The organism is Aeromonas sp. 96A, from assembly GCF_051919165.1.
Taxonomy (GTDB): Bacteria; Pseudomonadota; Gammaproteobacteria; order Enterobacterales; family Aeromonadaceae; genus Aeromonas; species Aeromonas veronii.
The window spans coordinates 2,479,973-2,522,500 of record NZ_JBQBFE010000001.1 but is presented as its reverse complement, the minus strand read 5'-3'; the positions used below and the strand labels follow the sequence as shown (position 1 = coordinate 2,522,500).

The following is a 42,528-nucleotide window of genomic DNA, read 5'->3' as shown; positions in this document are numbered from 1 at the left end:
GCCCGGTGCCGGAAGGTTAATTGATGGGGTTAGCGCAAGCGAAGCTCTTGATCGAAGCCCCGGTAAACGGCGGCCGTAACTATAACGGTCCTAAGGTAGCGAAATTCCTTGTCGGGTAAGTTCCGACCTGCACGAATGGTGTAACCATGGCCATGCTGTCTCCACCCGAGACTCAGTGAAATCGAATTCGCCGTGAAGATGCGGTGTACCCGCGGCTAGACGGAAAGACCCCGTGAACCTTTACTACAGCTTGGCACTGAACATTGAACCTACATGTGTAGGATAGGTGGGAGGCTTTGAAGGCGTGACGCCAGTTGCGCTGGAGCCGTCCTTGAAATACCACCCTTGTATGTTTGATGTTCTAACGCAGGGCCCTGAATCGGGCTCGCGGACAGTGCCTGGTGGGTAGTTTGACTGGGGCGGTCTCCTCCCAAAGAGTAACGGAGGAGCACGAAGGTTGGCTAATCCTGGTCGGACATCAGGAGGTTAGTGCAATGGCATAAGCCAGCTTAACTGCGAGACGGACAGGTCGAGCAGGTACGAAAGTAGGTCATAGTGATCCGGTGGTTCTGAATGGAAGGGCCATCGCTCAACGGATAAAAGGTACTCCGGGGATAACAGGCTGATACCGCCCAAGAGTTCATATCGACGGCGGTGTTTGGCACCTCGATGTCGGCTCATCACATCCTGGGGCTGAAGTCGGTCCCAAGGGTATGGCTGTTCGCCATTTAAAGTGGTACGCGAGCTGGGTTCAGAACGTCGTGAGACAGTTCGGTCCCTATCTGCCGTGGGCGTTGGATGATTGAAGGGAGTTGCTCCTAGTACGAGAGGACCGGAGTGAACGAACCTCTGGTGTTCGGGTTGTCACGCCAGTGGCACTGCCCGGTAGCTAAGTTCGGAATCGATAACCGCTGAAAGCATCTAAGCGGGAAGCGAGCCCTGAGATGAGTCATCCCTGACCCCTTGAGGGTCCTAAAGGGCCGTTGGAGACCACAACGTTGATAGGTGGGGTGTGTAAGCGCGGCGACGTGTTGAGCTAACCCATACTAATTACCCGTGAGGCTTAACCATACAACACCCAAGAAGTGTTCTAAGGCTTGTAGCAAACCTAAGCGAACTACTAATTCAGTGATAATGACCAAGTCGTTATTCACGTCAGCTTTCTAGATTAAGAATTTGCCTGGCGGCCATAGCGCCGTGGAACCACCTGATCCCATGCCGAACTCAGAAGTGAAACGCGGTAGCGCCGATGGTAGTGTGGCATTCGCCATGCGAGAGTAGGACACTGCCAGGCACCCAATTAAACAGCGATGTGAAGAATCACATCACTGGCTGCGAGGATGACACCTAACTGACGCGGCAAACAATTTAGCGCAAGCTAACCGAATGCGGAGCGGTAGTTCAGTCGGTTAGAATACCGGCCTGTCACGCCGGGGGTCGCGGGTTCGAGTCCCGTCCGCTCCGCCACTAATTTGAAGGCCTTCCCAAATGGGAAGGCCTTTTTGCTATAGGCGCTCTTTACCCAGCGACCCAAGACTTTCACACCAGAACGAATACAAAAGCCCGGCTTCATGACCGGGCTTTGGTGTTTTTAGCTTGTTAAACCAGCCAATGGTTCGCTTTTACCTGTCGGAAGGATGGCCAGATAGCCGGTTATTTCCACCATTTTCTGGCTATACCCGAGCCTTTTAGGGTTTATTTGAGGCGGTTTGGGCGAGTTTACAGGCGGCCAAATCAGCCTTCTGCCGCCTGCTGGTTGCAGGGAAGTTCCATATTGACCACCTCCGCTTCCATCTGCACGTCGATCTTGAAACCCAGCAGCTTGGCTAGGTTGGGAATACCGAGATTGCCGGATTAATCAGGTACAGTTCAAGCAAAGAGGCCTTCCCGTCGGGAAGGCCTCTTTGCTTTATCTATCAACTGATTACCATCACTCGGTCGATTTATCAGCGCTTCTCTTTGTTGCCAATGCTCAGGCCGAGCTTGATGGAGAGGGCCGCCAGTAACAGCAGCATCATGATCAGGGAGAAAAAGTTGCTGCCAAGCTCCGGGTATTGCACCTTGAGCAGCGCGGAGTGGCCGAAGACACCGATAAAGAAGCAGAGCAGGGTGCAGATGGGGGTGTTGCCCACCATGGGTTCATGACGATAGTGCTGGAACAGCTGATAGGCCGCCAGCCAGAGGGCAATCAACGGGAAGAAGGAGAAGGGGATAACCGAGTTGGTCAGCACGGCCAGAGAAGCATCGCCACAGATACCAATCAGCATGGCCATGGCGAGCGGTTTTTTCGGGATCATAAGCTGTTCAGGCATGTCGTTCTCCATCCTGTGGTCATGGGTGAGGTTCACGGCGCTTCTGGTTTTGTACCTCCGCGCCCATGGCGATCATCCGCAGTTGGCGAATTGTTCGGTCGGAGAGTGCACGGCACTCTTCGCTGGTCATGTCGAGTGCATCGGCACCGGCACTGAAGACGATGGTGACCATGGCTTCTGCCTGGATGTAGGCATCTTCCCGTGGTGCTTCGGTGGTGGCTTCCAGATAATCGGTTAGCTCTGCGATAAAGTGCTGGATTTCGCGAGCCACCGCCTGACGAAAGGCGGCCGAGGTGCCGGAGCGTTCCCGCAGCAGCAGCCGGAAGATGTTGGGGTTGTTCTCGACGAACTCCATAAAGGTCTGCACCGAGGTGCTGATGACACTGCCACCACCGGCAATGCGCTGGCGTGCCTGGCGCATCAGTTGGCGGAGGGTGAGACCTCCTTCGTCAACCAGGGTCAGGCCCAGCTCCTCCATATCGCGAAAGTGGCGATAGAAAGAGGTTGGGGCGATGCCCGCTTCACGAGCGACTTCCCGCAGGCTGAGATTGGAGAAACTCCGATTGGCGCACAGTTGGCTGAATGCAGCATCGATCAATGTACGCCGGGTTTTTTCTTTTTGTTGAGCGCGAATACCCACGAAATCAGTCACCTTCAGCTTAACGAGGACAAATGATAACCCGAAGGCGCCTCAGGATCAGGTTTGTATCCTACTTTTTTACCATTGACCGTGAGGAAATCACCATAGAAAATGGCGAACAGCTGTTCGCTGAAAGGATGCAATGAGATGGCCAGACCCCCCATTATTTTCACCAATACCCTGCTGTTCTCCCTCTCTGGGATAGTGGCGTTGATTGTCGTGCCCTGGTACGGCATGAGCCACGGTTACGATCTCTGGCAGTGGGCCAGTTTCCTGTTGTTGTTCTGCCTGAGTGGTCTCTCCATCACCGCAGGCTATCACCGGCTCTGGTCGCACAAGGCCTACAAGGCGCACACCGCTTTGCAGTGGTTATTTGCCATCGGCGGTGCGTTGGCGCTGCAGAATTCTGCCCTGCACTGGTCGGCCGACCACCGCCGTCACCATCGTCATGTGGATGACAACAATAAAGACCCCTACAGCGCGGGGCGCGGTTTCTGGTATTCCCACATCGGCTGGGTGCTGCGGGAACATCAGGGAGATCGCTATGGCGATTACAGCAATGTGCGTGATCTGCAGAACAACCCGGTGGTCGCGTTTCAGCACCGCCACTATCTGGCGCTGGCGCTGGCGGCCAATCTGGGTTTGCCGCTGCTGCTTGGCCTGTGGCACGGGGATATGCTCGGCATGTTGCTGTTGGCGGGCGTACTGCGGATGGTGATGACTCACCACACCACCTTCTTCATCAACTCGCTGGCCCATATCTGGGGCAGTCAGCCCTATACCGACCGCAATACCGCTCGCGATAACGGCATCCTGGCCTTTTTCACCTTTGGCGAGGGGTACCACAACTTTCACCACCTGTTCGAGAATGACTACCGCAATGGCATTCACTGGTGGCAGTTCGATCCGACCAAGTGGTTGATCCGGCTCGCCTCCTGGTGTGGTCTGGCGGGGGATCTCAGATCCTCGCCGGAGGAGCGTATCGAACAAGCCAGGCTGCAGATGCAGCTTAAACGGGCACAAGCCAAGTTGCGCAAGCAGGAAGATCGCGAACTGTGGCAGGCGCTGCTGCAGGAGGAGTACGACAAGCTGAGTCAGCAGCTACAACACTATTACGCCAGTCGCAAGCGGCTGCTGGAGCTGCGCAAGCGCAAGGCGCTGGCGCGCTATGACCGTCTCAAGCTGCAACTGGAGTACCGGGCCCTGCGGGATGGCTTTATCGCAGGTAAACGCAACTGGAGTCGCCTGCTGGCAGGCATTGCATGATGCCGTCTGGTTATCACAGAGACTAAAAGAGAAGACCGCCTGCTGGCGGTCTTCTCTTTGGTATGCATGTTAGAACGGACTAGTTGGCTTGGCTCTGCTGTTGCTGCAATTGATCCAGTGCCTGTTGCTCCTGCTGGCTAAGACCCAGCTGTTCGCAGGCCTGCTCAAAGCTGATCCCCAGATGATGCATCATGATATCCAATAACGGGAGGGCTTAGTTGGCTTGGCTCTGCTGTTGCTGCAGCTGATCCAATGCCTGTTGCTCCTGCTGGCTGAGACCTAGTTCTTCACAGGCCTGCTCAAAGCTGATTCCCGGATGGCGCATCATGATATCCAATAACGGGAGGGCTTAGTTGGCTTGGCTCTGCTGTTGCTGCAACTGATCCAGTGCCTGTTGCTCCTGCTGGCTAAGACCCAGTTGTTCACAGGCCTGCTCAAAGCTGATCCCCAGATGGCACATCATGATATCGATGGCGGGCAGATAGTTCTTCATAGCTTCTTCCATGGTGATCCTCCAGACCCGTCACTTATGCCCTGAACCACTCGCTGCGGCAATTAGACTTTAGGCTTAGCCTGCCCATTTGATAAGCACCCCTGCCACTGGGGGAGGGAATTTGTTACCCTGCACCATGATAAAAACGGTTGCCGTATGACTGCGAGCAACAGGTGAGGAGCAGGGCATGTTATTGAGTTTCTTGATCATCGCTTCAGGTTGGTGGCACATCCGTGCTGCCTACGGTTCAGACAGCCGCCAGTTCTATATCAGCAAGCCGCTGACCATGCTGCTTATCATCGCGTTGGCGTTCGGCTACCAGAGTTATGACCACGACGGTTCCCACGCCTGGATCCTGCTCGGCCTTTGTCTCTCGCTGGCGGGCGATGTGCTGCTGATGCTGCCAAGCGATCGCTTCATTCAGGGGTTGGCGGCATTTCTTGTCGCGCATCTCTGCTATATCGTCGGTTTTGCCCAAGGACCATTGCTGCTCAATTTGGTGGATGGTTTGCTGCTGTTGCTGATCGCCGGCATGGTCTTTGGCCTGCTGTGGGGCAAGCTTGGGGAGATGCGGATCCCGGTCTTCTGCTACATGCTGGTGATCATCGGCATGGCCTGGGTGGCCGCCGGTGCCTGGCACGCCTCTCTCACAGCCGGTTCTGCCGCCGCTCTGGTGGGGGCGCTGATGTTCCTCTTCTCCGACAGCATGCTGGCGCTTGATCGCTTCCGCCGCCCCTTTCCCCACGCCCGCGCCTGGGTGATGAGTAGCTACTTCGCAGCACAATTCCTGATTGCAGGGTCGCTGGCGGGATAACGCTTTCTGGTTGAGTGCAGGTAACAGATAACGAAAACGGGCATTGGCCCGTTTTCGTTTTATGCCCGGCGTTTTTCACGCCTCTAGCGGTTCGGCATCCGCTGCCCGTGGGGCGGGGGATTTGAGCAACAGCATCAGTGCGCTGGCGATCAGCAGGAAGATCCCCATGATGTAGAACACCTGGTTGTAGGCCATGATGGCCGCCTCCCGGTTGATGGTATTGGCCAGCATGGCCCGTGCTTGCTGCTGGGCAATCTCGGGGCCTGAACCCTGCGCCATCATGCTCTGGGCCAGTTGCAGCAGATAGTTTTGCCCCTCGATACTGCTGGCGGCCAGAGTGCTGCCAATTTGCAGCACATGGGTGCGGGTATCGTTATCGAGCATGGTCGCGATGATGGCGATACCGAACGCACCACCGAGGTTGCGCAGCACGTTGAGCAGGGTCGAGGAGGAGGGGATCTCGTCGTGGCTCAGGCTGGCGGTGGCGACCAGGGAGAGCGGCACCATGATGAAGGGCTGTCCCAGCGCTCGCACGATGAGCGAATGGATCAGCTGCGGCCCGGCGTAGTCGGCACTCATGTTGACGTTCATAAAGCAGCTGACGGCGAAGATCAGGAAGCCGAAGCTCACTAGATAGCGCGGGTCTATCTTGTGGGTCAGCCTGGGTACCAGCGGTAGCACCAGCAGTTGCGGCAGCCCCATCCACATCAGGACTTCGCCGATTTCCAGCGCGTTGTAGTTGTGGATCTGGGTCATGTAGAGCGGCAACACATAGATAGATCCCATCAGCGCCATGCCGAGGATCAGATAGGCGAAGCAGGCCAGCGCGAAGCGCGGGTTGTGCAGCAGCCGCAGATTGACCAGCGGGTGACGGCGGATCAGCTGGCTGATGACGAAGAATACCAGCGCCACCGCCGAGATGACCGCCAGTCGCACGATGAAGCTTGAGCCGAACCAGTCCTCCCGGTTGCCCTCCTCCAGCACCACCTCCAGCAAGCCGAGGCCAAGCGCCATGGTGAAAATCCCGATGAGGTCTACCCGCTTGATCACGGCCCAGTCCACCGGTTTTTTATCAAGCCCGTGGGCCAGCATGGCCATCACCAGCAGTCCCGGCGGCACGTTGAGATAGAAGATGTAGTGCCACGACATCTGCTCGGTGAGCCAGCCGCCGAGGGTTGGGCCGATGGCGGGGGCGAAGGTGGCGCAGAGGCCAAACAGCGCCATGCCGGTGGCCCGCTTCTGTAACGGCAACAGGGTGACGATGAGGGAAAAGGCCATCGGGATCAGCGCCCCGCCAGTGAAGCCTTGCAGCGCCCGGAAGACGATCATGCTGGTGAGGTTCCAGCTGAACGAGCAGAGCACTGAGGCGACGATGAAGGCCCCCGTGGTCCAGAGCAGGTAGCGGCGCACACTCAGCCCCCGGCTCAGCCAGCCGCTCAGGGGGATGGCGATCATCTCCGCCACCAGATAGGAGGTGGAGATCCAGGAGCTTTCGCTCAGGGTGGCCGACAGGGCCCCCTGAATATCCTTCAGGGAGGCATTGGTGATCTGGATATCGAGGATGGCCATGAAGGCACCGATAAGCCCCCCCATGACTGCAATCCAGTTGCGACGTGGAATGGGTTCCATCAGTTGGCGGCCACCACGGGCTCAGGAGTGCGGGTATCCACGATCACTTCGGTGGAGAGACCCGGCAGCAGCTTGCCTGCCAGCGGGCCCGGCTCGGGGATGCGGATCTTCACCGGTACCCGTTGCACGATTTTGGTGAAGTTGCCGGTGGCATTCTCCGGTGGCAGCAGGGCGAACTTGGCGCCGGTCGCCGGGGCCAGGCTGTCGATGATCCCCTCGACCGGTTGATCCGGGTAGGCATCGAGCACCACTTCGACCTTCTGGCCCGGCTGCATATGGGCGAGCTGGGTCTCCTTGAAGTTGGCCTCGACCCACACCTGCTGCAGCGGCACCAGGCTGGCGACCTGCATGCCGGACTGGACGTAGAGCCCTTCCCGCAGGCTGCGCTTGCCGATGATGCCATCGGCCGGTGCCCGCAGTTCGGTGTAGCCGAGCTCCAGCTTGGCCTGTTCCAGTTGTGCTTCGCTCAATGCCAGCTTGGCCAGATTCTGTTTGCGCTCGGCATCCAGTACCAGCAGTCGCTCACGGGCCGCTTGCAGGGCGGCTTGGGCCTCCCGGGCTTGCGCCTGATTGACCTGCAGGCCGGCACGTACCTCGTCCAGACTGTCTTGCGAGCTGTAGTGGCGCTGGTTGAGCTGACTGATCCGGTTGACCTGCTGGCTGGCGCGCAGCTGTTCGGCATTGGCGGAGGCGACCTTGGCCTCGGCCTGCTGGATCAGGCTCAGTTGTTGGGTGCGGGTGGCTGCCAGATTTTCGGCCGTCGCCTGATTGAGGCGCAGGTCGGCTTCGGCCTCCGCGACCCTGGTTTTGTATTCGCGATCATCGAGCCGAGCGATCAGTTGGCCCGCTTTGACCGGCTGGTTGTCGGTGACCAGCACTTCGCGGATATAGCCGGGCAGCTTGGAGCTGATCCCGGTCACTTCACTTTGCAGATAGGCGTTGTCGGTGCTTTCAAAATAGCGGCCGTGAAGATACCAGTAACCGGCGAACAGCAGACCGAGCAGCGCCAATATCATGGCTGCCAGCAGGGGAATTTTTTTGTGTTGACTCATTTTTGTGATTCCTGAACTTAAGGGGCGCAGGCTAACACTGGTCAACTGTTTCGATTAGTATTGGTTCACGAGATATACAGTTTCACTGGTGCAACAATGGATCTCAATGCCGCGTTAATTCTGGTGCGTATCGTCGACAAGGGCTCGTTTACGGGGGCTGCCCGCGAGTTGGGGATGACCAAGGCGATGGTCAGCCGCCGCATCGCTGAACTGGAACAGCGGCTCGGAGTGCGTCTGCTCTATCGCTCCACCCGTCAGCTCACTTTGACCGAGGAGGGGGAGAAGTACTACCTGCACTGCAGCAAGGCGGTCGATGCCCTGACCGAAGCCGAGCTGATGCTGAGCGCCAGCCAGCAGGAGGTGACCGGCACTCTCAAACTGGCGGTGCCCATCGAGACGGGGCAACTGGTGGTCGGGCGCTTGGTCGCCAAGTTTTTGCAGGCCTATCCCGCCCTGCAGGTGGAGCTGGAGCTGACCAACCGGGTGGTGGATCCCATCAGTGAAGGGCTGGATGCGGTGGTGCGGATTGGCGATATGAGCGACTCCAATCTGGCGGCGCGCCGACTCTGGAGCACCGGGCGGCTGCTCTGTGCCAGCCCGGACTATCTGGCCCGCAGCCCGGTCATCGAGCGGCCGGAGGATCTGGCCAACCACGAGCGGGTGACGGTGAGCAGCGGGTTTCTCGCCTCTCACTGGTGCTTCGAGCTGGATGGCAGAGAGGTGCTGGTTGACCCCCCATCCCGTTTTCGGGTCAATAATATTACCTGTGCCCGGGAGGCGGCGAAGGCGGGGCTGGGGTTGGCCTCGTTACCCGCTATGCTCTGTCAGGATGAGCTGGCCAGCGGCGAGCTGGTGATCCTGCTGCCAGAGTGGCAGCAACCCAGGGTGCCGATTTATTTGCTGTTTCCGGAGCGGCAACTGATGCCGCGCAAGTTGCGGGCATTCATCGATTTCATGATTGAGAACGGCGCCGAGTTTGGCATCGACAAGTTGTTGTAAGGGGGAGCTATGGATAACTGGATCAATCTCTATCGCGCCTCACACACCCTGGAGGCACACGCGTTGAAAGGGGCGCTGGAGGCGGAAGGGGTGCTGGTGCGCCTCAATGGCGAGGGGCTGTCGGGCGCCCTTGGCGAGCTGCCGGTCGACATGTTGCAGGTGACCCTGATGGTGCGGGCCGAGGATCGCAGCAAGGCAGGACGGGTCATCGAGCGTTACCAGCAGCGTCAGGGTAACGGCTGGCTGTGCGGCCAGTGCGGGGAGGAGAACGGCGCCAACTTCGACGTCTGCTGGCGCTGTCATCACGATCCCCACGACAGCTGATCTCTCTTCCGCTAGCGCGGCGGGAACTCGATATCTTCCCCTGCGCTAGCATCGTGATAGGTCGCCAGATCCAGTTCGTTTTCGCTGCGGGCGATCAGCACCGACACCAGAATATCCCCCGATACGTTGACCGTGGTGCGCGCCATGTCGAGGATCCGGTCAATGCCCGCAATCAGTGCCACCCCTTCCAGCGGCAAGCCCACCGCCGTCAGGGTCAGGGTCAGCAGCATCAACCCGGTGCCCGGGGTGCCTGCGGTGCCGATACTGGCCAGGGTGGCGATGCTGATGATGGTCAGGTAATCGACCATGTGCAGATCCACACCGAATGCCTGAGCTACGAACAGCGCAGTCACTCCCTGATAGAGGGCGGTGCCATCCATGTTGATGGTGGCGCCGATGGGCAGCACCTTGGCGGTGATGGCGGGGGAGACTCCCAGCCGCTTCTCGGCGCAGGCCAGACTGATGGGCAGGGTGGAGTTGCTGGAGCTGCTGGTGAAGGCCACCGCCTGAGCATCAACGATGCTCTTGAAGTAGTGCAGTGGATTGAGCCGTGCCAGCAGGAGCAGCAGGGTGCTGTAGACCCCGAGCACGTGCAGCAGGCAGCCGAGGTAGACGGCGCCGATCACCTTGAGCAGCGGCAGCAGCAGGTCGAGACCGTACTTGCCGGTCATCCAGGCCATCAGGGCGCAGACACCGTAAGGCGCGAGCGCCATCACCATCTGGGTCAGCTTGAACATCCCCTCGGCCAGCGAGGTGAAGAAGAGGATGGCGGGGCGGCCACGGCGACCGCTGGCATTGAGGGCGACCGCCAGCGCCACCGCAAAGACGATCACTTGCAGGATCTTGCCATCCACCATCGCCTGTACCGGGTTACTCGGCACCAGATGGCTCAGCACGCTGGCCAGGGTGGGTGGTTCCGACATACCGACCCGCTCATAGGGGCCCATGTCGGCACCCATGCCGGGTTCCAGCAGCCAGCCCATCATCAGGCCGATGCAGATGGCGATGGCGGTCGAACAGAAGTAGAGGCAGATCGCCTTGCTGCCGATGCGATCGAGGGCCTTGCCCTTGAGCAGCGAGGTGAGACCGGCGATGACCGAGCAGAAGATAAGGGGCACCATCAGCATCTGGATGGTGTTGACGAACAGGACGCCAAGGGGCTTGAGCAGCAGGGCTTGCTCTTCAAAGCCAACGCCCAGCCCCACCCCTGTCAGCATACCGATCAGGGTCTTGAGCCAGAGTGGTCGGCGGGTCCAGATCTGCCAGGGCTTGAGAGCCTCTCCATGGAACAGCATGACGCCAATATCCTTATACATTGTCTGCGATGGCCAAAAAGGGGCGCCAGTGTAGCGATCCCTGACGCGGGTTGCCACATTATCGACAAAGCGGTGGCGGTGACCACTCCCCTGACCAGGTAATGCGCAATTTATTGGCCTGTATCAAGATCCCTCCGGGCGTGGAGATATTTAATTGGCATTAAATATGTTCATTATTGAGGTGAGAGATGTCGCAATCGGTTCATGGTCACGAAGTGATGGAAATGATGCTGGCGCAAGGGGGGCAATTTACCCGTGCCAGCCTGAAACAGGCGATGGCCGAGCGGTTCGGTGCCGAGGCCCGTTTTCATACCTGCAGCGCCAGCGAGATGGATGCGGAAGCGCTGATCGACTTTCTGGCTGCCCGCGGCAAATTCATCGACTCGGCCGAGGGTTTCCAGACCCGCGCCGACAAGATCTGCAACCACGGTTAATCCCGCTGCGAGCGCATCATGGCGCTCGCTCAATTCTTCGCCCTTTGCTATATTTCGCCCCCTCTCTTTTCCCTATTCAGGGCATAGCCCGGGCGTTGTATGGATACTTTCTCTGCCGCAGTCATGCTGTTTCTGATCATGGACCCGCTGGGCAACCTGCCGGTCTTCCTCTCTATCCTGCGTCATATCGATCCCAAGCGACGTCGCAAGGTGATGGTGCGCGAGCTGCTCTTCTCGCTGGCCATCATGATGCTGTTCTTGTTCGTCGGTCAGCAGATCCTCGGCTTCCTCAACCTGCGGCAGGAGGCGGTCAGCATTGCGGGGGGCATTATCCTGTTCCTGATCGCCATCAAGATGATCTTCCCGAGTGAAGGGGGCGTGACCGGGCTGGCGGCGGGCGAGGAGCCCTTCCTGGTGCCGATGGCGATCCCGATGATTGCCGGCCCCTCGATCCTCGCCTCCTTGATGCTGCTGGCCAATCAGGAGCCGACCCGGATGGTGGACTGGTCGCTGGCACTCTTTCTGGCCTGGGCTGCCAGCGCGGTGATCCTGATGTTCTACGAGGTATTCAACAAGCTGCTGGGTGAGCGGGGGCTCACTGCGGTGGAGCGGTTGATGGGTATGCTGCTGGTGATGATCTCGGTCCAGATGTTGCTGGACGGGGTACATCACTATCTGGCGGTGACCGGTCAGGGCTGAGCGGTTTACATCTTGAAGTGAATGAAACGGGGCTACGCAGAGCCCCGTTTTTTGTGCCGCCGAGAAGGGGGGGCGGTCACCCGTGAGTGGTCGCAGCGGGTTCCAGTTTGCTCATGATGAGGGAGAGCAGCAATTCTCGCAGCCAGCGGTGGCCCGGATCCTCGCTGTGACGCTGATGCCAGATGAGCAGATGGGAGATGCTGTCCAACCCGATGGGCAGCGGCAGCTGTAACAGCGGATAGACCTGGGTAGCGTGGCGGGCGTAGAGCCGGGAGAGGGTCACTATCATGTCGGAGTGCATCCCCATCCGCAGCGCCGCCTCGAAGGAGGGCACGGTTGCCTCGATACGCCGGTAGAGATCCTGCTCTGCCAACTTGTGATCCAGCATCCAGCGGTCCCGCCCCTCGCAGTAAGTCTGCACATGGGGATAGCTGAGGTAGTGCTCCAGATTCCAGTTGGGCTCCCGTAGCGCGGGGTGGTGCTGCTGCACCAGACAGGTGAGATCATCGACCGCCAGCACTCGCTGACAGATGCTGTCGGGCAGGGTATCGAGCCGATAATCGGAGCTGATGCAGTTCTCTCGCACCGCGAAGGCGATGTCCACCTGTCCCTGACTCATCTCGGTCAGACTGTTCTCGGTCCACTCCTCGTAACGCAAGCGGATCCGTGGTGCCTGCCGCTTCAGCTCGCTCAGGTAGAGCGGGGCAAACAGGGTAAAGGCGCTGTCCATGCTGGCGATGACGAACTCTCGCTCCGAGCTGGCGGGGTCGAACTCGGGCGGCTGGATCAGGTTATCCAGCGACAGCAGGATGGGTTGCAACTGCTGCTGCAGTGCAAGGGCACGGCCGGTGGGTTCCAGCCCGTAGGCAGAGCGGATGAAGAGGGGATCATTGAAGGTATCGCGCAGACGGCCGAGGGCTTTGCTGACGGCGGACTGGCTTAGATGAAGGCGGCGTGCCGCCTTGCTGCCGTTGCGCTCCTCCAGCAGTACCTGCAGGATAATCAGCAAATTGAGGTCGATACGACCCAGTTGTTCCAGCAGCATGATATGAATCCTCTTCAATTCTAAGATGAATTTATACCATTTGTTTTCATATCTTGGCGATCTTATCCTCGAATGGTCTCAGGTTCGCATGAACCACTGGTACAGGATGTAGCGGTTGAGGGGACATGTAGCACAATCAATATGGCGACCTCAGGGTCGCCCTATTTTTTGGCTATGATTTATTTGCTCACTTGCACCTGCCTTGATTTTGCCCAACAATCCCTGCGCTCTATTTTGATACAAGTAACAGATATCTCTTTGTGAGGGAGTATCCCTATGGGACTCGGTGGAATTCATATCTGGCATATGCTGATCCTCTTGCTGGTCGTTGTGCTGGTCTTCGGCAGCAAGCGTCTTGCCAGTGCAGGTGAGGATCTGGGTACCGCCATCAAAGATTTTCGCAAGGCGATGCGTGACGACGCAAATCATCCGAAATAAGCAGTAGGAGTAGAAAATGTCTGTAGACGAGAAAGTTGAACTGAACGAAACCTGTGACAGCTGTGGCTGTTTTGCCGAGATCGGCACCATCATCGGCGAAGGCGACGATGTGATGGATCTGGTGATTGAAGCCGCTGCCGAGGCTGATGCCCGTGCCAAGCTGGCTGCCTATGAAGCTCTGGCCAAACAGGTCACTGCTGAAGCTCAAGTGAGCAGCGAACTGACTCAGGGCGCCAATGGCGTGATCCTGAAAGCCCGCCTGCAATTCACCTGCACCGCCGAAAAACTGATTTTCGAAATGCGGGCTCGCTCTATCTGAGTTGTCTGATAACGCGGCAGGTTTGCCTGCCGTGTTGACCCTTCTGCTGTGGGTCGGCGTTCTATAGTTACTCTATCCCACAGACGTTTTTGCCCGGCGCGAGTCGGCCAACAGAAGGCGCAAACATCATGACGCAGCGATGGATCTCTGCCCCCAATCCCACCCTCTATCGTGATCCGTGCTGCCAACAGGCAGCAGGCGTGACCTCAGCACAGGGGCAGCCATCGTGATGCGACGCTGGATCTGGGCGCTGCTGGCCCTCTGCTGTTTTCCCCTGCTCGCGGCTGAACTCAAGCCACAGCGTCTGCCCCAACCCGGGGACCTCGAAAGCATTCTGCAAAAGCGCGAACTCAGGGCTCTGGTGGTCTATGAGCGCGGCTTCTACTTTCTCGATCGCGGCGCCCAGTACGGTATTCTGGTCAATCAGCTGCAAGGGTTCGAGCGCTGGCTGAACAAGACCTATCTCGCCAAAGAGAAGGTCAAACTCAAGGTGGTCTACATCCCGGTGCGTCAGGACAAGCTGCTGGACTATCTGACCGAGGGGCGTGGCGATCTGGTGGCGGCAACCATGACGGTGACCCCGACCCGGCGTGAACAGGTGGCCTTCTCCCGGCCGCTCATTTCATCCATAGAGGAGTGGGTGGTGAGCCAGCAGAGCCTGCCCGCCTTCAGCCGTATTACCCAGCTCTCCGGCAGGCGGGTCTGGGTGCGGGCCAGCTCCAGCTACTACGAGAGTCTGCGCCAGCTCAACTGGCTGTTTCGCGAGCTGGGGCTGCCCCCCGTCTATATCGAAACGGTGCCCGAATATCTACAGGATGGCGATCTGCTGGAGATGGTGGCCGCTGGCATTATTCCCCTGACGGTGACTGACAGCTACAAGGGGCGGATCTGGCTGGGTGGCATGATCTCCGGCCTCAAGGCCCACAAGCTGATCCCCCTGCGCAGCAACGGTACCAGTGCCTGGGCGCTGCGCAAGAACAGCCCCGAGCTGCTCAAGGCGGTTAATGGTTATCTGGCGAGTGTCAGCCGCAACAGCCTTTACAGTGACATGACCCTGCGCCGGTTGCTGGTTCGCAGCGATCAGATGAGCAATATCCTGGCGCCGGATCCCATGGGGCGCCTCGCGACCATTCGCAAGGTGCTGGAGAAGTACGCCAATCAATATGATCTCGACTGGCTGATGCTGGCGGCGCTCGGCTACAAGGAGTCCGGCCTCAATCCCAAGGCGCGCTCGCCCAAGGGGGCCGTGGGCCTCATGCAGCTGCTGCCCAGCACAGGGCGGGAAGTCGGCATCAACGGCGCCAGACTCACCACGCTGGAGGGCAATGTGGAGGCCGCCTGCCGCTACATGCGGTTGATCCTCGATACCTACTTCAATGATCCCAAGCTGGATCGGCTCAACCGCCACCTGTTTGCCCTCGCCGCCTACAACGCCGGGCCGAACCGGGTGCAGGCGCTGCGAGGCAAGGCGGAGAAGCTGGGGCTCGATCCCAACGTCTGGTTCGGCAACGTGGATCAGCTGGTGGCCAACGAAGTCGGACAGGGGCCGATCAACTATGTCGGCACCATCTACAAGTACTACGTGGCCTATCGTTTCAGCCTGCCCCAGATCGAGGGCAAGGCTGCCGCTATCGAAGCGGCTCAGCCCTGAGCCGGTTGACCGGCAGGGTCGCCTGCACGGTCGGCAATTGCCAGCCACCGTCCCTGTGTTGCAAAAACCAGTGGGCGGGGCCGGTGGCCGGGATGAGATCTGGCTGGCTGAGCTGGCCCAGATAGCGCAACATCGGGGTATCATGCAGTTCCATCAGCAACTCCTTTTGAATATGTGAAGAGGCTCGCCAGCGTTATGACACCCGGCCATGACAGCAGGATGACATCATGATCCCCGGATCCTTTGCCCTGATCGACGATCCCCTGCTGGCGCTCAAGGTGCGCTGCCACTGGATCCGTCATGCCCGCGAGCGGATCCAGGCGCAGTACTACAGCTGGGAGGAGGACAGCAGCGGCAAGCTGCTTCTGAGCGAGCTGCTTCACGCCGCCCGGCGTGGTGTCAAGGTGCAGCTGCTGGTGGATGATCTCTATGCCGGTGACAACCGCTTTCTGGAGATGGTGGCTCACTACCCGGGGATTGAGGTGCGGCTGTTCAACCCCTTCTGGCTGCGGGGCTGGCGCCCTCTGGCACTGCTGCTGGAGGGGTTGCTCAGCTTTCGCCGCATCAACCACCGGATGCACAACAAGCTGCTGCTGGTGGATGGCAAGCTGGCGCTGATCGGCGGGCGCAACATCGGCGATCGTTACTTCGGTCTGGATCCGCAGGCTCCCTTCGTGGATCTCGATCTCGCCTGTCAGGGGGGACTGTGCCAGCAGATGGCGCAGGGGTTCGAGCAGTTCTGGCACAGCCGCTGGAGTCACCCCATCCGCCATCTGCTGCGCCGCGAGCTGCTGCCCGCTGAAATAGAGGTGGTCAACGACTTCCTGTTCACCATGACGGATCCGGCGGTAGCGACGGTCTACGATCTGCCCGCAGCGCTGTTTGACGAGCGCGATTTGCCGCTGCAATGGCATGAGGGGCGGGCCGAGGTGTGGTTCGACCGTCCCGGCAAGGGGCTAATCTCCCGTCCCACCACCGCCCGTCAACTGTGGCGCCAGCTGGCTGACAATCCCGGCTCGCTGGGGTTGGTGACCCCTTACCTCATCCTGACCCGCGGGTTCCGGCACCGCCTGGCACGGCTGCGCCAGCAGGGGGTCGCCATCGACATTCTCACCAACTCGCTGGCCAGCACCGATGTGCCGCTGGTCTATGGCGCCTATCAGCGTTATCTCGGCTGGTTGCTGCGCCGCGGGATCCGGGTCGCCGAGTTTGATCACGGCCACGGCAGCCTGCACGCCAAGCTGATCCTGCTGGGGGAGGAGCGGGCGCTGTTTGGCAGCCTCAACCTCGATCCCCGCTCGTTCTTTCTCAATACCGAGCTGATGCTGCATCTGCACTGCCCGCCGATCTGCGAGGCGCTGCGAACGTGGCTGGCTCGCTGGCAGGAGCAGGCGGGTGGATTGCCGCGCAAACCCGAGGGGTGCTCAAGGCGACTGATAGCCCGCCTGAGCGACTGGTTGCCGCTGCGCCGCTGGCTGTGAGGCGGCCTTTTTTTGTGCGAGATCTCGCAAAGCCTTGTAAGCCATTGCTGATGCCCTCTGCGGGTGAATAACCATGCATGAATCTATCTTGCTGTTTTATAACAATTTAGCGGTGATGATAAGGCTGTTTTTTGTACTCTGATGTGAATGGAATTAGCATAAAAACGTTTTTTATTTTGTTTTTATGCGTAATATTTCAGTTGCAAGGACAAACACGGCGGCTTGTCTGCCGTGTGGACGAAGGTTGTAACGGGTAGCTGGCCAGTTGCATCGCTGCAATTGGCGCGCACTTCAGATGGGTCGCGAACTATCGTGAAGTGAAACAGAGACCCGGCGTGGCCGGACTCCAATATGGAACATGCTATTTGCGAGGGGGTGACATGGACATGTCACCCCACTTTTTTGGCCGCTCGCCACCGTTTATCTTTTTCCATGATTGTTGCTCATCGCAAGAGCCGCAGAGGGCAAGGCAATAAAAAGAGGGCCGCAATAGCGGCCCTCTGTCTCATCTGCCCGGTGGATTAACCGGCCTTGACGCTGCGGCGACGCTGCAGCCAGACGATCGCCCCGAACAGCAGGAAGCCCGGGATCCACATCCACTCCTTGGTCCAGCGCTCGGTCGGCGCCTTGACGGTGAGGATCTCCTGATCGAACTCCAGTCCCATGGTGGCGGCCGGGCTGCCAAAGGCGACGTTGTCGATCAGCGTCTTGCCATCCTGCTCATAGAGGCTCAGCCCCAGATTGGCCAGCCGCTCTTCGCCATTTGCCCCATCCGGTACGGCGACCAGCAGGGTGAACTTGCGTGGCTTGCCCACTGCATCTTCACCGAGGATCCGCAGCCGCAGGGTGCTCTCCGCCTCCACTTCACCCATGGTTTGGGCCAGCTGGGCAGGCGGGGTCTCGCGATAGGGGTCGTGCACCATGTCCATCCAGAAACCCGGGCGGAACAGGGTAAAGGCGACCAGCAGCAGCAGCACGCTCTCGTACCAGCGGCTCTTTACCAGGAACCAGCCCTGAGTGGCGGCGGCGAAGATCAGCATGGCGATGGTCGCCACGATGAAGATCAGCACCCCGTGGGCGAAGTCCACGTCGATCAGCAGCAGATCGGTGTTGAAGATAAACAGGAACGGCAGCGCTGCGGTACGCAGGCTGTAGTAGAAGGCGGTGATCCCGGTCTTGATGGGATCGCCCTTGGAGACAGCCGCTGCCGCGAAGGAGGCCAGCCCCACCGGCGGCGTCACATCCGCCATGATGCCGAAGTAGAAGACGAACAGGTGCACCGCGATCAGCGGCACGATCAGCCCGTTTTGCTGCCCCAGCGTCACCACCACTGGCGCCAGCAGGCTGGAGACCACGATGTAGTTGGCAGTGGTCGGCAGCCCCATGCCGAGGATCAGGCTCAGCAGGGCGGTGAGCAGCAGCATCAGCAGCAGGTTACCCATGGAGAGGAACTCCACCAGATCCGCCAGCACCAGACCAACCCCGGTCTGGGAGACCGCACCCACGATAATCCCCGCGGTGGCGGTGGCAATGCCGATACCGATCATGTTGCGGGCACCGGCAACCAGCCCTTCCCGCAGATCCACCACGCCATCAGCGACGGTGCCGTAGTCGTGCTTGCCGTCCTTGCGCAGCCAGTTGAGCAGCGGGCGCTGGGTCAGCAGGATGATCACCAGCATCACGGTACCCCAGAAGGCCGACAGCCCCGGCGAGAGGCGTTCCACCATCAGGCACCATACCAGTACCACCACCGGTAGCAGGAAGTGCAGGCCGGAGAGCAGCACGGCGCGGGTGTTGGGCAGCTCGGTGAGCGGCTTGTCGGGATCTTCGGCAGGCAGCGGTTCATTGCTGGCGGCGATCTTCAACAGAGCCACATAGGTGACAGCCAGCAGTACCGAGATCCCCGGCAGAGCGTAGTCACCCAGTGCAGGTTTGAGCCAGCCGAGGCCATAGTAGACCGCCAGTGACAGGCCGCTGATGAGGGCTGCGCCAAAGGCAAAACCGGTCAGGCGGCGCAGCCAGGGTTTGGGTTGATGGTTGCCGATGGGCTGCATGCCCAGTTTCAGCGCCTCCAGATGGACGATGTAGAGCAGCGCTATGTAGGAGATGGTGGCAGGCAGGAAGGCGTGCTTGATGATCTCCACATAGGGGATGCCCACGTATTCGACCATCAGGAAAGCCGCAGCCCCCATCACAGGTGGCATGATCTGGCCGTTGACCGAGGAGGCTACTTCCACCGCCCCCGCTTTCTCTGAACTGAAGCCCACCTTCTTCATCATCGGGATGGTGAAAGTACCGGTGGTCACCACGTTGGCAATCGACGAGCCGGAAATCAGACCGGTCAGGCCGGAGGCGACCACTGCCGCCTTGGCCGGGCCGCCGCGTAGGTGACCGAGCAGGCTGAAGGCGAGTTGGATAAAGTAGTGACCGGCACCGGCACGCTCCAGCAGGGCGCCAAACAGCACGAACAGGAACACGAAGCTGGTGGAGACGCCAAGGGCAATGCCGAACACCCCTTCGGTGGTGATCCACTGGTGGTTGGCCAGCGCGGTGAAACCTACCCCGCGATGTGCCAGCAGTCCCGGCATCCAGGGGCCCGCCAGGCTGTAGATCAGAAAGACGATGGCGATGACCGCCAGTGCTGGCCCCAGGGCGCGGCGCGCCGCTTCCAGCAGCAGCGGAATGCCGATGCAGGCGGTCACCAGATCGGCGGTGGTGAGGGTGCCAGGACGCAGTGCCAGCGCTTCATACATCACGAACAGGTAAGACGCGGCGCCAGCAGCGATCAGACCGAGGGCGATATCGCCGAGGGGAACCCGATCCCGCGGCGAGGAGCGAAATGCCGGGAACACCAGAAAAGCGAGCAACAGGGCAAAGGTGAGGTGAATGGAGCGGGTTTCGGTGTCATTGAGTACGCCAAACCCCACCATGAAGGGGAGTGGCGAGGCGATCCAGAGCTGGAACAGGGACCAGGCCAGCGCCAGCGTGGTGATGATCCAGCCCAGCGGGCCCAGCGGCAGGCGAGCGCCCACATCCTGGGCGATCAGTTCCTCGGTAGAGAGTTGTTTATCTTGCATAGGGTTAACTTGTGCCAACGAGTACAACAAGAGCGACACCCGCCCCCGCAATCAGGCGGCGGACGGGTGTCGAAGAGAGTGACAAAGGCCCCGGGGCCTTCAATCAGAGCCAGCCGCGCTCTTTGTAGTAGCGGGCAGCCCCTTCATGCAGCGGTGCAGAGAGACCCACCTTGATCATGTCGGCCTCTTTCAGGTCGGCAAAGGCAGGGTGCAGGCGCTTGAAGCGATCCAGGTTGTCGAACACCGACTTGACCAGCTGATAGACCACTTCTGGATCGGTTTTAGCGCTGGTGGAGAGCACCGCTTTGCCACCGATGGAGGGGGTCGGCTTGTCGCTGCCCTTGTAGATGCCGCCCGGGATCTCGGCCTTGCTGTAGTAGCTCTTCTCGGCCAGCAGCTTGTCGATGTCGGCGCCGGTCACAGGTACCAGTACTGCATCTGTGGTGGTGGAGGCTTCCTGAATGGCACCGTTCGGGTGACCGACGAAGTAGCTCATGGCGTCGATGTTGTTGTCACCGAGGGCGGAGGCCTGTTCGGCCGGTTTCAGCTCGGAGACCAGACCGAAGTCACCCTTCTTCCAGCCTTTGACCGCCATGATCTCTTCCATGGTGTCACGCTGGCCGGAGCCCGGGTTGCCGATGTTGACGCGCTTGCCTTTCAGGTCGTCAAAGCTGGCGATCTTGGCATCGCGGCGAGCCAGGATGGTGAACACCTCGCTCTGCAGGGAGAAGACGGCGCGCATATCGTCCATGGCCCCTTCGGCCTGGAACGGTGGCAGCCCCTTCATCGCCTTGAACTGGTGGTCGGATTGCATGATGCCGAAGTTGAATTCACCGCTGCGGATGCCGTTGACGTTGGCAACACCACCGCCACTGGCCGGGGCGTTGCACTTGATCTGGTGATCGGCGGCGCCGCGATTGAGGAAGCGGCAGATGGACTGGCCAGCGACATAGTAGACGCCGGTCTGACCGCCGGTGCCTATGGTCACGAAGCGCTCCTGCGCTTGTACCGGACCACCGAATGAAACACCGACCAGAGCCGCCGACAGGGCGCATGCCAAAGTTAATCCTTTCATTTTTTCTCCCTTTTCTTTGATTTTGTTTATCCGATCCCCGGATAAATTGATGGCAATCCCATTCTGCGCCGGGCTTGCCCGCTCTTCTCGTTGCGCGAAAGCGGGGGAGTTGATTACCCCCTTTCCGGCAGTCACCCTCATCCTGTGGTGAGGCTACCGACCTCCTGTCGGTCGAAGATAAATTGGCCCCTGAGGGGCCAAATAAAAAGTTGCAAGCACTCCGATTAAGCACATTCACCCAACATAAATCAAACGAAATGGCAAAATAGCGGAGTTAAATCTTGAGAAACATGACCTCGATCATTCATTTTCTAGCCGAAGATTAATTTGATATGAAGGGAAATGGAAGAGGGAAAAACTACGAGAGGATTCTTATGCGGCCCTTGAATGACAAGGGCCGAGGTCATAATGGATCAGTTGGCCGGGGTGGCCAGATCCAGGATAAAGGCGTATTCCAGCGCGATATCCTCGTAGGCTTTGAAGCGGCCCGACTTGCCGCCGTGGCCGGCGTCCATGTCGGTGTTCAGTAACAACTTGTTATCATCCGTTTTCAGTTCGCGCAGCTTGGCGACCCACTTGGCGGGCTCCCAATACTGCACTTGCGAGTCGTGCAGCCCGGTGGTGACCAGCAGGTTGGGATAGGCTTGCGCCTTCACCTGATCGTAGGGGCTGTAGCTCTTCATGTAGTCGTAGTAGCGCTTCTGGTTCGGGTTGCCCCACTCGTCATACTCCCCGGTGGTGAGGGGGATCGACTCGTCCAGCATGGTGGTAACCACATCGACGAACGGCACCTGCGCCACCACGCCGCGATAGAGTTCGGGCGCCTGATTGATGACCGCCCCCATCAGCAGGCCACCGGCGCTGCCGCCCATGGCGTAGACCTGATCTTTGGCACCGTAGCCTTGCTCAACCAGCGCCTTGGTGACATCGATAAAGTCATTGAAGGTGTTCTGCTTTTTCAGCAGTTTGCCATCTTCGTACCAGTGACGGCCCAGCTCTTCACCACCCCGGATATGGGCGATGGCGTAGACGAAGCCTCTGTCCAGCAGGCTCAGGCGCGAGCTGCTGAAGTCGGGATCCATACTGGCGCCGTAGGAGCCATAGCCATAGACCAGCAGCGGATTCTTGGGCTCATCAGCCTGCTCTTTCTTGAACTTGTCCTTGCGATAGACCAGCGACACCGGCACCGATACGCCGTCGCGGGCGGTCACCCAGAGCCGCTCGCTGGCGTACTGGTCGGCCTTGAAGCCGGCCACCGGCTGCTGCTTGAGCAGGGTGCGCTTGCCGCTCGCCATATCCAGCTCATAGGTGGAGGCGGGGGTGGTCATGGAGGAGTAGCCATAGCGCAGGGCGCTGGTATCCGGCTCCGGGTTGTAGGCAAGCCAAGTGACATAAGCGGGATCGTCGAAGGCGATCTCCTTCTCGTCACCGCTCTGCCAGTTGATCTGGCGCAGTCGGGTCAGCCCCTTGTTGCGCTCTTCCAGAACCAGCCAATCCTTGAACAGGGCGTAGCTCTCCAGCAGCACGTCCGGATTGGGGGCGATCACCGCCTTCCAGCGATCGACCGGGCTCTCTTTGGTCTCGTAGAGGCCGAAGTTCTTGCCGTCCTTGTTGGAGCGCACATAGAAGCGGCCGCGGTAGTGATCCAGGCTGTATTCGTGATCTACCTGACGGGGCAGGAACAGGCGGGGGGCGTGCTCCGGTTGGTTGGCATCGATCAGCCGCGCTTCGCCTGTGGTGGTGCTGGAGAGGGCGATGACGATGAAATCTTCCGAGGTGGTGGCGTAGAGGCTGATGTAGAAGGAGTCATCCTTCTCCTCGTAGACCAGCTTGTCCGTGGCCGGATCCGTCCCGAGCGTATGGCGATAGACCTGATACGGAAGCAGGGTCTGCGGGTGCTTGCGCACATAGAAGACGGTCTTGTTGTCGTTGGCCCACACCAGATTGCCGGAGGTATTTTCCAACTTGTCGGTGGCCCACTGGCCGCTCTCCAGATCGAGGAACTGGATCTGGTACTGACGACGGGAGAGGAAATCTTCCGCCACCGCCAACCAGCGGTTGTTGCGGCTCACCTCAAGGGCGCCGAGGGCATAGAACTCGTGCCCTTCAGCCCGCAGGTTGCTGTCGAGCAGCAGGCTCGCCTGCTCCTCTCCCAGCCTGGTGCGGGAGTAGATGGCGTACTCCTTGCCCGGTTCATAGCGGGTCTGGTAGCGGTAGCCGTTCTTCACATAGGGTACCGACTCATCCTGCTGGGGGATGCGGGCCACCATCTCCTTGTAGAGTTGCTCGCGCAGCGGTTTGGTCGGCTTGAGCATGGCTTCGGTATAGGCGTTCTCGGCCTCAAGGTATTGCAATACTTCCGGCGCCTGACGCTGGTCGTCACGCAGCCAGTAGTAGTTGTCGATGCGGCTATCCCCGTGTTTTTTCAGGGTGCGGGGATGTTTGGCGGCCACGGGCGGCTGGATTGGATGTTCGCTTGTCAGCATGGCGGGCTCTTCATTGGCATAAGTGGGGGGGAGAACTGTCAGAAAGGCTAGCAGCAGAACTCCTCGGGAAAAGGTAAACATGTCGCATCCTTGGCGCTGGAAAGGGTTGGTTGACCTGAGCATCGGCTCCATGAATTGGCGTTAAATCTGCCCCTTGTTGCCGGTGGTTGCAAGCAATCCCTTGTTATTGCAGGAAATGTAATCATAAAAAGCCGCTATCTCGCGATAGCGGCCCTCTTTCTGGCCATGAGCGGCAAGAGTCCGCTCAGGTGTGCCTCACATGATATGGGAGTGCCCTCTCATAGCCAGTTTTCGTCAGCCGGGGTAGCTCGACCAGCGGTTGGTCGCGCCCTCGTTGCTGATACTCAGTACCTCATAGGGATGGCCCGGAATATCCATGCCCGGCGCACTCTGGGGCATGCCCGGAATGGTCAGGCCACGGATTGCCGGTTTTTCCCTGAGCAGCTTCTGCACATCGGCGGCCGGTACATGCCCCTCGATCACATAGCCATTTACGATACCGGTATGGCAAGAGGCTAGTTCAGGCGCGATACCGTATTGCTGCTTCACTGCGCCGAGCTGTTCGGTTTCGATGACCTCCAGTTCGAAGCCATTCTGCTCCATGTGCTCGTTCCAGCTTTGGCAGCAGCCACAATATTTGGATTTGTAGACGGTCATCTTCTCGGCCGCGAGGGCCGAAAAGCTGACGGTACCGGCCAGCATGGCCAGTAACAGGGGTTTGTACATCACTCACCTCAGATTGAAAGAAAAGATGCCCGATACGGGATGCGTTTCAGATCCGGGTGCGTGGGGGACGTTCGAGCCGCTCGCACGGAGCGTCCGGCATAAAGAGAGAGGGGGAGGCGAAGTCGGGGGTATCCGGTTCCAGCACGGCGACCGTCAGGCTGTCGCTGCCTACCAGCGTCATCGAGAGGGCGGTGGTAAAGCTGCCGCAGGGCATCGCTTTTTCCAGGGTGCGCTCGCTCTGGCTGCAGTGGGTAGTCAGGGTACAGAGGTCGGTTGCGGCCCGGCTGCCAAACGACATCAACACCAGCACCAGACTCCACAAGGGGAGCCAGCGACGGGCGTGAGCGAGTTGGCGACGGGTGAGAACCATGGAATGACTCGAAAATAACAAGGGGCACATGGTAACCCTGTGCCCCGGGGGAGGGTCAAGCTCTCCCCATAGTGTCAGTCAGCCAAGATTAAGGTTGCTGACGGGTCGCCGCCAGCACGATCTCGCGCACGCAGACGTTGGCAGGCTGGTTCCAGGCGTAGAGCACGGCATCGGCGATTACTTCCGGCGCAATGACGCCTCCCATCTGATCTTTCCAGTCGTGGTAACCGGCCTTGATGCTCTCGTCAGTGGTGTGGCTGAGCAGCTCGGTCTCGACCGCACCCGGTGCAATGGTCACCATCCGCACGCCGACATCGGCTACCTCTTCCCGGATGTTCTCGGTCAGGGCGTGCACGGCGAACTTGGTGGCGCAGTAGGCAGCATGGTTCGGGAAGGTCTTGCGACCGGCGATGGAGCTGATGTTGATGATGGTGCCGCTGCGGCGCTCCTTCATGCCTGCCAGCACTGCGTGGACGCCGTTCAGCACCCCCATCACGTTGATGTTGAGCATCTGCTGCCATTCGGCGGGATCCTGCACATCGGCCTGACCCAGCAGCATGACGCCGGCGTTGTTGACCATGCAGCCGACCGGGCCAAATTTGGCTTCTGCCTGCTGGACGGCGGCTTTCATGGCGGCGGTGTCGGTCACATCGACCCCGATGCAGAGGGTATCGGGCAGGTTCAGTGCCTGCATCGGCTCGACCCGGCGGGCCAGCAGTAGCAGCGGATGACCGGCGGCAGAGAAGGCACGGGCGATGGCGGCACCGATCCCGGCGGAGGCACCGGTGATCACGACGAGAGATTTGGACATGGGTCTTTCCTTCTGATTCAAGAGTCGGTTTGAGCAAACAGGTGGCTGGCCAGCACGGAACCCAATCACTATAGTCACTGCATCTATAAGTGATAAATATTGTTTTCCGCTGGTTATCATCTGAAAAAACTATGGTTGGTTTATGCTGGACTTGAGATTGCTGCGTTTCTTCATCGCCATCTATGAAGAGAAGAACATCACGGCGGCGGCCGAGCGCTGCCACGTCAGCCAGCCCTCCCTCTCGGCGGGGCTGCGCCAGCTGGAAGAGGCGCTCGGTGACAGCCTGTTTGTCCGGGGCAAGAAAGGGGTGGTGGCGAAAGATCCGGCCCACTATCTCTATCCTCACGCAGTCAAGCTGGTGGAGGAGGCGCGCCGTCTGCCGGAGCTGTTTCGCCAGAAAGCGACGCGTGCGAGGCTCAATATCGCCATCATGCCGGACTTGAGTCGCCGTCGGGTGGCCGGGCTGCTGCAGCAAGTACAGCGCGTGTTGCCGCAGCTGGATCTCACCCTTTCCGACTACGCCACCCCCGCCGACAGCCGCTTGACGCTGGATGCCTTGCGCCGGGAGGACGAGATCTTTCTGCCGCTGTGGGAGGAGGATTACGTGCTCTGTGTACCGGTCGACCATCCCCTTGCCAGTCGCGAAAGGATCGAGCTCGCCGAGCTGCAACATTATGATTTTATTGAGTGCCCGCCCTGCGAAGCCCATCAGCAGACTATCGGCCTGCTGGCCTGTGACCGCCTTACCCTCAATCTGGTGGCCAAGGCCGAGAGCAAGGGGCTGGTGATGGCGCTGGTGCTGGCGGGGGTCGGCATCAGTTTTCTGCCGGACGGGCTGGTGGAAGATGAGGCGGGTCTCTGTACCCTGCCGGTGAGCGGGCCGCGGATGTTTCGCCGGATTGGGCTCTGCTATCCCGCTCACCAGACCCTCAATCCGGCGCTGCGGGAGCTGATCCCCGAGTTGGCAGGCTATGGCGCTTCCTGATAAGGTCGCTCTCCGGTGCACCTTTACGATGCAGCTCCCCAGACTCCCCTTTTCTGTTTACCTCGCCTTGCACCGCAAGGCTTTGTTCGGGTGATGTGGTCATGAAACGCATTCTGGTTATTTTTTCCCATCCCGCGCTGCAGAGCTCGCGGGCCAACAAGCAGCTGTTGCAGGCGATTGAGGGGCTGGAGGGGGTCACGGTTCACGACCTCTATCAGCACTATCCCGACATGTTTATCGATGTGAAGCGGGAGCAGGCGCTGCTCTGTGAGCACGACATCATCGTATTCCAGCACCCGTTTTACTGGTACTCCTGTCCGGCCATCATGAAAGAGTGGATGGATCTGGTACTGGAGTATGGCTACGCCTACGGCCCCGAAGCCCACGCCCTCAAGGGCAAGCAGTGGCTGAGCGCCATCACCACCGGCGGGGCGCCGGAGTCCTACTGCAGCGAGGGTTACAACAGCCGACCGCTGCTCGATTTTTTGCTGCCATTTCAGCAGGCTGCCACCTTGTGCGGCATGAACTGGCTGCCGCCTTTTGTGCTGCACTCCTTTCACAAGCTCAGGGATCCCGCCGCCCTGCGCCGCTGCGGTCAGGATTACCGCCAACTGCTTTGCGCCCTGCGTGACGAGCAGCTGACACCGGAGCAACTGGCCGGGCGCCCCTATCTACGCGACTTGCTGGAGGTACTCTGATGACACACGGGCAGTTTGTTGGCCGAGCTCATGAGCCGGATCAGATGTTCATGCGGAGGGCCGACTGATGGGCCACGGGATCCTGTTTGATGCCTTTATCTACCTCTCCGCCGCCGTCATCGCGGTGCCGCTGGCCAAACGCTGGGGGTTGGGCTCGGTGCTCGGTTATCTGCTGGCGGGGATCATCATAGGCCCCTTTCTGCTGGGGCTGGTGGGGGAGCAGAAGGATGTGATGCACTTCGCCGAGTTTGGCGTGGTACTGATGCTGTTTCTGGTCGGTCTTGAATTGCGCCCGGCCCTCTTGTGGCAGTTGAAGGGGCCGATCCTCGGCACCGGTGGCCTGCAGGTGCTGCTCACCACGGCGGCGCTGACCGGCGTGGCGCACCTGATCGGTCTGCCGCTGCAACAGGGGCTGGCCATCGGCCTGATCCTGGCGCTCTCCTCCACCGCGATCGTGTTGCAGAGCCTGCAGGAGCGCAAGCTGATGCAGAGCGAGAGCGGTCGCTCCGCCTTTGCGGTGCTGCTGTTTCAGGACATCGCCGTTATCCCCATTCTGGCGATCCTGCCGTTGCTGGCTATCGCACCGGTGGCCAGTAATGGCGGCTCCGAGCTGGCGGGTTGGCAGCATGGTCTGCTGGTGGTCGCGGCCATCTCAGGCATAGTGCTGGGTGGCCACTACCTGATGCGACCGGTGTTTCGTGCCATCGCCCAGTCCCATATGCGGGAGATCTTCGTCGCCGCCGCTCTGCTGCTGGTGATCGCCATCGCCGTGTTGATGGAGTCGGTGGGGCTTTCGCCCGCTCTCGGCTCCTTCCTCGCCGGTGTGGTGCTGGCCGACAGCGAATATCGCCATGAGCTGGAGGCCGACATAGAGCCGTTCAAAGGCTTGCTGCTCGGCCTGTTCTTTATGTCGGTGGGGGCGGGGATCGACTTCGGGCTGTTTGCCGAGCACCCCTTCCTGATACCAACCCTGGTGGTTGGCCTGATGGTGCTCAAATGGCTGGTGCTGATGGCGCTCGGCTTCATTATCCGCATCTCGCCGAGTCAACGCTGGACCTTCGCGCTGGCGCTCGCACAGGGCGGTGAGTTTGCCTTCGTGCTCTTCTCGTTTGCCGCCCAGAACCGGGTGCTGCCCGGCGAGACCATCTCGTTGCTGACGCTGGTGGTAGCGCTCTCCATGGCGCTCACCCCACTGCTGCTGATCCTCAACGATCGGGTGATCCAGCCCTGGTTCGATTACCGTAACCAGAGCGACGCACCGCAGCATGAGCAACCTGAGCTGGTGGAGCATCCGGTGATCATCGCGGGCTTCGGCCGCTTCGGCCAGATCGTGGGGCGTCTGCTGCATGGTCACGGCATCGGTACCACTATCCTCGAGCAGGATGCCAGCCAGATAGAGACCCTGCGCAAGTACGGCTATCAGGTCTTCTATGGCGATGCCAGCCGGATCGATCTGCTCCATGCCGCCGGGGCGCACAAGGCGAAGTTGCTGGTGCTCTCCATCAACGATCCTGCCACCTCGCTGGCGGTGATCGAGATGGTGCAGAAGCACTTCCCGCACCTGAAGATCCTGGCGCGAGCGCTGGATCGACCCCATGCCCACGAGATCCTGCGCCACGGGGTCGAGAGCGTGCACCGGGAAACCCTAGGCTCGGCGGTCGATCTGGGGGTGGAAGCCCTGACCCAGCTTGGGTTTAGGGCCAACCAGGCCTGGCGGGCGGGGCAGACATTCAAGCAGCACGATAACTGGTTGCTGCGCGAGCAGGTCAACTATCTGGATGACGAACACACTTATATCAACAAGAGCCTGCAATACCGGGAGATCCTCTCCGATCTGTTGCAAGACGACGAGGAGGGGCAGGAGCGTATCCATGCCCATAACTGGAACAGCGGGCTACCCGACGACGACAAGGAAGCAAAATGATTGCCTATTACCCCATGTTCAAACACCTGCATATGACGCTGGCGCTGGTCAGTCTGTTGCTCTTTATCTATCGCTGGAGTCTGGCGCTGGCCGGCAGCGATCGGTTGCAGCAGAGGTGGCTGAAGATCCTGCCCCATATCAACGACACCTTCCTGCTGCTGTTTGGTGTGTTGCTGGCGGTGGCCTTGCAGTTGAGCCCCGGCCAACAACCCTGGCTGATGGCCAAGCTGATTGCACTGGTGCTCTATATCGGTCTGGGTGTGATGGCACTCAAGCGCCCGGCCCGCGGTCAGAAGCTGGTGGCCGGTGTGGCAGCGCTTGCGGTGTTTGGCTACATGGTCGGTGCGGCCATCACCAAGTCAGCCTGGTCGTGGCTGATGTGAGCAAAAGGGGAGAGTCATGCTCTCCCCTGAAATCATATTCTGTGATGAATTAATTAATCGGAGTTTTATGCTAACAAAAAATCGCAAGATAGAACTTTCATTTGAGGGATTTTTGGCTAATTTTAGCCTCTAGCGGCTCCTTTTTTGAGTGCATTGTCTTTATAAATCAACTGCTTAGTGTGTTTTGTATGAAAATGGCGACAGTTGTCGCAGCAAAACTTGCGACATAGACTGTCGCAAGTCACGACTAGCATACAGTCAACGCTAAACCAGTGAAGGCAAGCACCATGAGCAAGAAGCTGTTACGACAACTGACCTTGGCGCGTTGCATCCCGCACCGCCCTTACAAGCTGACCGCCAGCCAACTCCAGGTAAAACTGGAAGAGGAAGGCATCCACGTCAGTCTGCGTACCGTGCAACGGGACCTGGAAGAGATGTCCGGCATGGGACTGTTCGACCTCACCTCGGACGAGCGCAGCAAACCCCATGGCTGGTGCTTCGAGCGCCACGGCCTCAACGACTTTGCCAATATCATGCCGCTCTCGCTGGCGGTGGCCCTGAAAACCTGGAGTGATCAGGCGAGCCAACTGTTGCCGGCGAGTGTACTGACCGAATTGAACCCGCTGGTTGACAAGGCGAGCCAGGTGATCCGCGACAGCCAGAGCGAACTGGCCGAACGCTGGTTGGAGAGTGTCCACCAGTCACCGCGTCCGTTTGCCGGCAACCCGGAGATCCGCCGCAGCACCCTGATCCGCGATGCGCTCTGGCGTGGTCGCAAGTTCAGTGCCGAGATCCAGCGCGTGATCAAAGAGCGCACCGTATGGCTCTGCTACGACCGTATCAACCCGCTCGGCATTCTCAATCAGCCGGACGGTCCGATCCTGCTCTGCACTCTGTCCGAGCTGGATCCCAAGGTCTACGGCATCCCGTTTGACCATATCAAGAACGTGGAGCTGACCAACTTCAGCGCCACCCAGCCGAAGGATTTCAACATCCAGAAGCTGATCCGCGATCAGGGCTATCAGGATGTGAGCGGCCCGATCCGCTTCGTCGGCCGGATCGATGCTAACAGCCAGTCGCTGGTGGATAACCAGATCCCCGGCAACAATCCGCGCATGACCCGCTATGACAAGCGTAGCGTGGTGGTGGAGACAGAGGTGCAGGACACCCCGGAGTTTCGCAGCTGGTTGAACAACATCGGCGGTGAACTGGAGGTGCTGGCACCGGAATCGCTGCGCAAGGCCTATCTCAATCCGGCCAACCGCTTGAGCTGATTAAAAAATTGGAATGTTGAAGAGTCGAGCCTGGCCTCGGCTCTTTTTTTGCGGTTTTTTTAAGCATATTTATTCAACAAATTTTTAAGTCTTAACGTCAGGATTGAACCGTTTTCCTGCCCCGTTTTTGGGGGCGAAACCCGTGTAAGAGATCTGCCATAGCGACTGTAAGAGGCTGGCGCTTTGAGCCGTACGCGAAGCCATGCCAGAATGATCGAGCTTTCCCGTGAAACTAAATAACTAACTGATATTAAAGGGTTAGTTTTTAAGTTCGTTTTTTGAGATGGGAGCCGCATCGGATCTTTATCATCGGATGGCCCTTGTTCGGGGTGCGCATTTCCTTAGTATGGGTCTCACAAGGACGGAGCTGGTCCGGCAGGATGCAGGACAGCGCATAAAGATGGAATAGTCCGCAGGATGTGGACAAGGGACTCCTCAGGATGAGCTCGATAATCAGGATGATTATCGTCACGGATGAATAAAGGAACACCGCTGGATGCGGCAGGACACTCTCGGGATGGGAGCAGAACGAACGGAACCTCGTTCTTCAGGATGAACAGGACCTCGCCGGATGCGAGAGGAATACTTCAGGATGAAGTGAGATAACCCGGATGGTTATCTGTCAGGAAGACGCAAGGAACCCCACAGGACGTGGTAATGGACACCTCCAGGATGGAGACAGTGAAGCAGTTCAGGATGAATTGCCAGGCCAGGAACGCCGCAGGACACGCCAACGGATTGGAAAGGGGATATTCCAAAGGATTAGGATAACGTCAGGGATTGCAGGGAGCATTGCAGTTCTACGGACAGGACGACACGACTCTAGGGGACGGCTACCGCCGTCCCCTTTTCTTTTATGGTTTGCCCGAGAGATTGCCGCGCTGGGCGGCGTTGACGATCTCTTGCAGGCGCTGACGAATGTCGACCATGCCAAACACACCAAAGATCAGCACAGTGACAAATTCGGCCTTGGTGACCGCGAAGTAGCGTTTGCAAGCTGCCTTGATCATGCTGGCCTGCAGCCAATGTAGCAGGGCGACGATCACGCCGCAGACCGGCAGAAAGCCGTTGAGTTTGCCGGGCAGCGGGGCGATCAGGCTTATCAGCACGCCAAACCAGAAGAACAATATCAGCCCCATCGCCAACAGATTAAAGACTCGCTTCATTGTTTACCTCCCTTAGATAGAGTTGATAGCAGACCTGACCGGCTTGTTTGTCCTTGAGTAGTTGCCAGCTGGCGGGCAGCGCCAGATCGGCCATTTCCTTTTCCCGCTCCAGATAGATGAGGGCGTCCGGCGCCAGCCAGCCGCGCTGCTCCAGCAGTTCGCACACTTGCGGCAGCAGCTCGCGGCGAAACGGCGGATCGAGGAACACCAGATCAAACGGCGTGGCCGGGCCTTGCAGCCAGCTCACTGCATCTGACTGGATCACCTGGCCCTGACTGCTGCCGAGGGCGGTCAGGTTCTTCTTGATCTGGTCAGCGGCCCCTTTGTCCATCTCGATCAGGGTCACTTGCTCGGCATAGCGCGACAGTGCCTCCAGCCCGAGTCCGCCGCTACCGGCAAACAGATCCAGGCAGCGGGTGCCGCGAATATGGGGGGCCAGCCAGTTGAAGATGGTCTCCTTGACGCGATCCGTGGTGGGTCTGAGCCCCTCCACATCCTTGACCGGCAATTTGCGGCCTCGCCACTGGCCGCTGATGATTCTTACAAAGCCCGATTTTCCTTGCGGGGCGGGACTCTTGCTCGGGTTGCTACGGCTGGATTTCACTCTGGGCATCGCGTTTCATCGTCAGAAAATAAAGTGGTAGTATAAGGCGGTTCATTTTTATGCCGACCCGCCAAGGGACGGCTATCTTAGCAGTCAGCCTTTGATGTGAGTATTTTTAGATGGCAAAAGGTTTGTTTTCCTGGCTGGGTTTCGGCCGCAAGAAAGAAGAGGCTGAGGCTGTCCAACCACAGACACCCCAAGCCACCCCCGTTACCGTTGAGCCCGAGGTCGCTGCTACCCCCGCTCCTGTTTCCGATACCACTGTTTCCGATAGTACGCCGGCCGTTGCCCCCGAAGTGCCTGCCAGCGCACAGAATTCCGTTTTGCAAGATGATTGCTGTCTGCCGACCGAGCTGGACGACCACGGCCCGCTGGTGGTGGAGGAGTGCGCCTCCGATCTGGAGCCGGTGATCGTCAACGAAGCGCTGATCGCCGAAGAGGAGCGTGCCGCTGAAGCCGCTCGTATTGCTGCCGAAGCCCGCGCCGCGGAAGAATCTCGCATTGCCGCCGAAGCTCACGCTGCGGAAGAGGCTCGCATTGCTGCTGAAGCCCGTGCAGCGGAAGAGGCGCGTATTGCTGCTGAAGCTCGTGCAGCGGAAGAGGCGCGTATTGCTGCTGAAGCCCGTGCGGCAGAAGAGGCTCGCATTGCTGCTGAAGCCCGTGCGGCGGAAGAGGCTCGTATTGCCGCTGAAGCCCGTGCCGCGGAAGAGGCGCGTATTGCTGCTGAAGCCCGCGCTGCAGAAGAGGCGCGTATTGCCGCTGAAGCCCGCGCTGCGGAAGAGGCGCGTATTGCTGCTGAAGCCCGTGCGGCAGAAGAGGCTCGCATTGCTGCTGAAGCTCAGGCTGCGGAAGAGGCCCGTATCGCCAAAGAGGCCCAGCGAGCGGAAGATATGCGCCTGGTCGCCGCGATGGAGGCTGAGGCCGCCGCCCTGGCAGCCCTGCCGCTGGCCGCCAAGGTAGACGACGACACCCAGGACAAACCGCAGCGGGAGGGCTTCTTTGCTCGCCTCAAGCGCAGTCTGGTGCGCACCAAGGAGAATATCGGCTCCGGTTTCTTCGGCCTGTTCCGTGGCAAGAAGATCGACGATGAGCTGTTTGAAGAGCTGGAAACCCAGCTGCTGACCGCCGATCTCGGTGTGGATACCACTACTCGTATCATCGAAGGGCTGGTGCAGCACGCGGATCGCAAGCAGCTCAAGGATGCCGAGGCGCTCTACGGCCTGCTCAAGCAGGACATGGGCGAGATGCTGGCCAAGGTCGAACAGCCGCTGGTGATCGACACCAGCAAGAAGCCTTATGTGATCCTGATGGTCGGCGTAAACGGCGTCGGCAAAACCACCACCATCGGCAAGCTGGCCAAGCAGTTCCAGGCCGAGGGCAAGAGCGTGATGCTGGCGGCGGGTGACACCTTCCGTGCTGCAGCGGTCGAACAGCTGCAGGTTTGGGGTCAGCGCAACAATATTCCGGTGATTGCCCAGCACACCGGCGCCGATTCCGCTTCTGTCATTTATGACGCCATCGAGGCCGCCCGCTCCCGCGGGGCTGACGTGCTGATCGCCGACACCGCCGGTCGCCTGCAGAACAAGAGCAACCTGATGGAAGAGCTCAAGAAGGTGGTGCGGGTGATGAAGAAGCTGGATGAAGAGGCCCCCCACGAGATCATGCTGACGCTGGATGCCGGCACCGGCCAGAACGCCCTGAGCCAGGCCAAGCTGTTCAGCGAGGCGGTTGGCCTGACCGGCATCACCCTCACCAAGCTGGATGGCACGGCCAAGGGCGGCGTCATCTTCGCGGTGGCCGACAAGTTCCAGATCCCGATCCGCTATATCGGGGTGGGCGAGGGGATCGACGATCTGCGTCCCTTCGTTGCCAACGACTTCATCGAGGCGCTCTTCAGCCGCGATGAATAAGTCCGGCCGTGATGAGTCAGCTCAGCCGTGATGAGTAAGTGTTCCATGCCCCGACTCCGGTCGGGGTTTGTCAATTTCAGGGAACCGTTATGATTCGTTTTGACAAGGTCAGCAAGGTATACAGCGGCGGCCATCAGGCGCTGCAAAAGGTCAGCTTTCACCTGCGCAAGGGAGAGATGGCCTTTCTGACCGGGCACTCGGGGGCGGGCAAGAGTACCCTCCTCAAACTGATCAGCGTGATGGAGCGTCCGACCGATGGTCGCGTCTTCTTTCATGGTGATGATGTCAGCCATATCCAGCGCAGCCAGATCCCCTATGTTCGCCGCCAGATCGGGATGATCTTTCAGGATCACCGCCTGCTGATGGACAGAACCGTGTTCGACAACGTGGCGCTGCCGCTGGTGATCGATGGTTATAGCCATGCGGACATCAACAAGCGGGTGGCGGCGGCGCTGGACAAGGTGGGGCTGCTTGGCAAGGAGCGTTACCAGCCGCGCATGCTCTCCGGTGGTGAACAGCAGCGGGTCGGTATCGCCCGCGCCATCGTCAACAAGCCGCCGTTGCTGCTGGCGGATGAACCGACCGGCAACCTGGACCCCCAGCTCTCCATGGACATCATGCGGTTATTTCAGGAGTTCAACAATTTTGGGGTCTCGGTACTGATTGCCACCCACGATCTGGGGCTGATCGCTCGCATGCGCTATCGCACCCTGACCCTCAAGGCGGGTCGCATGTATTCGGCCGGGGAGGAGCTCTGATGGCTATCGTTCGTCATAAACAACCGCCGCTGCGCCGTCTGATGATGTACGGGGTTGATCATGTGCGGCAGGCGTTTGCCAGTCTCGGGGAGCTGTGGCGCAATCCGCTCGCCTCCCTGATGACGCTGGCGGTGCTCGGCGTCAGCTTGGCACTGCCTTCCTGTTTCCATGTGCTGCTGAAAAACGCCGAGGTGGTGGAGGGGAGCTGGCAGAGCAGTTCCCAGATCTCCCTTTACCTGCGCAAGGATCTGCCGGAGCAGAGCATTCTCGATCTGCAGCACAGGATCCTGCTCTATCCCGAGGTGGATTCGGTCACCTACCTGAGCCGTGACGATGCGTTGCGGGAGTTTCGCGAGATCTCCGGCTTCGGCGATGCCCTCGATTATCTGGACAGCAACCCGTTACCGCCTGTGCTGAGCGTGATCCCGGATCCGCGCTGGCAGAACCCGGAAGGGGCCGCCGAGCTGCTCAGCAAGCTCAATAACGAGGTGGGGGTCGAACAGGGCAAGCTGGATCTGCAGTGGTTGACCCGGTTGCAGGGGATCATGAACCTGCTGCGCCACACCATTACCGGTATCGCGGTGCTGCTGCTTTCCGCCGTGTTGCTGATCGTCGGCAATACCCTGCGTCTCAACATCCTCAACCAGCGTTCCGAGATTGAAGTGCTCAAGCTGGTGGGGGCGACCGATTCCTTTATTCATCGTCCCTTCCTCTATACCGGCATCTGGTTCGGGGTGATCGGCGGCATGCTGGCCTGGTGGCTGACTGAAGTGATGGTGATCTGGAGCGAAGGGGTGGTGAAGGAGCTGGCGGGCTTGTATAACAGTAACTTCCGGCTGGTTGGTATGGGGGCGGTAGACGGGATCAATCTGATCTTGCTGGGCGCCCTGCTGGGGCTGATTGCCTCCTGGTTCTCGGTCCATCGCCACATTCGCGACATCGAACCATCCTGATTACTTTGTCATCAAAGTAAATCGCTGGATTTTGAGAGGCGGATCAAGTAAAAGAGGGGCCGTTTCTGGCTTGGCCCCCATAGTCAGAGTATTCTGAATAACAATGATCTTCCGGATCTTCGCGAGATCCAGTGAACCTTCTGATTTATAAGCAGTCTATTAAAGCTGAAGCATTTATACGGGTGTGGCCCCTCTGCCTTGCTCGTCAGACTTGGCAAGCATGTGAAGGTTGCGAGCTCCGCAACAATGGACTTAGCATGCTACTTTTCGGGGGTCCTTCATTGTGACCCCCTTTTTTTGACTGTTCATTCATGATTCATCCTGCAGGCTTAAGATAAGCCGGTCTAAAACTGGGCATGTTCTTTGATACACGCCGCAGAATGGCATCCGGTCAGTAGACAGACCCTCTCAGGGTGTTAGACTGATTCGATTGAAAAGTAAGAGGTAACAGATGGGAACTTCATTGCAGCGCACTATGGCTCTGATTCCGCAAGGTAGTCTGGAAGGCTATATCCAGGCAGTAAACTCTATTCCTGTGCTGAGCGCAGAGGAAGAGCGTGAACTGGCTGAGCGTTTGCAGCAGGATGGCGATCTCGAGGCTGCTCGTCAGCTGGTTATGTCGCACCTGCGCTTTGTCGTTCATGTCGCCAAGAGTTATGCCGGTTACGGCCTGCCTCAGGCCGATCTGGTTCAGGAAGGCAACATCGGCCTGATGAAGGCGGTCAAGCGCTTCGACCCGACGGTCGGCGTGCGTCTGGTCTCCTTTGCCGTGCACTGGATCAAGGCCGAAATTCACGAATACGTCCTGCGCAACTGGCGCATGGTCAAGGTGGCGACCACCAAGGCCCAGCGCAAGCTCTTCTTCAACCTGCGCAAATCCAAAAAGCGTCTGGGCTGGCTGAACCACGAAGAGGTTCAGGCCGTGGCGGCCGATCTCGGCGTTTCTGCCGCTGACGTGACCGAAATGGAAGCGCGGATGGCCAACTACGATCAGGCGTTCGATCTGGTGGGTGACGATGAGGAAGAGGGCGGTTTCGCTCCGGTTCACTATCTGGAGGACAAATCCTCCGATCTGGCCGCCACCATCGAGAACGACAACTGGGACGATCACGCGACCCGTCGTCTGAGCTCGGCCCTCGCCACCCTGGATGAGCGCAGCCAGCACATCATCCGCGCCCGCTGGCTCGATGATGACAGCAAGACCACTCTGCAGGAGCTGGCCGATACCTACGGCGTCTCTGCCGAGCGTGTGCGTCAGCTTGAGAAAAACGCACTCAAGAAGCTGAAAGATGCCATGGAAGCCTGATGCTTCCTCTCATAAAAACAGGGCCTGATGGCCCTGTTTTTGTTTCGCAGGGATCTGGTCGGCCTTGCTTTGGTTACCCTTGAGTGTGTTATGTTGCCGCCACTGCCACATTAGGGAGAGCAGAAGTGAAACTGTTGAACGACCTGTTTACCAACAACCGTGAGTGGGCCGAACGGATCAAAGCCGAAGATCCCGCTTTCTTTGCCACTCTTTCTGCCCAGCAGGCCCCCGAATACCTCTGGATTGGTTGTTCCGACAGCCGGGTCCCCGCCAACCAGCTGATGGGCTTGCTGCCGGGAGATGTCTTCGTCCACCGCAACGTCGCCAATCTGGTGGTGCATACCGATTTCAACTGCCTCTCCGTGCTGCAATACGCGGTGGAAGTGCTCAAGGTGAAGCACATCATTGTCTGCGGTCACTACGGTTGCGGCGGCGTCAAAGCCGCGATGCAGAACCAGGAGCTGGGTCTCATCGACAACTGGCTGCGCAACATAAAGGATGTCTACTTCAAATACGGTGAAGAGCTCGAGGCCATCGAGGATGAGCATGAGCGCTTCGACTACCTGTGCGAGCTGAACGTGGCCGAGCAGGTCGCCAACGTCTGCCACACCACCATCATCCAGAACGCCTGGCGTAAGGGGCAGGAGCTGGCGGTGCATGGCTGGATCTACGGGATCAAGGATGGCTTGCTGCACGATCTCGATCTCTGCATCAGCGGGCCGGATCAGATCCCCGATGTCTACCGCGCCTGGCCGGACATGCGTCCGCCCCACCGTCGGCGCTAGGGAGCTTCATGGTGGCGCCAGCCCTCTATCTGCAGATCAAACAGCATATTCTGGACGGGATCCGCGAACGCCACTATCAGGCGGGGGACAGGATCCCGACCGAAGCTGCCCTGTGCGAGCAGTTCACCGTGAGCCGGATGACGGTCAACCGGGCGTTGCGGGAACTGGTGGCGGAAGGGTGGTTGGTGCGTACCGCCGGTTCCGGTAGCTTCGTGGCGGACAGGCGCACCGAGTCACCGCTGCTGGCTATTCGCAATATTGCCGACGAGATCGCCGAGCGTGGCGGTGAGTACAGCGCCCGGGTGATCCGGCTGCAGCGACTGGCCGCTGACGAGAAGGTGGCGGTACAATTGGGGCTGCGGGTTGGCGCCCCCATCTTTCACAGCCTGATCGTCCATCAGGCCGATGGCGAGCCGTTGCAATTGGAGGAGCGCTTCGTCGATGCCGGGCGCTTGCCTGGCTATGGCGAGCAGGATTTTACCCAACAGACCCCCAACCGCTATCTGATGGATGTCTGCCCCCTCTCCGAGATGGAGCACGTGGTGGAAGCCGTGTTGCCCAGCGCCGGTGAGGCGGGATTGTTGCAGATCCGCGTAGATTCCCCCTGTCTGTTGTTGCACCGGCGTACCTGGTCGGAGGGGCATCTGGTCTCCTACGCCCGTTTGCTCTCCCCCGGTTCCCGCTACAAGCTCAGCTCCAAGACTCAGCTGGAGTGAATGTATATACAACTCGATTTTGCAAAGCCCACCTCTTGGTGGGCTTTTTTGTGCTTAAAATCTAAGTTTGATGCTGTTATCAGGATGTGAACGCCGCTCTTTCTTTCGTCATAGAGATCGACTATAAGGATATGTATATACATTTGAGGTCGCTATGAACAAGGAACTGTTGAACTGCGAGCGGGTCTGGCTCAACGTGACGCCCGCCACCCTGAGTGATGAGCTGGCCGACTACGGCCTGCTGCCGCTCCACGCCATCGGCGTGCAGAATGGCAAGATCCACGCGCTGTTGCCGATGGCCGAGTTGAAGGGGCCGTATCCCGCTCACTGGCAGGATATGCGGGGCAAGCTGGTCACCCCCGGCCTTATCGATTGTCACACCCATCTGGTCTTCGCCGGCAGCCGTGCCGAAGAGTTCGAGCTGCGTCAGCAGGGAGTTCCCTATGCGGAGATCGCCCGTCGGGGCGGTGGCATCATCAGCACGGTGCGTGCTACCCGTGCCGCCAGCGAAGAGCTGCTGTTCGAGCTGGCGTTGCCGAGGGTGAAATCCCTGATCCGCGAAGGGGTCACCACTGTGGAGATCAAGTCCGGCTATGGCCTGACGCTGGATGACGAACTCAAGATGCTGCGGGTCGCCCGCCGACTGGGGGAGGCGCTGCCGATCCGGGTCAAGACAACCCTGCTGGCGGCCCATGCAGTGCCGCCGGAGTATCGCGACGATCCCGACTCCTGGGTCGAGACCATCTGTCAGGAGATCATCCCGGCCGCCGCCGAGGCGGGCCTGGCCGATGCGGTGGACGTCTTCTGTGAACACATCGGCTTCTCGCTGGCCCAGACCGAGCAGGTCTATCTGGCGGCGGATCAATACGGTCTGGCAGTGAAAGGGCACATGGATCAGCTCTCCAATCTCGGTGGCAGCACCCTCGCAGCCAACTTTGGCGCCCTCTCGGTGGATCATCTGGAGTATCTTGATCCGGAAGGGATCCTGGCGCTGGCCCACCGTGGCGTGGTCGCCACCCTGCTGCCCACCGCCTTCTACTTCCTCAAAGAGACCAAATTGCCCCCGGTTGCAGCTCTGCGCAAGGCGGGGGTGGCGATGGCGGTCTCTTCCGACATCAACCCGGGTACGGCCCCCATTGTCTCGCTGCGGATGGCGATGAACATGGCCTGCACCCTGTTTGGCCTGACCCCGGTGGAGGCCATGGTCGGGGTGACCCGTCACGCCGCCAAAGCGCTCGGCGAGCAGGATCGCCTTGGCCAGCTCAGGGTGGGCATGGCGGCCGATTTCCTGATCTGGCACTGCGCCAATCCGGCCGAGCTGAGCTACATGGTCGGCGTCGATCAGCTGGCAAGCCGCATCTTCAACGGCAAGGAGACCCTCCATGGATAAGTTCAACCCGATCGATATGTCGCTCTGGCAAGGGCGGCAGGATCCGGAAGATGGCGAATTGGCTCTGCGTTGGCACGACAAGGTGCAGCCCTGGACCGCCGGAGCACAAGACGCTGCCGGTGTGGTACTGCTCGGTTTTGCCTGCGATGAAGGGGTGCGCCGCAATAAGGGGCGTGTCGGCGCCGCCGGTGCGCCGCAAGCGGTGCGCAAGCTGCTGGCCAACATTGCCTGGCACCTGAATCGCCCCGTCTACGATGGCGGGGATGTGAGTTGTACCGATGGCAATCTCGACGCCGCCCACGGCTATCTGGCCGAGCGGGTCGCCGCCGCGCTTGATCTGGGCCACTTCCCGCTGGTGCTGGGGGGCGGTCACGAGGTGGCTTTCGGCAGCTGGAGCGGCCTCAACCTGCATCTGGCGGGTCAGGGGCGAGTCGGCATTATCAATTTTGACGCCCACTTCGACCTGCGCATGAAGCAGGAATTGGCAAGCTCCGGCACCCCCTTCTTCCAGATCGCCGAGCAGTGTGCCGCTCAGGGCACGCCGTTTCACTACGCCTGCCTCGGGGTGGCCGAGACCGCCAATACCCAAGCCCTGTTTGCCCGTGCCAAGGCGCTGGGTGTGTGGCATGTGCTGGACGAGGCGATGACCCAGACCGGGCTGCCAGCCTTGCTAAGCGGGCTGGACGCCTTTATCGCCGATTGTGATCACCTCTATCTGACCATCGACCTTGATGTGCTGCCCGGCGCCGTTATGCCGGGAGTGAGTGCCCCCGCCGCCCGTGGCGTGGAGCTGGCGGTGATCGAACCGCTGATCGCCCATATCCGGGCCAGCGGCAAGCTCAGGCTTGCCGATCTGGCCGAGTACAACCCGACGCTGGATCAGGATAACCGCAGTGCCCGTGTGGCCGCGCGACTGGTTCATCTGTTGACCCATTAACCCTTTGGCCGCCCGTCGCCAAAGGCACCCTATTGATACAACAAGGAGTGTGTATGTCTGTGCAACAGCAGGATCCCCGTCATGATCCTAACCGCGTGATCCGTGCCCCGCGCGGTACCGAGCTGACCGCCAAGAGCTGGCTCACCGAGGCGCCGCTGCGGATGCTGATGAACAATCTGGATCCCGAGGTGGCCGAGCATCCCCAGTCGCTGGTGGTCTATGGCGGGATTGGCCGCGCCGCCCGCAACTGGACCTGCTTCGACAAGATCGTCGAGGTGCTGACCCGGCTCGAGGAGGATCAGACCCTGCTGGTGCAATCCGGCAAGCCGGTCGGGGTGTTCCAGACCCACAAGGACGCGCCGCGGGTGCTGATCGCCAACTCCAATCTGGTGCCGCACTGGGCCAATTGGGAGCACTTCAACGAGCTCGATAAGAAGGGTTTGATGATGTACGGCCAGATGACCGCGGGCTCCTGGATCTACATAGGTACTCAGGGGATAGTGCAGGGCACTTACGAGACCTTCTTCGCGGTGGCCAACCAGCACTTCAACGGCTCGCCTGCGGGCCGCTGGATCCTCACCGGTGGTCTCGGCGGCATGGGTGGCGCCCAGCCGCTGGCCGCCACCATGGCAGGCTTCTCGATGATCGCCGTGGAGTGCGACGAGACCCGCATCGATTTTCGTCTGCGCACCCGTTATGTGGACAAGAAGGCCCACAGCCTGGATGAAGCGCTGGCCATGGTCGAAGAGGCCAAGCAGAGCGGCATCGCCGTCTCCGTCGGCCTGCTCGGCAACGCCGCCGACGTCTTCGCCGAGCTGGTGGCCCGAGGTATCACACCGGATGTGGTGACCGACCAGACCTCCGCCCACGACCCGGTGCACGGCTACCTGCCGCAGGGCTGGAGCGTGGCCAAGTGGCGCGAGCTACAGCAGAGTGCCCCGCAGGAGGTGAATCTGGCCGCTCGTCGCTCCATGGCCCGTCAGGTGGAGGCGATGCTGACCCTGCAAGAGCGCGGCGCGGCGACTCTGGATTACGGCAACAACATCCGCCAGATGGCGCTGGAGGAGGGGGTTGCGAACGCCTTCGACTTCCCCGGCTTCGTCCCCGCCTACATTCGCCCGCTGTTCTGCGAGGGGATTGGCCCGTTCCGCTGGGTGGCCCTCTCCGGCGATCCGGAAGATATCTACAAGACCGACCAGAAGGTCAAAGAGCTGATCCCCGATGATCCTCACCTGCACAACTGGCTCGACATGGCCCGCGA

General features: G+C 59.7%; 40 protein-coding genes, 1 tRNA gene and 2 rRNA genes (2 of these 43 only partly in view). 27 read left to right on the top strand and 16 right to left on the bottom strand.

Annotated elements, in window-relative coordinates; genetic code table 11:
* The 3 genes from ACTG2W_RS11540 to ACTG2W_RS11530 form a co-directional block, all read left to right on the top strand.
* Nucleotides 1-1,071: ribosomal RNA gene (locus ACTG2W_RS11540) — 23S ribosomal RNA — on the top strand (it extends 1,819 nt beyond the left edge of the window).
* Between the two features lie 108 nt (nt 1,072-1,179).
* Nucleotides 1,180-1,294: ribosomal RNA gene (gene rrf / locus ACTG2W_RS11535) — 5S ribosomal RNA — on the top strand.
* A gap of 96 nt (nt 1,295-1,390) precedes the next feature.
* Nucleotides 1,391-1,467: transfer RNA gene (locus tag ACTG2W_RS11530), tRNA-Asp, on the top strand.
* A gap of 479 nt (nt 1,468-1,946) precedes the next feature.
* Here the strand turns inward: ACTG2W_RS11530 and ACTG2W_RS11525 are convergent.
* Together ACTG2W_RS11525 and fabR are read right to left on the bottom strand one after the other, a co-directional pair.
* Nucleotides 1,947-2,312, bottom strand: coding sequence for a YijD family membrane protein (locus tag ACTG2W_RS11525; protein WP_128834757.1), 366 nt, complete (start codon nt 2,310-2,312; stop codon nt 1,947-1,949).
* 19 nt (nt 2,313-2,331) lie between these two features.
* Nucleotides 2,332-2,952, bottom strand: coding sequence for an HTH-type transcriptional repressor FabR (gene fabR / locus ACTG2W_RS11520; protein WP_005339921.1), 621 nt, complete (start codon nt 2,950-2,952; stop codon nt 2,332-2,334).
* A gap of 147 nt (nt 2,953-3,099) precedes the next feature.
* Here fabR and ACTG2W_RS11515 point away from each other — a divergent pair, with 147 nt between their 5' ends.
* The gene (locus ACTG2W_RS11515) at nt 3,100-4,218 is read left to right on the top strand and encodes a fatty acid desaturase (RefSeq protein WP_106844110.1); all 1,119 of its coding nucleotides are present in this window, start codon (nt 3,100-3,102) and stop codon (nt 4,216-4,218) included.
* Nucleotides 4,219-4,567: 349 nt separating this feature from the next.
* Here ACTG2W_RS11515 and ACTG2W_RS11510 read toward each other — a convergent pair whose 3' ends face one another.
* On the bottom strand, nt 4,568-4,723 hold the full coding sequence (locus tag ACTG2W_RS11510; protein ID WP_005348505.1) for a hypothetical protein: 156 nt from the start codon (nt 4,721-4,723) through the stop codon (nt 4,568-4,570).
* A 175-nt stretch (nt 4,724-4,898) separates the two neighbouring features.
* On the opposite strand from ACTG2W_RS11510, the gene ACTG2W_RS11505 reads away from it, so the two are divergent.
* The gene (locus tag ACTG2W_RS11505) at nt 4,899-5,525 is read left to right on the top strand and encodes a lysoplasmalogenase (protein ID WP_005348507.1); all 627 of its coding nucleotides are present in this window, start codon (nt 4,899-4,901) and stop codon (nt 5,523-5,525) included.
* 75 nt (nt 5,526-5,600) lie between these two features.
* Here ACTG2W_RS11505 and ACTG2W_RS11500 read toward each other — a convergent pair whose 3' ends face one another.
* Nucleotides 5,601-7,154, bottom strand: a complete 1,554-nt coding sequence (locus ACTG2W_RS11500; protein WP_440016226.1) for a DHA2 family efflux MFS transporter permease subunit — start codon at nt 7,152-7,154, stop codon at nt 5,601-5,603.
* On the bottom strand, nt 7,154-8,206 hold the full coding sequence (locus ACTG2W_RS11495; RefSeq protein WP_021231553.1) for an HlyD family secretion protein: 1,053 nt from the start codon (nt 8,204-8,206) through the stop codon (nt 7,154-7,156). Before ACTG2W_RS11495 ends, ACTG2W_RS11500 begins: the two co-directional genes overlap by 1 nt.
* A 96-nt stretch (nt 8,207-8,302) precedes the next feature.
* Between ACTG2W_RS11495 and ACTG2W_RS11490 the strand changes: the two genes are divergently transcribed.
* Both ACTG2W_RS11490 and ACTG2W_RS11485 read left to right on the top strand, forming a co-directional pair.
* Entirely contained in the window at nt 8,303-9,205 is a 903-nt protein-coding gene (locus ACTG2W_RS11490; protein ID WP_019444678.1) for a LysR family transcriptional regulator, read from the top strand.
* Between the two features lie 9 nt (nt 9,206-9,214).
* Nucleotides 9,215-9,529 (top strand): putative signal transducing protein, encoded by a 315-nt coding sequence (locus ACTG2W_RS11485; RefSeq protein ID WP_005339933.1) that lies wholly within the window; start codon nt 9,215-9,217, stop codon nt 9,527-9,529.
* Between the two features lie 11 nt (nt 9,530-9,540).
* Here the strand turns inward: ACTG2W_RS11485 and ACTG2W_RS11480 are convergent, their stop codons facing one another.
* Entirely contained in the window at nt 9,541-10,824 is a 1,284-nt protein-coding gene (locus ACTG2W_RS11480) for a dicarboxylate/amino acid:cation symporter (RefSeq protein ID WP_005357632.1), read from the bottom strand.
* A gap of 209 nt (nt 10,825-11,033) precedes the next feature.
* Between ACTG2W_RS11480 and ACTG2W_RS11475 the strand changes: the two genes are divergently transcribed.
* On the top strand, nt 11,034-11,279 hold the full coding sequence (locus ACTG2W_RS11475; RefSeq protein ID WP_005357633.1) for a YecH family metal-binding protein: 246 nt from the start codon (nt 11,034-11,036) through the stop codon (nt 11,277-11,279).
* Between the two features lie 99 nt (nt 11,280-11,378).
* Nucleotides 11,379-11,978: a YhgN family NAAT transporter gene (locus ACTG2W_RS11470; protein ID WP_013724175.1), complete on the top strand. Its 600-nt coding sequence runs from the start codon at nt 11,379-11,381 to the stop codon at nt 11,976-11,978.
* 76 nt (nt 11,979-12,054) lie between these two features.
* Here the strand turns inward: ACTG2W_RS11470 and ACTG2W_RS11465 are convergent, their stop codons facing one another.
* Nucleotides 12,055-13,023, bottom strand: a complete 969-nt coding sequence (locus ACTG2W_RS11465) for a LysR family transcriptional regulator (protein WP_005357635.1) — start codon at nt 13,021-13,023, stop codon at nt 12,055-12,057.
* A gap of 276 nt (nt 13,024-13,299) precedes the next feature.
* Between ACTG2W_RS11465 and tatA the strand changes: the two genes are divergently transcribed.
* The 3 genes from tatA (at nt 13,300) to ACTG2W_RS11450 (ending at nt 15,431) form a co-directional block, all read left to right on the top strand.
* Complete coding sequence (gene tatA / locus ACTG2W_RS11460) at nt 13,300-13,461, top strand: twin-arginine translocase TatA/TatE family subunit (RefSeq protein ID WP_005339944.1); 162 nt, start codon at nt 13,300-13,302, stop codon at nt 13,459-13,461.
* A gap of 16 nt (nt 13,462-13,477) precedes the next feature.
* On the top strand, nt 13,478-13,780 hold the full coding sequence (locus tag ACTG2W_RS11455; protein WP_005339945.1) for a YfcZ/YiiS family protein: 303 nt from the start codon (nt 13,478-13,480) through the stop codon (nt 13,778-13,780).
* Between the two features lie 229 nt (nt 13,781-14,009).
* Nucleotides 14,010-15,431, top strand: coding sequence for a lytic transglycosylase F (locus tag ACTG2W_RS11450; protein WP_021231555.1), 1,422 nt, complete (start codon nt 14,010-14,012; stop codon nt 15,429-15,431).
* On the opposite strand, the gene ACTG2W_RS11445 is transcribed toward ACTG2W_RS11450, so the two are convergent.
* Nucleotides 15,409-15,585, bottom strand: a complete 177-nt coding sequence (locus ACTG2W_RS11445) for a hypothetical protein (RefSeq protein ID WP_005339947.1) — start codon at nt 15,583-15,585, stop codon at nt 15,409-15,411. The two genes, ACTG2W_RS11450 and ACTG2W_RS11445, sit on opposite strands and share 23 nt — an antisense overlap.
* Nucleotides 15,586-15,658: 73 nt before the next feature.
* On the opposite strand from ACTG2W_RS11445, the gene ACTG2W_RS11440 reads away from it, so the two are divergent.
* Nucleotides 15,659-16,912 carry a phospholipase D-like domain-containing protein gene (locus tag ACTG2W_RS11440; protein WP_106844116.1) on the top strand — a complete coding sequence of 418 codons (1,254 nt, stop codon included), beginning with the start codon at nt 15,659-15,661 and terminating at the stop codon, nt 16,910-16,912.
* Nucleotides 16,913-17,433: 521 nt separating this feature from the next.
* Here ACTG2W_RS11440 and ACTG2W_RS11435 read toward each other — a convergent pair.
* The 6 genes from ACTG2W_RS11435 to ACTG2W_RS11410 form a co-directional block, all read right to left on the bottom strand.
* Nucleotides 17,434-19,989, bottom strand: a complete 2,556-nt coding sequence (locus ACTG2W_RS11435; protein ID WP_106844117.1) for a TRAP transporter permease — start codon at nt 19,987-19,989, stop codon at nt 17,434-17,436.
* Nucleotides 19,990-20,092: 103 nt separating this feature from the next.
* Entirely contained in the window at nt 20,093-21,064 is a 972-nt protein-coding gene (locus ACTG2W_RS11430; RefSeq protein WP_005339950.1) for a TAXI family TRAP transporter solute-binding subunit, read from the bottom strand.
* 413 nt (nt 21,065-21,477) lie between these two features.
* On the bottom strand, nt 21,478-23,631 hold the full coding sequence (locus tag ACTG2W_RS11425; protein WP_440016224.1) for a S9 family peptidase: 2,154 nt from the start codon (nt 23,629-23,631) through the stop codon (nt 21,478-21,480).
* Between the two features lie 234 nt (nt 23,632-23,865).
* Nucleotides 23,866-24,297 (bottom strand): DUF411 domain-containing protein, encoded by a 432-nt coding sequence (locus ACTG2W_RS11420; protein WP_005339953.1) that lies wholly within the window; start codon nt 24,295-24,297, stop codon nt 23,866-23,868.
* Nucleotides 24,298-24,343: 46 nt separating this feature from the next.
* Nucleotides 24,344-24,667, bottom strand: coding sequence for a hypothetical protein (locus ACTG2W_RS11415; RefSeq protein ID WP_005339955.1), 324 nt, complete (start codon nt 24,665-24,667; stop codon nt 24,344-24,346).
* Between the two features lie 88 nt (nt 24,668-24,755).
* Nucleotides 24,756-25,478 carry an SDR family oxidoreductase gene (locus ACTG2W_RS11410; protein WP_005348556.1) on the bottom strand — a complete coding sequence of 241 codons (723 nt, stop codon included), beginning with the start codon at nt 25,476-25,478 and terminating at the stop codon, nt 24,756-24,758.
* Between the two features lie 142 nt (nt 25,479-25,620).
* Here ACTG2W_RS11410 and ACTG2W_RS11405 point away from each other — a divergent pair, with 142 nt between their 5' ends.
* The 5 genes from ACTG2W_RS11405 to ACTG2W_RS11385 all read left to right on the top strand — a co-directional run bounded on the left by ACTG2W_RS11405 (nt 25,621) and on the right by ACTG2W_RS11385 (nt 30,742).
* Entirely contained in the window at nt 25,621-26,463 is an 843-nt protein-coding gene (locus ACTG2W_RS11405; protein ID WP_440016223.1) for a LysR family transcriptional regulator, read from the top strand.
* A gap of 101 nt (nt 26,464-26,564) precedes the next feature.
* Nucleotides 26,565-27,161 carry a glutathione-regulated potassium-efflux system oxidoreductase KefF gene (gene kefF / locus ACTG2W_RS11400; protein ID WP_440016221.1) on the top strand — a complete coding sequence of 199 codons (597 nt, stop codon included), beginning with the start codon at nt 26,565-26,567 and terminating at the stop codon, nt 27,159-27,161.
* Between the two features lie 67 nt (nt 27,162-27,228).
* Complete coding sequence (locus ACTG2W_RS11395; RefSeq protein ID WP_440016219.1) at nt 27,229-29,085, top strand: monovalent cation:proton antiporter-2 (CPA2) family protein; 1,857 nt, start codon at nt 27,229-27,231, stop codon at nt 29,083-29,085.
* Nucleotides 29,082-29,468, top strand: coding sequence for a SirB2 family protein (locus tag ACTG2W_RS11390; RefSeq protein WP_106844122.1), 387 nt, complete (start codon nt 29,082-29,084; stop codon nt 29,466-29,468). Before ACTG2W_RS11395 ends, ACTG2W_RS11390 begins: the two co-directional genes overlap by 4 nt.
* Nucleotides 29,469-29,755: 287 nt before the next feature.
* Nucleotides 29,756-30,742 carry a helix-turn-helix transcriptional regulator gene (locus tag ACTG2W_RS11385; protein ID WP_005339987.1) on the top strand — a complete coding sequence of 329 codons (987 nt, stop codon included), beginning with the start codon at nt 29,756-29,758 and terminating at the stop codon, nt 30,740-30,742.
* An 854-nt stretch (nt 30,743-31,596) separates the two neighbouring features.
* On the opposite strand, the gene ACTG2W_RS11380 is transcribed toward ACTG2W_RS11385, so the two are convergent.
* Both ACTG2W_RS11380 and rsmD read right to left on the bottom strand, forming a co-directional pair.
* Nucleotides 31,597-31,908, bottom strand: coding sequence for a DUF1145 domain-containing protein (locus ACTG2W_RS11380; protein WP_019444692.1), 312 nt, complete (start codon nt 31,906-31,908; stop codon nt 31,597-31,599).
* A complete protein-coding gene (rsmD, locus tag ACTG2W_RS11375) occupies nt 31,892-32,521 on the bottom strand; it encodes a 16S rRNA (guanine(966)-N(2))-methyltransferase RsmD (protein ID WP_005339991.1) in 630 nt (209 codons plus the stop codon). The genes ACTG2W_RS11380 and rsmD overlap by 17 nt, the downstream gene beginning before the upstream one ends.
* Nucleotides 32,522-32,631: 110 nt before the next feature.
* Between rsmD and ftsY the strand changes: the two genes are divergently transcribed.
* The 9 genes from ftsY to hutU form a co-directional block, all read left to right on the top strand.
* Nucleotides 32,632-34,422 carry a signal recognition particle-docking protein FtsY gene (gene ftsY / locus ACTG2W_RS11370; RefSeq protein WP_440016218.1) on the top strand — a complete coding sequence of 597 codons (1,791 nt, stop codon included), beginning with the start codon at nt 32,632-32,634 and terminating at the stop codon, nt 34,420-34,422.
* An 89-nt stretch (nt 34,423-34,511) separates the two neighbouring features.
* Nucleotides 34,512-35,180, top strand: coding sequence for a cell division ATP-binding protein FtsE (ftsE, locus tag ACTG2W_RS11365; protein WP_005339995.1), 669 nt, complete (start codon nt 34,512-34,514; stop codon nt 35,178-35,180).
* Complete coding sequence (gene ftsX, locus ACTG2W_RS11360; RefSeq protein ID WP_005339996.1) at nt 35,180-36,133, top strand: permease-like cell division protein FtsX; 954 nt, start codon at nt 35,180-35,182, stop codon at nt 36,131-36,133. Before ftsE ends, ftsX begins: the two co-directional genes overlap by 1 nt.
* A 451-nt stretch (nt 36,134-36,584) precedes the next feature.
* Nucleotides 36,585-37,439, top strand: coding sequence for an RNA polymerase sigma factor RpoH (gene rpoH, locus ACTG2W_RS11355; protein WP_005339997.1), 855 nt, complete (start codon nt 36,585-36,587; stop codon nt 37,437-37,439).
* A gap of 125 nt (nt 37,440-37,564) precedes the next feature.
* On the top strand, nt 37,565-38,224 hold the full coding sequence (gene can, locus ACTG2W_RS11350) for a carbonate dehydratase (RefSeq protein ID WP_005339998.1): 660 nt from the start codon (nt 37,565-37,567) through the stop codon (nt 38,222-38,224).
* Nucleotides 38,225-38,235: 11 nt separating this feature from the next.
* The gene (hutC, locus tag ACTG2W_RS11345; protein WP_041202413.1) at nt 38,236-38,940 is read left to right on the top strand and encodes a histidine utilization repressor; all 705 of its coding nucleotides are present in this window, start codon (nt 38,236-38,238) and stop codon (nt 38,938-38,940) included.
* Between the two features lie 154 nt (nt 38,941-39,094).
* Nucleotides 39,095-40,330 carry an imidazolonepropionase gene (gene hutI, locus ACTG2W_RS11340; RefSeq protein WP_440016217.1) on the top strand — a complete coding sequence of 412 codons (1,236 nt, stop codon included), beginning with the start codon at nt 39,095-39,097 and terminating at the stop codon, nt 40,328-40,330.
* Nucleotides 40,323-41,267 carry a formimidoylglutamase gene (hutG, locus tag ACTG2W_RS11335; RefSeq protein WP_440016216.1) on the top strand — a complete coding sequence of 315 codons (945 nt, stop codon included), beginning with the start codon at nt 40,323-40,325 and terminating at the stop codon, nt 41,265-41,267. Before hutI ends, hutG begins: the two co-directional genes overlap by 8 nt.
* 53 nt (nt 41,268-41,320) lie before the next feature.
* Nucleotides 41,321-42,528, top strand: the 5' portion of a protein-coding gene (gene hutU, locus ACTG2W_RS11330; RefSeq protein WP_440016215.1) for a urocanate hydratase. 502 nt of this gene lie beyond the right edge of the window; only the first 1,208 of its 1,710 coding nucleotides appear in the window; the start codon lies at nt 41,321-41,323; the stop codon falls past the right edge of the window.

Bases quoted from the DNA above. Each gene is read 5' to 3' on its own strand.
- ACTG2W_RS11525 (WP_128834757.1), bottom strand. From the start codon at position 2,312: ATGCCTGAACAGCTTATGATCCCGAAAAAACCGCTCGCCATGGCCATG.
- ACTG2W_RS11515 (WP_106844110.1), top strand. From the start codon at position 3,100: ATGGCCAGACCCCCCATTATTTTCACCAATACCCTGCTGTTCTCCCTC.
- ACTG2W_RS11510 (WP_005348505.1), bottom strand. From the start codon at position 4,723: ATGGAAGAAGCTATGAAGAACTATCTGCCCGCCATCGATATCATGATG.
- ACTG2W_RS11505 (WP_005348507.1), top strand. From the start codon at position 4,899: ATGTTATTGAGTTTCTTGATCATCGCTTCAGGTTGGTGGCACATCCGT.
- ACTG2W_RS11500 (WP_440016226.1), bottom strand. From the start codon at position 7,154: ATGGAACCCATTCCACGTCGCAACTGGATTGCAGTCATGGGGGGGCTT.
- ACTG2W_RS11495 (WP_021231553.1), bottom strand. From the start codon at position 8,206: ATGAGTCAACACAAAAAAATTCCCCTGCTGGCAGCCATGATATTGGCG.
- ACTG2W_RS11490 (WP_019444678.1), top strand. From the start codon at position 8,303: ATGGATCTCAATGCCGCGTTAATTCTGGTGCGTATCGTCGACAAGGGC.
- ACTG2W_RS11485 (WP_005339933.1), top strand. From the start codon at position 9,215: ATGGATAACTGGATCAATCTCTATCGCGCCTCACACACCCTGGAGGCA.
- ACTG2W_RS11480 (WP_005357632.1), bottom strand. From the start codon at position 10,824: ATGCTGTTCCATGGAGAGGCTCTCAAGCCCTGGCAGATCTGGACCCGC.
- ACTG2W_RS11475 (WP_005357633.1), top strand. From the start codon at position 11,034: ATGTCGCAATCGGTTCATGGTCACGAAGTGATGGAAATGATGCTGGCG.
- ACTG2W_RS11470 (WP_013724175.1), top strand. From the start codon at position 11,379: ATGGATACTTTCTCTGCCGCAGTCATGCTGTTTCTGATCATGGACCCG.
- ACTG2W_RS11465 (WP_005357635.1), bottom strand. From the start codon at position 13,023: ATGCTGCTGGAACAACTGGGTCGTATCGACCTCAATTTGCTGATTATC.
- tatA (WP_005339944.1), top strand. From the start codon at position 13,300: ATGGGACTCGGTGGAATTCATATCTGGCATATGCTGATCCTCTTGCTG.
- ACTG2W_RS11455 (WP_005339945.1), top strand. From the start codon at position 13,478: ATGTCTGTAGACGAGAAAGTTGAACTGAACGAAACCTGTGACAGCTGT.
- ACTG2W_RS11450 (WP_021231555.1), top strand. From the start codon at position 14,010: ATGCGACGCTGGATCTGGGCGCTGCTGGCCCTCTGCTGTTTTCCCCTG.
- ACTG2W_RS11445 (WP_005339947.1), bottom strand. From the start codon at position 15,585: ATGGAACTGCATGATACCCCGATGTTGCGCTATCTGGGCCAGCTCAGC.
- ACTG2W_RS11440 (WP_106844116.1), top strand. From the start codon at position 15,659: ATGATCCCCGGATCCTTTGCCCTGATCGACGATCCCCTGCTGGCGCTC.
- ACTG2W_RS11435 (WP_106844117.1), bottom strand. From the start codon at position 19,989: ATGCAAGATAAACAACTCTCTACCGAGGAACTGATCGCCCAGGATGTG.
- ACTG2W_RS11430 (WP_005339950.1), bottom strand. From the start codon at position 21,064: ATGAAAGGATTAACTTTGGCATGCGCCCTGTCGGCGGCTCTGGTCGGT.
- ACTG2W_RS11425 (WP_440016224.1), bottom strand. From the start codon at position 23,631: ATGTTTACCTTTTCCCGAGGAGTTCTGCTGCTAGCCTTTCTGACAGTT.
- ACTG2W_RS11420 (WP_005339953.1), bottom strand. From the start codon at position 24,297: ATGTACAAACCCCTGTTACTGGCCATGCTGGCCGGTACCGTCAGCTTT.
- ACTG2W_RS11415 (WP_005339955.1), bottom strand. From the start codon at position 24,667: ATGGTTCTCACCCGTCGCCAACTCGCTCACGCCCGTCGCTGGCTCCCC.
- ACTG2W_RS11410 (WP_005348556.1), bottom strand. From the start codon at position 25,478: ATGTCCAAATCTCTCGTCGTGATCACCGGTGCCTCCGCCGGGATCGGT.
- ACTG2W_RS11405 (WP_440016223.1), top strand. From the start codon at position 25,621: ATGCTGGACTTGAGATTGCTGCGTTTCTTCATCGCCATCTATGAAGAG.
- kefF (WP_440016221.1), top strand. From the start codon at position 26,565: ATGAAACGCATTCTGGTTATTTTTTCCCATCCCGCGCTGCAGAGCTCG.
- ACTG2W_RS11395 (WP_440016219.1), top strand. From the start codon at position 27,229: ATGGGCCACGGGATCCTGTTTGATGCCTTTATCTACCTCTCCGCCGCC.
- ACTG2W_RS11390 (WP_106844122.1), top strand. From the start codon at position 29,082: ATGATTGCCTATTACCCCATGTTCAAACACCTGCATATGACGCTGGCG.
- ACTG2W_RS11385 (WP_005339987.1), top strand. From the start codon at position 29,756: ATGAGCAAGAAGCTGTTACGACAACTGACCTTGGCGCGTTGCATCCCG.
- ACTG2W_RS11380 (WP_019444692.1), bottom strand. From the start codon at position 31,908: ATGAAGCGAGTCTTTAATCTGTTGGCGATGGGGCTGATATTGTTCTTC.
- rsmD (WP_005339991.1), bottom strand. From the start codon at position 32,521: ATGCCCAGAGTGAAATCCAGCCGTAGCAACCCGAGCAAGAGTCCCGCC.
- ftsY (WP_440016218.1), top strand. From the start codon at position 32,632: ATGGCAAAAGGTTTGTTTTCCTGGCTGGGTTTCGGCCGCAAGAAAGAA.
- ftsE (WP_005339995.1), top strand. From the start codon at position 34,512: ATGATTCGTTTTGACAAGGTCAGCAAGGTATACAGCGGCGGCCATCAG.
- ftsX (WP_005339996.1), top strand. From the start codon at position 35,180: ATGGCTATCGTTCGTCATAAACAACCGCCGCTGCGCCGTCTGATGATG.
- rpoH (WP_005339997.1), top strand. From the start codon at position 36,585: ATGGGAACTTCATTGCAGCGCACTATGGCTCTGATTCCGCAAGGTAGT.
- hutI (WP_440016217.1), top strand. From the start codon at position 39,095: ATGAACAAGGAACTGTTGAACTGCGAGCGGGTCTGGCTCAACGTGACG.
- hutG (WP_440016216.1), top strand. From the start codon at position 40,323: ATGGATAAGTTCAACCCGATCGATATGTCGCTCTGGCAAGGGCGGCAG.